Genomic DNA, 57671 nt, shown 5'->3' with positions numbered 1-57671 from the left:
GGGGTAGGGGTCCTCGGGCGTCAGCACGCCCAGCTCCCGGCAGATCTCCACCAGGTGCTCGTAGCGCCGGACTCCGCGCAGCTGTACGGGGTCGTTGGACGGGGTCCACAGCTCGTGGTTGCCGGGCACCCAGATCACTTTGGCGAAACGGCTGCTGAGCACGGTCAGCGTCCAGCGGATGTCCGCGACGTACTCGCCGATGTCCCCGGCCACCAGCAGCCAGTCGGCGTCCGAGGCGGGCCGCAGCCGGTCGACGATCGCGCGGTTCTCCTCGTAGCGGATGTGCAGGTCGCTGATGGCCATCAGCCTGCCGGGCGCGGCCCCTTCCCGGTCGGCCTCGGCGGTGCGGTCTGCTTCGGAGCATGGGATCTGCATGACCTGACGGTAGGACAGGAAGCCGGGGCGTGGACATGCCGGGGGGTGGGCTGTTGGACACATCCGGTCCTGGGGGCGGTCGTCGGGGCCGCCCGCCCGGGTTGCCGAGCCGGTCTCGCCCTGGCTGTCGGGGCCGCCCGCCCGGGTTGCCGAGTCCGTCTCGCCTCGGCTGTCGGGGCTGCCCGCCCGGGTTGCCGAGCCCGTCTCGCTCCCGCCGTCAGGACCGCCCTCCACCGCCCTGCCGGATGTCGCCGCCGCTGCGGATGCGGGTGGCCAGCCACAGGTCGAAACGGTCGTCGGGGTCGTCGAGGCGGCGTCCGGTCAGGTCCATCGCCTTGTCGAGCCGGTTGCGTACGGTGTGCCGGTGCACGCCGAGGCGGCGGCTGGTCGCGTCCCACGCGCCGCCGGTCTCCAGCCAGGCCCCGAGCGTCGTCAGCAGTTCCTCGCCGTGGTCGGCCAGGTCGAGCGGGCCGAGTACGGCGTCGGCGTAACCGTGCAGCGTACGGCGGTCGCCGAGGTCCAGGAGCAGCCGGCTGGCGGCGCTCTGCCGGGCCTCCTCGGGCACCCCGCTCGCCCGGCTGACGCCGAGCAGCCCCGCCGCCTGCCGCAGCGAGACCCGTACCGCGTCCGGCGGGGCGAGCGGGCCGATGCCCGCGGGGCAGCGCGGCGCGAACCGGCCGAGTACGTCGCGCACGTCCAGCCCCGCGCCCACCACGGCCTCGACGAGCCCGCTCTCCGCCACCCGGACCAGGCCGCCGGGCACGGCCAGCGCCAGGTCGGCGGCGATGTCGTGCGGCCCGCTGTCCGCCGGACCGGCGGCCGGCGGCTCGACGACGACGCCGCGCACCCGGTCGTCGTGGAGCCCGGCGGCGGCCAGGATGTCGTGCGCCCGGCCGGCAGGCCCCTCCTCGTCGGACAGCAGCTCCGCGAGCAGGGCCGACCTGCGGCGCCGTTCCGGTTCGTCCATCAGGTGGCGGCGCTCCAGCTCCAGCGAGAGCAGCGAGACCAGGCCGGGGAGCACGGCGCGGGCCGCCGCGTCCGGGCTGCCGGTGAGCAGCAGCAGACCGCGCAGCCGCCGGGCGCCGAGCGGCTGCACCTCCAGCCGGCGGCCGTCGGCCGTGCTGGACGCGCTGCCGCGCAGACCGCGTGCGGCGACCCGTTCGACCAGGTCACGGGCGGCCGCCGGGGACGGGGGCCGCCGCCCGCCGCCCGTGGCGAGCAGCCGTCCGAGCGGATCGAGCACCGCGGCTCCGACGCCGGTGGCGGCCGTCCACTCCTCCAGCATCGGCCGCAGCCCGCTGTCCGTGGCCGCCGCGGTCAGCCGCCGCTGCGTCGCGAACGCCCGGTGCAGCACCGCTTGCTGCTCGTCGGCGCGCGCGTCGAACACGGCTTTGGTGACCGCGATGAACGGCACCTCGTCGGGGACCGTGAGCAGCGGCAGGCCCGCCTCGCGCGCCGCGTCGGTCAGCGGCGTGGGGGCTTCCTGGTACGGGAGCCCGGTGCCGAGGCCGAGGGCGAGGCAGGCGGCTCCGCCCTCGGTCACGTCGCGGACGTACGCCCGGCAGGCCGCCGGTTCCATCGGCAGCACCAGGCCGATCGTCATCAGCAGCTCGCCGCCCTGCAGCCACTTGCCCGGGTGCAGCAGGTCGGAGACGGTCGCGGCCTCGACGGTGCGGTCCAGCAGCGCGGCCGGGACGTCGTAGGTCACCGACAGGTTCAGCTCGGGGCGGGCGAGGAGGTCGGCGATACGGAGGGGCATGTACGCAGTGTCCACGAGATGAACCACCGGTGGACAGTCGGGCCAGCGGATCAGGCCATCCCGTTTGCGGAGCGACGCATCCCGGTACCCGCTTCCCGAGGAGGAATCACCTCCCATTTGGCACGTTTTTGCCCGGTTGCGACCGGGGATGCGAAAAGAAGACCGCAAAGGGAACACCCCTTCGCAACGCAGGACGAGCGCAAAGGATGAGCGGCCATGCAGGTGGCGTTTCTCGTAGCACCCGAAGGCATCGAGCAGGTCGAGCTGACCGAACCGTGGCAGGCCGTGATCGACGCCGGCGGCACCCCGAAGCTCGTCTCCACCGAGTCCGGCCGGGTCCAGGCGTTCCACCACCTGGACAAGGCGGACACCTTCCCCGTGGACCAGACCGTGGACCAGGCCCAGGTCGGCGACTTCGACGGACTGGTGCTGCCCGGCGGTGTCGCCAACCCGGACGCGCTGCGGATGAACGAGAAGGCCGTGGCGTTCGCCCGCGGCTTCTTCGACGCGGGCAAGCCGGTCGCGGCGATCTGCCACGCGCCGTGGACGCTGATCGAGGCGGACGTGGTGCGCGACCGTACGCTGACGTCCTGGCCGAGCCTGCGCACGGACGTCGAGAACGCCGGCGGCACCTGGGTGGACGAGCAGGTCAAGGTCTGCACCGGCGGCCCCAACAAGCTCATCACCAGCCGCAAGCCGGACGACCTGAAGGCGTTCTGCGACACGTTCGTCAAGGAGTTCAAGAGCTGACCCCGGTCCGGCCGGAGCAGGTCACCCCTCCTCCGACAGCACCACGGCCGACTCGGGCGGCAGCCTCAGGACGCCGCCCGGGCCGGCCGTGACGGTGTCCGGGGCGTCCGGCCACGCCGCGAGCACCCGCTCCCGCGCGCTCCCGCCCGGCACCTCCGCCGTGCCGTCCCCGCCCAGGTGCACCACCACCCGCACCGGCCCCCGCCGCAGGGCCAGCCAACGGGCCTCCTCGTCGTACGTCACCTCGGTGCGCGTCATGTCCGGGTCGGTGAGCGACGGCTGGGCGGCACGCACCGCCAGCAGGGTGCGGTACCAGGCCAGCAGCTCGGCGTGCGGCGCGCGCTCCGGCTCCGACCAGTCCAGGCACGAGCGGTCCCGTGTCGCCGGATCCTGCGGATCGGGGATGTCCGCCTCCCGCCAGCCGTGCGCGGCGAATTCGCGGCGGCGCCCGGTACGTACCGCCTCGGCCAGCTCCGGGTCCGTGTGGTCGGTGAAGAACTGCCACGGCGTACGGGCCGCCCACTCCTCGCCCATGAACAGCATCGGCGTGAACGGGGAGCACAGCACCAGCGCGGCCCCGCAGGCGACGAGCCCGGGGGAGAGGCCGGCGGCCTGCCGGTCCCCGAGCGCCCGGTTGCCGATCTGGTCGTGTGTCTGGGCGTAGGCCAGCAGACGGTGGGCGGCGGTGGCGCGCCGGTCCAGGGGGCTGCCGTGCCGGCGGCCGCGGAAGCTGGAGTACGTACCGTCGTGGAAGAAGCCGCCGGTCAGCGTCTTGGCGAGGGCGGCGAGCGGTGCGCGGGCGAAGTCGGCGTAGTAGCCCTGGGACTCGCCGGTCAGCGCGGTGTGCAGGCTGTGGTGGAAGTCGTCGTTCCACTGGGCGTGCAGGCCGTGGCCCCCGTGCGCGCGCGGCGCGGTGGTGCGCGGGTCGTTGAGGTCCGACTCGGCGATCAGGAAGAGCGGCCGCCGCAGGTGTGTGGAGAGGGCGTCGACGGCGGCGGACAGGTCGGCCAGGAAGTGACGGGCCCGGGTGTCGATCAGAGCGTGTACGGCGTCGAGGCGCAGACCGTCGATCCGGTAGTCCCGCAGCCAGGAGAGCGCGCTTTCGATGAAGTACGCGCGGACCTCGTCCGACCCGGGCGCGTCGAGATTGACCGCCGCGCCCCACGGCGTGTGATGGGTCTCTGTGAAGTACGGCCCGAAGGCGGGCAGATGGTTGCCGGACGGGCCCAGATGGTTGTGCACGACGTCGAGGACGACGCCCAGGCCGTGCCCGTGGGCCGCGTCGACCAGCCGCTTGAGCCCGTCCGGGCCCCCGTACGGCTCGTGCACGGCCCAGGGGGCGACCCCCTCGTACCCCCAGCCGTGCGTCCCGGGGAACGGGCACACGGGCATCAGGGCGAGGTGGGTGACGCCCAGGCGGGCGAGGTGCGGCAGGCGTTCGACGGCGGCGTCGAAGGTACCGGCGCCGGTGAACGTCCCCGTGTGCAGCTCGTACAGGACCGCACCCGGCAAGGGACGGCCGGGCCACGCGTGCCGCCAGGCGAACCGGCCGTGCTCGACCACCGCGCCCGGCCCGTCCGGCCCGTCGGGCAGCCGGGCCGAGCGCGGGTCGGGCAGGAGCGGCCCGTCGTCGAGGCGGAAGCCGTAACGGTCACCGTGGCGGGCCGGCACGTCGGCCCGCCACCACCCCGCACGGCCGGGGTCGCGCTCCATGAGGACGTGCTCGGCGGAGACTTGCCCCGTGCGGACGTACCCCGTCGCCGCGGCGTGCCCCGTCGTGAGGGTGAGGTCCTCGCCCTCCGCCCCCTCGGTGTCCCGGTCGCGGGGCGTCACGAAATGCAGCGCGACCCGTCCGGCGTTCGGTGCCCACACCTCGAACAGCACGGCTGTCCTCCCTCGCCCGGCCTACGGACGGAGAACCCTCCGCCCGCTCAACGGACGCACACCTTTCCGCCCGCTCTCAGACGAAGAATGCACGCTCCTGTGTCATCGGGTACCCCGCCTTGGCGAAAGCCGCCGCCATCTGGACGTTCGGCTGGTCCGTTTCGCCGATGATCCGTTCCGCGCCGTGCTCCGCGAGGTGGCGGGTGCAGTCGGCCAGCAGGTCGTAGCCGTACCCCCGGCCGCGGTGCTCCGGCACCACGCCGATGAACCCGATGACCGGCGACCGGAGGTTGCGGGCGGGCACATGCAGCCCCACGGGCTCACCACCCCGCCCGGGCCCGGCCGTCCAGGCGACCCGCCACCAGGCACGCGGCGACGGGCACCAGCGGAAGAAGGCCAGTTCCTCCTGGGCCGCCTGCTCGACACCGCCCTCGGCGATCGCCTGCCGGGCGTGGGCGTCCAGCGAACCGGTCTCGACGCGTCGCAGAATGTCCAGGAACACCCCGTCGTCGGGCTCCGGCCGGAACACCAGCCGCCCCGGCTGCTCCGGGAGCCCGCACTCGGGCGTCCAGGTGTAGCGGAAACGTTCGACCAGCGGTACGAGACCGGCCGCGGCCGCCACGTCCGTACGGGCGCGGGCGGCGTCCCGTACCGCGGGCTGGTCCCGCCAGCCGGGCGGCAGTTGCAGGACGTACTCGGCGTGCAGGGGAGCGGCGTGCAGCAGCCGGACGGCGGCGTCCGACTCGCCCGGCGCGAAGCCCAGCCAGTCCAGGGCGACGGGCCGGGTGTCTTCCGGCCCGCCCCACCAGGCGGCACGGGCCACCACCACACCGTCGCGCAGGGCGACCCATGTCCACTCGGGGCGGTACTGGCCACCCTGGGCGGCCGTCACGTAGCGGCGGCCGAACGGCAGGTGGCCGACGAGACCGGTGGTGGGGTCGTCCAGCGTGTCGAACAGATACGCGTCGCTCTCGGTCAGTGCGCGGATGACCAACTCGGTCATGAGATCCTCTCGGAAGGCAGCCGATGCGCCCCCGACAGGCTGGGATGAGCCCGGAATCAGCCCGGAATTCGCCCGGATCAGTCCGAAACGGCCTGAGACCGGTCCGGAACGGCCTGGAATCAGCCCGGAACGGCCCGGGACCAGTCCGGAACGGCCCGGAGCCAGTCCGGAACGGCCCGGCGGGCGGAGCGGGAGCGCGGAAACGGGTACTTCGGCACGGCGCTCGCCTCCTCTCCTCGTCCAGGGCCGGCGCAGAGCGTAGCCCGGACCACCGGCGCGCCGCCACGGTTTTCCGGCAGGTCCGTACGGCCACCCGCCAAGCCCCCGCCGCTGTCCGTCCGGCTGGACACCGGCGCGCGGGCACCGGACAATCTCCGGCATGACATCGCTGGAGTTCCCGGCCCGACCGGCGCGCCCGTCGGAAGCCGACCGGGAACGCGCCTTGGAACTGCTGCGCGAAGGCGCGGCGCAAGGCAGGCTGTCCCAGGACACCTTCCTGCGACGGCTGGAACTGGTGCTCACCGCCCGTCAGCACGCCGAACTCGCCGCCGCCACCGCCGACCTGGCCTCCCGGGGCAGGGTCGAGGGCGTCGTGCTGCGCGCGGTGGGCAAGGTGTCGTCGTTCAACATCATGGTCCGCAGGGCGTGGCGCCGCGAGCGGCTGCCGAAACTGCTGCTGCCCGCACCGGGACCGTTCCCCCTCCGCATAGGGCGCGCCCCCGGCTCGGGCCTGCGGCTGAACCACGACACCGTCTCGCGCGCCCACGCCGAACTGCGCAGCGCGGACGGCGGCTGGTTCCTGCGCGACCTCGGCTCCACCAACGGCACCTGCGTCAACGGCCGCCGGGTGGTGGGAGAGGTACTGGTCCGACCCGGTGACCACGTGGCGTTCGGCCGCGTCGACTACGTCCTCACCGAGGGCGAGCACCAGCCGTAGCCACCGGGGCCGCCGGGGCCGCCGGGGCTTGGATCACGACGGCGCCGAGCCGTACGGCTCCCCCTGCGCCCCCCGGGCCCCCGGTGCTCCCTGCGCCCCCGGTGCCCCCTGCGGCACCGGCCGGTCGCCCGCCGGGCCCGACGGCTGGGACCACCAGGTGCCCTCGCCGTGGGTGAGTCCCGGCAGCCGCCGCTCGGCGTCGGGGAGCCGGCGGGCCGGGAGGGTGCCGGTGAGGAGCCAGCGGCCGCCGGTTTCCGAGGTGTCGTCGAACTCCGCGCCCAAGGCCGCGAGATGCGCGGTGACCGGGGCGATGGTGTCGAGTGGTACCTCCGCCTCGAAGGAGTGGCACGGTTCGTACACCCGCGTACCGGCCCGGCGCAGCGCCCGCGCCAGGACGACCGGTGTGACCCCGCGGAAGTCACCGGCCGTACTGACCGGCCCCACGAAACCGGAACGGGTCAGTACGACCCGGCAGTCCGTGACCGCCCAGCCCTGCGGCCCGTCGCGCAGCGACGCGTACACCGTGTCCTCCACCGCCTGGTGGAAACCGTGCGGCAGCGCGCCCAGTTCGGTCTCGTACGCGAAGTGCGGGCCGGAGCCGCGGGGGCCGGGCTCGACGCGCAGGCCGACCGTCGCCCACCAGCCGACGTGGTCGCGTCCGGTGATCTCCTCGTACGCCTCGCCGGTGCCCAGGAGCCGTTCCACGCACACCACCCGGCTGGAGGTGAAGTCCGCCACGATGCCGTGCTCCTGGAGGAGCGTGGCCGCGATGATCTCCTTCTGCACCTCCCCGTAGAGGAGGACCGAGGTGGCGCCCGAGGAGGCCGGCCGGGCGTGGATGAGCGGGTCCTGCTCCGCCAGCCCCAGCAGCGCGGCGCGCAGCCGGGCGGCCTCCGCCGGGCGCCGGGCGCGCACCACGGTCTCCAGGGTCGGGCGGGAGAACAGCGCCTCGCCGTCCTCCCGGTGCGGGCCGGGCGGGCCGTCGCCCAGCCGGTCGCCGACCCGTACTCCGGGCAGGCCGCGCAGCACCGCGATGTTGCCGGCCGTCAGCGGCGCCTGGTCACCCGGCGGGCGGCCCACGACCTCCAGCGCGGTGATCCGTCCCTCGACGCGGGCGGCCGTGCCGTCCGGTTCCCGGCGGTGCAGAGTGACGGGCCGCCGCGTCCGCACCTCGCCCTCGTACAGCCGCAGGTAGGCACTCTTGCCGCCGCCGGGCTCACGCTGGACGGCGAAGACCGTGCCGCGCGGCGGCGCGCCCGCGGCACCGGGCGGGGGCAGCGGAATCAGCCGGGTCATGCCGTCGACGAGCGCGCCGATCCCCTGGCCGCCGATCGCCGACCCGAAGTACAGCGGGTGCACCGAGCCGTCCGCGGTACGGGCGGCCAGCGCGGCCAGCAGTTCGTCCGGGGTGGGCGGCGGGCCGTCCACCGCGCGGGCGAGGATGTCGTCGTCGGCGTCGGCGAGGAGTTCGGTCAGCCGGGCCCGTACGGCGGGTGTTTCCGGGCGAAGCGGCGTCGTCCGCGCGTCCGGGGTGCCCGCGTCGCGCACGGCGGCCATCGGGACGACGTGCGGCGCCAGAGTACGGCGGATGTCCGCCACGAGCGCGTCGGTCCGCGCGCCCGCCCGGTCGATCTTGTTGACGAACAGCAGGGTGGGCAGCCGCAGCCGCCGCAACGTCTTCATCAGGACACGCGTACGCGCCTGTACGCCTTCGACGGCGGACAGGAGCAGCACGGCACCGTCCAGGACGCCCAGGGCACGCTCGACCTCGGCGATGAAGTCGGAGTGCCCGGGAGTGTCGATCAGATTGACCTGGACGTCACCCGCGGTGAAGGAGGCGACCGCGGACCGGATCGTGATGCCGCGCGCACGCTCGATGGCACCGGTGTCGGTCCGGGTGTCCCCGGCGTCCACACTGCCGAGCCGCTCGATGGCGCCGGTCGCGTACAGGAGCCGCTCGGTCAGGCTGGTCTTACCCGCGTCGACGTGGGCCAGGATGCCGATGTTCAGGGTGTGCATGGGTGGTCGAGACCTCGAGAACTGTCGTCCGGCAAGGGCGCTGAGTAGTTCCGAGGTTCCGGCGCATTCCGTTGCTCCTGCCTGAGGTCCGGGGCACGCACGGGACGTCCGTGCGCGGGGCGCACGGGGCGGGCCGTACGCGGGCGTACGAGTCGTACGCAGCGGTGCGAGTCGTACGCGCCGATGGTGGACGGGCGGTGGGGGTGGCGCAACTTCTTTTCGGGAGGCGGGAGGCGGGAGGCGGGAGGCGGGCGCTGGGTGCCGGGGCCGCGAAGGCACCGTGACGGGCTGCCTGCCTGGTGGTCGGCCGATCACGTCTCGAGGAGGCCGCCCAGGCTCGTGCAGCGACGGTCTCTCCGTCCCGCCCCGTACGCACCTCACCGCCCTGACGAGGGGCGTTCACCGGGGCGGTTGATTACGTTCTGACACACTGGTCGGCCACCAAGCGCCGCGCCTCACCTAACCAGGCGGGCAGCCATCCGAGCACGCGGGGACGGAACCTTCGCGGGCCGAGGCGAGCCGGAACAGGAGCAACAAGCCGCATGAGCGAAACGCAATTCTGCCTCGTACGAGACGAGTTCGCGCAGCGATTCACCGCACTGCCCCAGCACGAGGCGTGGGGGGCCGTGCAAACGGGAAACGGGAGGTTCGCCGCCGAATCGCCGCTGGCCCGGGTACACCGTCACACCGGAAGCCGCGACGACGAGCCGACCTTCACCCTCACGACGGCGGAAGTCACTCACACCCTGTGCACCGTCGTCCCCCAGGGCGGCTGTGCCGGCCCGCGGACCGTGTACACGGTGCACGACGGCTCCGGCCACTTCATCGGCCGGATCGTGCACGAGCGCTCCACACTGGGAGTACGCCAGTCCTGGCGCATCGAGGACGCGGCCGGGCAGTGCAGTGCGGTCGCCAACAAGGGAAATATCCGCGGCTGGATCGCATATTGGGCGATTTCACCGATCTGGGCCGTCCTGGCGCTGATCCATCTCCTCAACGGCGATCTGCATCCGAGCGGTTCATTGTGGAGCAAGCCCTATCGCGCGCGCTGGCGCATGCGGACGGGTGGTGGGCCGAGGAAGACCGCCCTCGACTGCAACACCGGCCGATACCGCGCGGACACCGGACTGCTGGATGCGCACCTCATCTACGCACAGGCCGTGCTGTACGGCGTGTAGCACCAGGATGTACCGTCCGTATTTTATGAAACGTCACCAAATGTACGTTTGAAGTGGCGGTGCCGGTGCATCCCGTGCCGACTTTCTTATTTCTTTGCGGTGCGTTTGCCATGTTAATGCGCTACGCGCATCTGCCCTTTACCTCCCCGTTTTCGTTGTGCCGAGTGATCGCGATACGGTGAGCGGATGTGCCGATTAGGAATCGTCGCACTTGGAATAAGCTGAGCGATGGGGGTTAGCGCCGTGGCGGCAGATTTCGAAATCGATGTGGAACGCGTTCAGGCGTTGCTCAAGAAGCTCGCAGACGCGGACGATCGCATGCGGGATGCGCAGCGGCGACTCAACAAGGTAGGCCCGAAGGTTCTGGGAACCGACGGCCTCGATGATGCTTGCGACGAGTTCCAGGGCCAGTGGGGTGATGGCATCAAGCGGATTGCCAGTGCCGCCAAAGAAATTCACGAGAAGCTCAAGCTGACACTGGACGCCTATCAGGCAGGTGAAGAGGAAAACGCCAAGATGATGGGCAAGAAGTAATCAACGGTTCAGTTCGGTTCAGTTCAGCACGATGCCGAAGCAGAGATTGATCGCAGGGGGAGACGTATGTCCTGGCGCAGCATGTTCATCGATGACGACTCGGCCTGGCCAGGCGTCAAGTTCAATCCGGCCAAGGGGGACCTGGACCAGATCCAGGCGCTCGCTTCGGACGTGAAGTCCGTGGGGGACCAGCTGGATGAACTCGACCATATGCTCAAGTCGATCGGCAAGAGTGATGGCGCCTGGGAAGGTGATGCGGCGCAGGCTTTTGCCGGCAAACTCGGCGAACTTCCCAAGTACCTGCACCAGGGCAGCGAATCCATGCACGACTGCGCCAAGGCCTTGCGGGGCTGGCACACCCACTTGCAAGGTTTCCAGGACAAGGCCGGCAAGGTCGAGGCGGAGGCCGTGGCGGCCCGCAAAGACGTGGTGGCCAACCGAGAGCGCTATGACCAGCTGAAAAAGCAGTACGACTCGCTCAATCTGGCGACCGTGGATGCGGAAGACCCTGGATTCAAGCAGCTCCTCACCGATGTAGGCACGGCCACGGACAAGGTCAATGCCTCCCAGGACAAGCTGGAAGATCTGGTCCGCGAGGCTGAGCGTATCCATGCCCAATGGAAGGACCGCGCCGGTGAGGCCGAGCGTGCGATCCTCAAGGCGTCGGAGAATCACCCGCCGGACCTCCACTGGTGGAGCAAGGCCATCGACGGCCTGAAGGCCGGCTTTCGGGCATTCACGGACTGGCTGGTCGAACACGCCGACCTCCTGTCCACCATCTCGTCGGGACTGGCAGCGGCCGCGCTCGCTTGTGAGTTCATTCCGGTGGTCGGGACGGCGGCAGGTTTCGTGCTCGCCGGCGCTTCCGCAGTCTGCGCTGCCGGTGCCATGGCCGGCCATTGGATCGGCAATGCGCGGGGTAACGGCACTCCGGGGTGGAAGATCGCCCTCGACGGGCTCGGTGTGCTCCCCGGGGTGGGCGGCATAGCGAAGTCAGCGCTCGCGGGCGGCAAAATCGGCACACGCGCCGCGAGCATCGCGGGGGCCGGTGGGCTCGGGAAGGCGGCCGCCGGGGCGCAGGGCCTGGTAAGGGGGTACAAACTGGGTGAAAAAGTCTACGAGGGGGTGCGGTCCCCCCTCAGTCAGAAGGGCATCAACTGGCTTCTGAAGGGCAAATTCCCGAATGGAATGCCAGCTTCCATGGAGGCGGGTATGCAGCTGCCCATCAAGGCAGGGTCCTTCATTCATGGTGTCGAGAAGCAGCTCTCCGGCAGCTCGGGAGAAAAGTAGCCCCCTGGGGTGGCGCTGAATGCAGGATTGAACAACGCTCGTGCGGCCGTGCCGGTCTGCACGACACGAGTGTCGGGCCGAGCTCTTTTTCTGGGTCGGCCAAGCGGCATGCGACTCGGCCGCAGGAACAGTGAAAGGATCGGACCATGCCGAACGGTGCCGGAGACGCGACGGCTGATGCGCCGTCCCCGGAGCGGGAATCGTCCAGACTGCACATCGGCTGGATCATGCCGCCTTTCGTCCATGAGCTACCCGTGAACGCCGTGGATGACGAAGCGGCGGCTGACCAGTTGTATGCCCTGGCGACAGAACTCCTGCCACACCACCCTCCGGAGTACCAGTACCGCTTCGCCCTGGGCCTCTCGGCGCAGCTGGAACCGATGGCGGCGGCCAACGTCATCTATGCCGGTCTCTGTCCGCTCGAAGTGGAGGGGCGACCGAGCCTCTCGACCATCGTGGTCAGTCAGCTGGAGCATGACAGTACGGACGAAGCCGAGCTGCTGCGCCAGACGCGGGAACTTCTTGAGCGAAAGTATCCGGATGACGACTGCCAGGCCGTGGAGTTGACGTGTGGGCCCGCACTTACCCGCATCGGCACCTCGAGGTTTGTCGTCGATGCGGAGTGGTCGGCATCCGGTGAGGAGCTGCCGGCTGTTCTGACGCAGATGCAGGCGTACATTCCGCTGCCGGGTACCGCGGAAATGCTGGTGATGGAACTCAGTTCGCAAGCGGGCGAAACATGGGGGCTGCACGCCGAAGTTTTCAGTGCAATTCTCAATACCGTTGACTGGGGGACGGACCAGGAAGTCGAGGATTACCGCGCCATGCAGGGCGGGGGATCGGCCGACATGCTGGCCCTCGTCGAGCCGGACGAGTCCGTCAAGAAGAATCTGTACTGGCACTCCAGCAGGCTGGTGGACGCCGTTGCACTGCGCGGCAGAGTGGGCGGCGGAGAGGTCGCCTCTCTCACGTGTGCCGAGTGCTGGGCCAAGGGGCTGCGGTCCGCTTGCTCGGCCCGGCACACGTGGTACATCGGCGAGGTGAGGAGCAGCGACCTCACCTGCGCACTGCCGCGGGTGGTCGAAGCCTTCGCGTCACAGGGCTGGCGGACGGATGACGCGAGCACCGGAGAACGGGTCGAGCTCCGGGCCGGGAACGAGACGCCCGAGCGGTCGGTGGGCCATGCGTTCACCGCGGCGGTGGACGTCAAGGCCGGCAGGTTCACCGCGGCGGTGACCACGCCGTGTTCGCGTGCTTCTGCTCCTGGTGACTCCCTGTTCGGCTGAGAGCCTGCCGGGTCCGGGGGCGAGGTACGCGCATGCGTGCCCGTACGGCCGTACGGTCTTTCCACGAACGCCGAGCGCATCCTCGCAGCATGGTCGACAGGCTGCCGGGGGCGGACAGACACCGCTCAGTGCTGATGCAGCCCCCGCTCCGCCAGCGTCAGGAACGTTTCGCCGACCGCTTCCGACAAAGTGGGGTGGGCGTGGATGTGCTGGGCGACAAGGGGCGGTTCGGCGTCCCAGGCCACCAAGAGCTGGCTCTCGGCGATCATTTCCGAGACGTGTGGACCGACCAGATGGACGCCGAGCGCGGCCCCGGTGCCTGCATCCTCCGCTGTCGCGACGACCTCACCACCCTGCCCTGCCCGTGCACCATGCCCTTCGCCACCGCCGTCAGCGTCAGGGCGTTGACCCGGACGGCCATTCCCCGCGCCCGTGCCTCGGCCTCGGTCAGGCCGACGGAGGCGGTCTGGGGGCGAGGAGTACGTCACGCGCGGCACGGTCGCGTGATCCAGCGGGCGGGACGGGACGTCGGCCTGCGTCTCGGCGACCAGCAGTTCCTTGGCGAAGGAGGCGTGCGCCAGGCCGGGGGATGGGGTGGCAGCAGATCACCCACGACGTGGACGCCGGGGACAGTGGTCTCCAGCCGGGACCAGTCGGACGGCGGCCTCCACGAGAGTCACCCGGGCGCTCATCGACCGGTGGAAGGACGCGTACTCGACGCCGATCGCGCCACCGCCCAGCACCAGGACGGAGTCCGGCAGCCCCGTCGCGAACAGGGAGTCGTCGCTGGTGACGACCGTACGGCCGTCGGACACAAGGCCGGGCAGCAGCCGCGGGCGGGAGCCGGTGGCCAGGACGACGCCGCGCCGGGCGGCGAATTCCCCGCCGGCCGGGTCCTCGACGAAGACAGAGCGCGTGCCGGTCAGGCGCGCGCTGCCGTACACCACACGCACCCCGGCGCGCTTCAAGTGCCATTCGACGCCCTGGTGGTTACGTGTACACGATGTCGTCACGGGTGGCGGTCAGCGCCTCCCAGTCCACGGCGTCGAGCGTCGCCTTCACACCTCAGCGCTCGCGCGCCTCAGCGATGCCGTCCCCCAGTTCCGCCGCGTGCAGCATCGCCTTGCTGGGGATGCAGCCGCGGTGCAGGCAGGTACCGCCGACGAGAGCCCGCTCGGCAAGCACCACCCGTAGCCCGAGGGCGGCGGCCCGCAGAGCTGTGCTGTAGCCGCCGGTGCCGCCACCGATGACGATCACGTCGGTCTCGCCGCCGCCGCTGCTGTCGCTGCCGTGCTGCGTCTCTCTCATGCGGTCATCAGCCTCCGCCCACCTCCCGCCATGAGTCCAAGGCAAAGTTTCTGTGGAAGCGATGAGGAACGTTCATGGCGGGATGTGGGGGGAAGCCGGTTGTGAGTCTGCGGCAGATGGAATATCTGGTCACGGTTGTCGGGGAACGGTCCTTCACCCGGGCGGCCGAGCTGCTGCAGGTCACGCAGTCCGCGCTGTCCCACCAGATCAAGGCCCTGGAACGCGAGGTCGGCGGCCCGCTGCTGGAACGGATGCCGCGCGGCGCCGGGCTGACGCTCATGGGCCGCGCCTACTTTCCGCACGCCGAACTCGCCGTACGCAGCGCCGGCCAGGCCCGCCGGGCCGCGCTGGCGACGGCTGGGGACGAGAGCGGCGAGTTGCACCTCGCGACGGTGCACGCGCACGCCGTCGGCGTACTTCCGGAGATCTGCGCGCGCTGGGGCGCGAGTACAGCGGCGTGCGCCTCGTCCTGCACGGATATGCCACCGCCGAGGACCTGTTCGCCCACATGGAGCGCGGCGTCGCCGACCTGGCGGTCGGGCCGCGGGCCGAGAAGTGGCCGGGCCCGGTCTCGGTCGTGGGCGCGGAGGAGATGGTGGTGGTCCTGCCGCCCGGCGATCCGCTCGCCGGACGCGCCGCCGTCCGGATCGACGAAGTGGCCGACCAGCCGTGGGTACGCTGCGCGCTGGAACCGGTTCTCGCGGGCCGGCGGTGGCTGGACGTGGAGTGCGAACGGGCCGGCTTCACGCCCCGTACGACCGTTCGTGTGCAGCACACGTCCACGGCGTACGGATGGCCGCGGCGGGCGTGGGCGTCCTGATCACTGCCGCCCACGAGCTGACCGGCCTGGACTGCACCGTCGTCCGCACCGACCCACCGTGGCGCCGCGAGATCACGGCCTTCTCCCGGATGCCGGCGGCCGGGACGGCCGCGGGGTTCGTGACACTGCTCCGCGCTCAGCAGCAGGGCGCCCAGTACTGCTCAGCGGCCACCATCCACTCATCAACAAGCCGATACCGGCCGGTGAACGGCCCCGCGAACCCGCACGGCCAGAGCGGCCTTCGAGTGTGCGCGGCTGGAGTCCGACAGCAGGACTGTGGAGAAGGGGGCCACCTGCTCGGACAAGGCTCGTATTATGAGGGCGATATGACGAACCAGTCCTCGCGTCCTGCTGCCAGGACCGCACGGCAGGCGATCTCAAGGTGTTACGCGATTATTATGTCAGTGACCACTGGTCCGCTGACGATCCGGACTGGCTGAAGTCTCTCGTCTCGTCACTCGACCGCCACCACGGTGTCAGCGCCGTTCTGCCGCTGACCGTGATCGTAGAAGAGATTCTGGAGTGGCTGGAGCTCGCCAGTGGCGTCGACGCGTGGAAGAAGACCGCCAACCGAAAGGCGCTGCGGCTCGACCTCGACGAGTCCACCGGTGCGCTCGGCACCTCGCTACGAGCACACATCGCCGCACCACTCGCACAGTTCCAAGCCGCCTTCTCGCGACTCAGCAGTAGCCCCGCGGCGCTATTGGCGCAGCCACCGGGCACTCGTGTCGACACCATCTGGACCGATGTCACCGCGGCCGCGAAGGATCTCCTGGAAGCGCTCGGCGCGGACGAAGCCGTCCGCGCCGGCTGGGACGACCTCGTCGCCACAGCTCAGGACCGCACTCTGGAAGGCCGGGAGTACCGCCCGATCGCTGAACTGCTTTTCGATCAGATACGCAGGCGCGGTCTCAGTGCGGCCACGACATTCCGCGACATCGCCTCGGTAGTCGCGTTCGGTCGTGATCCCGGCGACGGTCCCATCGGCGAGAGAGACGTACCGCTGGAGGAGCGGATCGCGAGCGCCCGTGCCCTGGTCGGCACTGCGGCGAAAGTTGAGCCGATCGTGGTATGGCTCGGTTACCAGGGCCGGGCCTTCCCACGCCTCTCGGCTGGGCATGTGTCCTTCATGAGTGCCCACTGGGCAGTGCCCAATGCCAAGCCTGAGGGTCAGAACTTCGAGCACAAGGCAGAACTCTGGGAGCTGGTGCAGGACGGTCACCTCTTCCAGGTCGCCGAGCGGGTCGACGACGAGTCCGACGTCGACTTCCTGGTGCGAGTCGACCTCGGCACCACCACTGCAGCCGGTGCATCTGACCGTGCCGTTCGCATGGTGGACACTATTCTCAGCGTCTCGATTCACAACTCTGGCGGGGCCCGCCCACATCTTGTTCAGCATGGGGTCCTGTGCTCCGGCCAGGCCGGATCTGCCAGTTTCATGGCCTCCCGACGCGGGACGGGCATCCCCGACGATCACTACGGCGCAGGTATCACTGGAGAAGCGATCGAGAAGCACGGTCAGCGCATCGCCTCGGCGCTGGCTCGTGAAAAGCTTCCCCGATTCCTTGCGGCCGCGCTCGAAGTGCAGACCACCGCTGACCATCCTTTCAGCCGGGAGATGGCGTTGCGTCAACCTTCCGAAGCCGACATCAGCGGCGTGATTCCCCTCGCGGATCGCGTGGTGCAACACATCGCAGCGTATGCAGCCCTCGCCCCAGACACCTTGTTCGGCCTCCTCGGCGAGCGCTGGCCGCATGCCCGGTGGCTTACGGATGTGCGGCGAGCCGTTCATATGTGCTTGCTCCGCGGCGGAGACCAGCGCGAACTGCTCCACGAGCTGACGCGCGATTGGTTCGCGAAAAACCCGTCGCGCCCGTGGATTCTGTTCGTCGCCGAACGCTCTGGCGATCTGCTCTCGCTCTGCCGCATTGAGTCCGAGCGCGCCTGGATCAGGCGGATGTTCGCAAGCGTGAGCGACTATGCCGAGTACCGTTCTCTGATCGAGTACTACACCACCGAAGGTGTTGTGCTGGAGGCCCGCCGTCGGCGTCTTCGGAACGCTCTGGTGCACGGGAATCCAGCCAGCTTCGCGACTGTCGGGTCCGTGCGGGAGTACGCCGAGTTCCTGAGTGGCAGCGCGCTCAACCTTGGTCTTGAGTCCTATGTCAAAGGCACGCCACCCGCCACCGTGCTCACGCAGCGGACCGATGAGTTCACCGCCATGAACGCAGGACAGGATGCCGTCACTTACTGGCGAGCACAGCTCTCTTCCAGAGCTTCGATGAGTGTGGACTCGTCGCCGTAGGCAAAGGTTTCGGCGCACCGGCGCCGCCTGGTCGGCTGGGCGCTGACGGTGCGGAAGGCGGCGGTGTACCCGGCGGGGGACGGAGCCGATGGCGATCGCACCGGGGCAGCGCGGACCAAGGCCGTACAGCAAGGTCAGGAGGTGGCCGCACGGGAGACGGTTATCGCCGCATGTGGCCCACGGTCCGAAGTCGACTGCGCTGGTGCAGTCGATCACGGTCTTGCCCGCCAACGCCCCCGCGTCGGCTCCGGCAAGAGCGAGCACCGGGTCGAGCCCTTCCCACGCCACTGCCACGACCACGGCATCGCCTGCCCTGGCCACCTGCGCGGGACTCACTGCCTCGACCGCCTCGCCGAATCGCTCGGCGATCGCCCGGGCCTTGTCCGGTGAACGGCATCGGACGTGGACGCGGTGTCCACGGTGTGTCCGCGCCTCCGCCAGTGCCGAGGCCGGGACGCCGTTCGCCGCCGACTATGCGGTGCGCCTGGCCGCCGACCTGATCGCGCACACCTGGGATCCCGTGGCACTGATGGCGCTGCGAGTGGGCAGACGCCGCCGCATCGACCTTCTGAGCGGCATCGCGGGAGTCAGCTACAAGGTCCTGACCCAGACGCTTCGTCGGCTGTAGGCCAACGGCTTGATCATCCGGATCACCACGCCGGCCGACCGCTCCGTGGCGTACGGGCTGTCCGCGTTGGGCGGCAGCCTCGCCGACGGGCCGCTGACTGCCCTCGGCCGGTGGATGATCGATCACGCCGGGCAGGACCTTGCAGCTCAAGAGCACCACAGCACGGGCATCGGCAGCCGAGCGGCGGGCAGATAACAAGAGATCGTGCGGACCAATGTGCGGTTCGGTTCGGACGGCGGTTCGGGTGTCCGTTCCAGCGATGAGTCGTGGCCCTCCCTCAGCCCTCCGCAACCAGCAGCGCCACCGGATACCGCCCCAGCAGTTCCCGCAGGCACACCACGGGCCGGTGTACCTCCCGCCCGGTGAGCAGTTCGCGCCAGCGCGTACTCGTCGCCGTAGCCGTAGGGGTACCGGCGCTCGTGGCCGTGCCTGGGGACCTGCTCGGCAGCGTCAGTTCCGTGTCGCGCCAGCCGCCGTCCTCGGCCAGGCGGAGGGAGAGCCGGGTGGCCACCGTGACCACGCGTCCGGCTCGGGCGAAGGCCAGGCAGTGGCCGGCCGCGGTGCCGTCGGCGTGCAGGGGGGTGTAGGTTCCCTCGACGCCGAACCACTCCGGATGGGCCTTCCGCAGGCGCAGGGCCGTCGCGGTCAGCAGCAGTTTCTCGGCGGACAGGTCCTGCGGTTCCGTGCCGCCGTCGAGTTCGGTGAGCAGGTCGGCGCGGAGCCGGGGCGGGCGGCGGTTGTCGGGGTCGACCAGGGCGTTGTACTCGGTCTCGGTGCCCTGGTACAGGTCGGGTACGCCCGGCATGGTCAGGTGCAGCAGGGCCGCGCCGAGCACGTTGGCGCGGACGTACGGCGCGAGGTCGGCGGCCAGTTCGGTCAGTGAGGATGCCGCCGGGCCGCAGGGGCCGGCGCGCAGGAAGTCGCCCACCGCCTCCTCGTACCCGGCGTCCTGGTCCGTCCAGGACGTGTGCAGCCCCGCTTCGCGTACGGCCTTCAGCACCGACGGGATCAGCCGTTCGGCGGACGGCTTGCCGAGGCCGAAGGCGGTCTGCCAGGCCACCCACGCCAGGTGCTGGTCCGGCGGCTGCGGCCCCTCGCCCCCGGCCGGCCCGGCGGACACCCGGCGCAGCAGGTCCCGCCACCGGTCCGGGCATTCGGTCAGGACGGCGATCCGCGCCCGCACGTCGGCGCTGCGCTTGGTGTCGTGGGTGGAGAGCACCGTCGAGGTCAGCGGCCAGTCCCGCTGGACACGGGCGCAGTACGCGTGGAAGGTGTCCACGCCCACGGCCGGCGCTCCCGGGTCGGCGCCGACCTCGCAGGCCGACAGCAGCGGCACGTAACGGTAGAAGGCGGTGTCCTCCACGGACTTGGCGCGCAGCGCGGAGGAGGTCTGGGCGAACCGCGCGGCGAAGTCCGCGCAGTCCGGGCCGTTGCCGAGCAGACCCAGCGCCAGGTCACGCACCAGGTCCACCGCCAGCGCCTCCTCCGGCGCGCGGAAGACCGTGCGCGCCCGCGCGGCGGCCTCGGCCAGCATCGCCGCGTCCTGCTCGCCGCGCCGCGCGTCGCGCGCTCCGGCGCCGTCGGTGGCGTACGGGCGGTAGACGGGCAGCCGGACCAGCAGTTCACGGATGGCGGTGCGCAGCGCCCACGGCGCGTGGTCGCCCTGGTGGGACGCCCGGTCGCTGATCCGGCCCGCGGTGCGCACCAGCCGTTCGACCTCGGCCGCGAGGTCGTGGGTGACCACCTCGTAGGCGGCGCGGCGTACCGTTTCCTCCCAGTCGCCGCCCGCGTCCGCGAGCGGGGCGACGAAGTCGCGGTAGACGCTGAACAGGCGCCCGGAGCCGAGCGGGCAGACGAACAGGCCGTCGAGGTGGCGCAGCGCGTCGTAGCCGGTGGTGCCCGCGCACCGCCAGCCGCGCGGCAGTTGCTCCCGGCCGGTCAGGATCTTCTCGGTCACCGTCCAGCGGCCACCGGTGGCGGCGTGCAGCCGGGTGAGGTAGTCGCCGGGGGCGGCCAGGCCGTCCGGGTGGTCGATGCGCAGTCCGTCGACCACGCCTTCGCGCAGCAGCCGCAGGATCGTGGCGTGGGTCGCGTCGAAGACTTCCGGGTCCTCGACCCGTACGCCGATCAGTTCCGAGATGGTGAAGAACCGCCGGTAGTTGATCTCGCTGCGGGCCAGCCGCCACCAGGCGAGGCGGTACCACTGGGCGTCCAGCAGGCGGGGCAGCGGCAGCCGCTCGGTGCCGGGCCGGACGGGGAAGGCGTGGTCGTGATAGCGCAGTACGTCGCCGTCGACCCGGATGTTCCCCAGTTCGTCCCCCAGCCGTCCGCCCAGCACCGGCAGCAGCACCCGTCCGCCGTGCCCGCCGTCCCAGTCGATGTCGAACCAGCGGGCGTGCGGGGACGAGGGGCCGTCCCGCAGCACCGCCCACAGCGGCGCGTTGAGCGACTCCGGCGCCGGGACGGCCATGTGGTTGGGCACGGTGTCCACCACCAGCCGCAGTCCGTGCGCCGCGGCTGTCGCGGCCAGCGCGCGCAGGCCCTCCTCGCCGCCCAGCTCGGCCCGTACCACCGAGTGGTCCACCACGTCGTAGCCGTGCGTGGACCCGGGCACCGCTTCCAGCACGGGGGAGAGGTGGAGGTGGGAGACGCCCAGCGCGGCGAGGTACGGCACGGCCTTCTCGGCCGCGGCGAAGGGCAGGTCCGGCTGGAGCTGGAGCCGGTACGTGGCGGTGGGGGGCGCAGTGGCGGTGGCTGGCGCACTGGAATCGGCCGTCATGGGAACACCCGTACCCGCCGGACGGCTTGTTGTTTCACCGGTCCGGCCGCGAAGGGCGCGCCGGACGGGAGGCCGTCGGCCCCGGAACGGCCGGCACGGGGCGGGGTACCGCCGTACGGATGCATGCCCGGGACCTGCGCGACCTGACCGCCGCGGCACCGGGACACCCGTACTACGCCGTACGGCTGCCGGAACCGGTCGTACGGAACCGGCAGGATCCACTGCAATGGCGGAGCCGGGCGTACGGCCAGTGGCGTACCCGGACCGGACGCGGGTGCCGTGCGCCGTACACGCGCGGCCGCTCCGGCGGGGCCGGGGAGCCGTCGTACGCAGGCGGTCCCCCGGCCTCGCACGACCGGGCCGGGCCCCGGGACGCCTCAGGCAGGCCGCTGGAGCACCAGCATGCTGCGGCCGGGCAGCGTGAGCTGGTCGCCGGCCTGGGCCTTGAGGCCGCCGCCGTCGGCCACGACCTCCGGATGGGCGGTGTCCACGACCGCCTGCCACTGGCGGCCGTGGTCGACGGGCACGGTGAACTCCCGGTCGTCGCCGTGCGCATTGAACATCAGCAGGAAGGAGTCGTCGGTGATCCGCTCGCCGCGCGGTCCCGGCTCGGTGATCGCGCTGCCGTTGAGGAAGACCGTCAGCGACTTGGCGTGCGCGGCCTGCCAGTCGCGCTGCCGCATCTCCTCGCCCTCCGCGGTGAACCAGGCGATGTCGGACAGCTCGTCGTGGGTGCCCTCCATGGGCCGGCCGTGGAAGAAGCGGCGCCGGCGGAAGACCGGGTGGTCGCGCCGCAGCCACACCATCTGCCGGACGAAGGCCAGCATCTCCCGGTCCTCCTCGCGGACGGCGGCCTGCTCCTGCGGCTCTTGGATGTCCGTGTCGGAGATGTCGGCGGGGGCGTCGGCGGGGGCGTCGGCCGGGTTGCCGTCGGCCTCCGTGCCGGGGTCGGCGGTGGCGCCCGAGCCGTCCGCACTCGGTACGTTTTCAGCCGATCCCGATCCTGATCGCAATCCTGATCCTGATCCCAATCCTGATTCTGATGCCGATCCCGACCCCGTCTCCGACCCCGGCCACCGCACCCACGCCAGCTCATTGTCCTGGCAGTACGCGTTGTTGTTGCCGTCCTGGGTGCGCCCGAACTCGTCGCCGTGGCTGAGCATCGGCACGCCCTGCGACAGCAGCAGCGTGGCGATGAAGTTGCGCATCTGGCGGGCCCGCAGCTCCTGGACCACCGGGTCGTCGGTCGGTCCCTCGGTCCCGCAGTTCCAGGACCGGTTGAAGCTCTCGCCGTCCTGGTTGTCCTCGCCGTTGGCCTCGTTGTGCTTGTTGTCGTAGCTGACCAGGTCGCGCAGGGTGAAGCCGTCGTGGCAGGTGACGAAGTTGACGGAGGCCAGCGGGCGCCGCCCGTCACCCTGGTAGAGGTCGGAGGAGCCGGTCAGCCGGGAGCCGAATTCGGCGAGGGTGCGCGGTTCGCCGCGCCACAGGTCCCGTACGGTGTCGCGGAACTTGCCGTTCCACTCGGTCCACAGCGGCGGGAAGTTCCCCACCTGGTAGCCGCCCTCACCCACGTCCCACGGTTCGGCGATCAGCTTGACCTGACTGACCACCGGGTCCTGCTGCACCAGGTCGAAGAACGAGGACAGCCGGTCCACCTCGTGGAACTGCCGGGCCAGCGTTGCCGCCAGGTCGAAGCGGAACCCGTCCACCCGCATCTCCGTCACCCAGTAGCGCAGCGAGTCCATGATGAGCTGGAGGACGTGCGGGCTGCGCATCAGCAGCGAGTTGCCGGTACCGGTGGTGTCCATGTAGTAGCGGGGATCGTCGGCCAGCCGGTAGTAGGAGGCGTTGTCCAGGCCGCGGAAGGAGAGCGTCGGGCCGAGGTGGTTGCCCTCGGCGGTGTGGTTGTAGACGACGTCGAGGATGACTTCGATACCGGCCTCGTGCAGCGCCCGTACCGCCGACTTGAACTCCAGCACCTGCTGCCCGCGGTCGCCCCAGGACGCGTACGCGTTGTGCGGGGCGAAGAAGCCGATGGTGTTGTAGCCCCAGTAGTTCGCCAACCCGGCGTCCACCAGCCGGTGGTCGTGCACGAACTGGTGGACCGGCATCAGCTCCAGTGCCGTGACCCCCAGCTCGGTCAGATGCTCGATGACCGCGGGGTGCGCCAGCGCCGCGTAACTGCCGCGCAGGTCGTCCGGCAGGTCGGGGTGGAGCATGGTCAGGCCCTTGACGTGGGCCTCGTAGAGCACCGTCTCGTGGTAGTCGGTGCGGGGCGGGCGGTCGTCGCCCCAGTCGAAGTACGGGTTGATCACGACCGACGTCATCGTGTGCGGCGCCGAGTCGAGGTCGTTGCGGCTGTCCGGCTTGCCGAAGTGGTAGCCGTACACCGCCTCGTCCCAGTCGATGCTGCCGCTGACCGCCTTCGCGTACGGGTCCAGCAGCAGCTTGGCGGAGTTGTGCCGGTCACCGCGCTCCGGCTCGTACGGGCCGTGCACGCGGAAGCCGTACCGCTGCCCCGGCATGATCCCGGGGAGGTAGGCGTGCCGTACGAACGCGTCGGTCTCCCGCAGTTCGACGGCGGTCTCCGAGCCGTCGTCGTGCAGCAGTGACAGCTCGATGCGTTCCGCCGTCTCGGAGTACACCGCGAAGTTGGTGCCCGCACCGTCGTACGTGGCACCCAGGGGATACATCTGTCCCGGCCAGACCTGCATACGTCGACTCTTCCACTTCCTCGATGGGCGCCGCGAAGCCTTGAGGCATCACGGCGGTCATGCGTCGCCGTGTTCGTTTGCTGCGTACGGTGCTGCGATCGTCTCGTGTTCCAACCTGCCCAATACGGCTGGTTTTTCGCGCGATCTGCGCCGAAAGGCGGGCAACCCGCGGTGAAGTCGGATCGTCGTACAGGACGACCGATATGTGCTGAGCACCATGAGGCAGCAGGGGGGAACTGTGCGCAACTTGATGCACCGCCACCTGGGCAAGCTGGTGGCGGGCGCGGCCGCGGCGCTGGCGGGTACCGCCGTACTGGCCGCGGTGACCCTGCCAGGGGACGCGGGGGCGGCCGGCGGGGGGAGCCGGGCCGCGGCCGAAGGGCCGGGCGCAGGAACCGGCCAGGCGTCGCAGGTACGGCCGGGAGCGGTGGAACGCGCGCCGGAGGAGGGCAGCACGGGCGTCGGCCGGGACCCGCTCACGGACGACGAGGTCGCGCGGGCCCAGGCCCTCGCCACGCCCCGTACGTTCCGCGGCGCGACCGAGGACGTCAAGGGCCGAGCGGGCCCGGAGCGGCTGACCACCGGTCTGGCCGAGCTGGGCCCGGACGAGACCGGCCTCGCCGACCCGCCGCGCCGGGCGAACGTGTCGTTCTACGACTACCGGTCCGACGCGTACGTGACCAAGACCGTCAACCTGACGACCGGAAAGGTGGAGAAGACCGACAGCCGGCACGGGGTGCAGCCGCCGCCCAACCGGGCCGAGAGCGAGGCCGCGGCCGGGCTGCTGATCGCCGCGCCCGAGGGCGCGGGGCTGCGGGAGGACTACAAACACGCCACCGGCAAGGAGCTGACCGGTCCCGGCCAGCTGGCCGTGCGGGGCTTCGTCTACCGGGGAGAGGCGGAAGGACCGGCCCCGGCCGGGCTGCGCGCCTGTGGGGAGCACCGCTGCGTCCGGCTCTTCACCAAGGTGCGCGACGGCCAGTGGATCGACACCCGGCGCTATGTGGTCGACCTGAGCGCCCGCACGGTCGGCCGGCTCGGCTGAGCCGCCCGCGCGTGCCCCGGTACGGCGCCCCGGCCCGCCGCGGGCCGGCCGCCGGCCGGCGGCAACCGTGCAGCACCACGCACCCGCGTACTCCGAAGCTCGTGTCCCACTGCCGTACAGGAGCGTTTCCATGCACGCAAGACCCTTCCGCCGTGCCCGCGTCGGCCACGGCCGCGACCGTGTCCCTGCCCGTACCCACGTCCGTACCCACCGTGCACGGCTCCGGCGCGCCGCACTGCTCGCCGCGCCGCTGCTGCTCGGTACGGCCGCCCTGACGAGCGGACCGGCCGCCGCCCAGGCTGTTTCTCCGGCGTTCCCGGCGTCCCCGCCCGCGGCCACCGCCGCAGGGTGCAGTACCCCGTACAGCATCACGCAGACCCTCGAAGCCGGCACCACTTGGCGCATGTGCTGGCACTACGACGCCAACGCCGGGCTGGTTCTGGACAACGTCTCGTACCAGCCCAAGAGCGAGCCCCGCCCGATCCAGGTGCTGACCAGCGCGAACCTGGCGCAGATCCACGTCCCCTACGACGACGGCGGCAACGAGTACGACGACCTCACCGGCCAGAGCTTCGCCCAGGGGCTCCAGACGCTGGACCCGGGCGAGTGTCCCGGCGGCACCATCAAATCGGTCAAGGTGCCGGGCGCCTGGGACCCGGACCACCCCGACGTCAACGGACTGTGCGTCACCACCCGGGCCCGCGGGCACGCCTACCGCCTGGGCCGCTACCCCGGCGAGACCACCAAGATCCAGCAGCTCCAGGGCAAGGACCTGCTCGTCTACACGGTCAACAAGACCGGATGGTACGAGTACATCGTCGAGTGGCGCTTCTCCGCCGACGGCACGATCAACATGCAGGTCGGAGCGACCGGCACACTCTCACCCGCCGACTACGACGCGGGCGACGGGCGCGGCTGGCCGATCGGCAAGGGCGCCAAGGACTACGCCACCAGCCACAGCCACAACGTCTTCTGGCGGCTGAACTTCGGGCTGGACGGGTCGTCGGCCAACCGGGTCGAGCAGTTCGACTCGACGACCACCGCGCAGAGCGGCGCGCTGACCCCCAAGACGAAGACGGTCCGCACCCCGGTGGCCAAGGAACTGGCGGGGGACGCCGGGCCGACCCGCTGGTGGCGGGTGGTCAGCAACATCGGGCAGAACAAGGACGGTCATCCGCGGTCGTACGAGATCGTCCCCGGTCGGTCCAGCAAGTACACCGGACGCGCCTTCACCCGGCACGACGTGTACTTCACCGAGTACAACAAGTGTGAGCAGTTCGCCAGCAACAACCTGGCGAACTGCGGAGCCGGCGCGGGCACCAGCGTGGACCGGTGGGTCAACGGACAGCCGCTCCGCCACCCCGTCGCGTGGGTCAACATCGGGTACCACCACATCGCCCGGGACGAGGACCAGGAGCCCATGCCGGTGCACTGGCAGGGCTTCCAGCTCGCCCCCCGGGACGTCACCGCTATGAATCCGCTCACTCCGCCCGAGCTTTCCGGACACAACGGTCACGTCGAATAAGGGGAGTTGGCCGGGGACTCGATCCATCCTGCTGCACCGCCTCCCGGACCCGCAGTAGTCTGCCTTGATCGTTGGCACGGGGGTTCGGAAGGCGGTGCGCAGGTGAGCTCGGGCGGGCTGGAGTTGCCCCCTGGTGACGACGGCCAGGACGGCCAGGACAGTCACGAGGGACACGAGGGCGGCTCCGTCGACGCCCCGCCCGGGGCGGTGTCCCTGGCCCGGCCGATGGAGATCGGCGCGGAGCTGGACTGGGGCGCCGAGGCCTGGAGCGAGGTGCGCACCCGCGCCCGGCGGGCCGGGCGCGCCTACATCTGGCTGAACCTCGTCGAACAGCGGCTGCGGGCCGTCGTGGCGGCCGTGCTGCTGCCCGTCTACGAACCGGTGCACGGTGACGAATGGGTCATCGCCGCGGCCGGCCCCACCGGCCAGGAATGGGTCCAGCGGGCGGTCGCGGTCCGCGAGGTCAGCCGCCGCAAGGGTTATCTGCTCGACCCCGCCGACGACAACATCCTCAGCTTCCTGACCCTGCCGCAGCTGCGCGAGCTGATGGTCCAGCACTGGCCCTGCTTCGAGCCGTACTTCGACGACCGGCGGGAGGTGGAGCTGGCCCTCGACGAGCTGGAGGTGGCCCGCAACATCGTCTCCCGCAACCGCGCCCTGACCGGCACCGTCCTCGCCCAGGCGGAGAGGGCCTCCGCCCGGCTGCTGGAGATACTGGGCTCCGGTATCGGCACCCGCACCGCCGGGCGGCTGCCCATCGACGCCGTGGAGGACCTCGTCGGCGACCGGTACGCGGACGTCGTCGGCGTCCACACCGACCGGGTACGCCTCCAGCGGCAGCTGCCCGCCGAGGACCTCTTCGGCGGCGCCCGGCGCCTGGACGCCATCGGCATCGGCCTCAACCTCCTCGTGCAGAACTACTCCGGACGCCGCATGGTGCGCCTCGCGGAGTCCGGCTGCCGGGTCCGGCTCCTCTTCCTCAACCCCGCCAGCAGCGCGGTCCGCCGCCGCGAGCGGGAACTGGGTCTCAAGAAGGGCGAGATGAGCCGTTCCATCGAGATGAACATCCTGCACATGCGGCGGGTACGGGCCCGGCTGCACGACCCCGGCGCCTTCGAGATCCAGGTCTTCGACGAGACGCCCCGCTTCACCGCCTACCTGGTGGACGGCGACGGCCCGGACGGCGTGGCCGTCGTCCAGCCGTACCTCCGGCGCAGCCGGGGCATGGAGTCCCCGGTCCTCGTCCTGCGCGGCGGCGGCCGCGAGGTGCTGCGCCAGGACCCGGACCGGGACGACGACCACGGCCTCTTCGAGACGTACCGGGAAGAGTTCGAGAACGTGTGGGCGGACTCGCGGCCGGTGTCGTGAGGGCGGCCCGCCCGGGGCGTCCGGCCGCCGGGGAGCGGGCGGAGCCGAGGCGTTGTCAGTGTCGCGTGGGAGAGTAGGGGAACACGGGGGAAGCAACACCGAAGGAGGCCGTCATGGGCTGGCATCAAGGGCTGCTCGTCAGTTTCGACTTGGAGACCACCGGCACGGACGTGGAGCGGGACCGCATCGTCACCGCCGCGCTGATAAGGCTGGACGCGGACGGCCGGGAGGCCCTGCGGGACACCTGGCTGCTCGATCCCGGCGTGCCGGTGCCCGAGGAGGCGGCGGCCATACACGGGATGACGACCGCTCATGTGCGAGCGCACGGCCAGGCGGCGGCGGAGGGGGTCGAGCAGATAGCCACCGCGCTCGCCGCGGCGCTGGAGGCGGGTCTCCCGCTCGTGGTGATGAACGCGCGTTACGACCTCTCGCTGCTGGACCGCGAATGCCGGCGGTACGGCCTGCCGACCCTGGCCGAGCGGCTCGGCCGGCAGCCCGCCCCGGTCATCGACCCGTTGGTGCTGGACAAGCACGTGGACCGCTACCGCAAGGGCAAGCGGACCCTCCAGGCCCTCTGCCGGCACTACGGCGTCCCGCTGGAGTCGGCACACGAAGCGGGCGCGGACGCGGTGGCCGCGGCCGCTGTGGCGCGCCGGATCGGCGAGCGGCATCCGGAGGTGGCCGGGACGGCCCTCGCCGCGCTGCACGCCCTTCAGGAGGAGGCGGCTGCCGAGCAGGCAGCTTCGTTCCAGAAGTATCTGCGCCGCTCCGGTGACCCGGCGGCGATAGTCGAGGCGGCCTGGCCGCTCATTCCGTACCAGCGGACGCGGGAGCGCCCCGAGGAGCTGGAGCTCGATCTGTCCGGGCCGGGACAGGGGTAGGGGTAGGGGGCGGGGCCGGCCGTCAGAAGGGGTACCAGCGGACGGTGGTGTCGCCCTCGCGCAGGGAGGCGATGCGGCGGCGGAATTCGTTGAGGGCGGCGGGGTTGCCGGGAGCGTGCTGGGAGACCCAGGCACAGCTGGCCGTCTCCCGCGAGCCGCGCAGCACCGCGCAGCCCTCCCAGTCCCGGACGTCCCAGCCGTAGATCCGCACGAACGTGTCGTACGCCGCGGCGGGCAGGCCGTAGCGGTCCCGGCTGAGCGCCATCACCACGAGATCGTGTTCCCGCAGATCGGAGGAGAAGGTTTCGAGATCCACGAGCACCGGGCCCTCGGGGCCCACATGGACGTTACGGGTCAGCGCGTCACCGTGGACCGGGCCGCGCGGCAGATGCGGTTCCAGCGCGGTGGCGGCAGCGGCGAACGCGTCGCGGCGGCCCCGCAGGTAATCGGCGTCCCGCGCCGAGACCGCGTCGCCGGCCAGCCGCAGCCAGCGCTCCACACCGCCGAGCAGTTCCCGCCGGGGGAGGGCGAACGGCGGTTCCGGCAGCGTGTGCACCAGCCGCAGCAGGGCTGCCAGGTCGGCCGGTCCGGCGGGGCGTACGGGGTCGGGCAGCCGCTCCCAGAAGGTGACCGGGTGCCCGTTCACCAAGCGGGCCGCCGGCTCGGCCGCGCGCACGGCCGGTACGCCCTGATCCGCCAGCCACACGGCGACGCGCAGCTCCCGCTCGGCGCGCTCCAGCAGTTCGGCGCTGCGCCCGACCCGTACGACCGGGCCGTCGCCGCCGGTGGCGAAGACCGCGTTCTCGCCGAGCGAGAGCAGCCGGGCGTCGGCGGCGATGTCGGGCCGGCCTGCCGCGGCCAGGACGTCCCGGGCGTGCGCCTCCGTGAACGGAGTGGTGCTCGGTGCGGTCATCGGGGCGCCTCCTGCGGTGCGTGATCGGTATCAGTCTCGCAGGTCTGCGTGGACCCGGACTTCCGGTGGGGTGCTTGACTGCGTCGGGCGGCGTCACGACGATGACGGCGGCCGTCCGGCCCGTTCCGCCCGGGGACGCGCGGCCTGTTCGTGGTGGTCGCAGCCGTCCTGGGTGTACAGATGCGGGGAGTCGCGTTGGGTCGAGACGGTCCCGTACGGGGGCAGGCGCGTACGAGTACGAGAGGAGCGGGCGCGGGGCCGGTGCCGGGGGCTGGGGACCGGCCGGTGCCCAGGCGCGGTCATGGGCGCGGGCCCGGGAGCGAGCGCGGTCACGGGCACGGCACCTGGTTCCTGATCCTGCCCGCGCTGATCCCGATCCTGGTGCTGAGTGTGGGCCCGCTGCTGTACGGCATCGGGCTGGCGTTCACCGACGCGCAGTCGGGACGTACCCAGGCCACCCGGTGGGTCGGCCTGCTCAACTTCTCCGACCTGCTCCAGGACACCCTGTTCTGGGACTCGTTCCGGGTCGGGCTGGTGTGGGCGCTGGGCGTCACGGTCCCGCAGTTCTTCCTCGCCCTCGGGCTGGCGCTGCTGCTCGGCCAGGAGCTGCGGCTGCGCTGGCTGGCCCGCGCGCTGGCGATCATCCCGTGGGCGATGCCCGAGGTCGTGGTGGGCATCATGTGGCGGCTGGTCTACCACCCGGACGCGGGTGTGCTGAACGAGACGCTGCGCAGCTTCGGACTGGGCCCGGACGAGGGCCGGGACTGGCTGAGCGGCACGGCCACCGCCCTGCTCGCCGTGATCGTCGTGGGCGTCTGGGCGGGCATGCCGCAGACCACGGTGACCCTCCTCGCCGGGCTCCAGAACGTCCCCCGTGAACTGCACGAGGCCGCCGCGATGGACGGGGCCGGGGCCTGGCGCCGGTTCCGCACGGTCACCTGGCCCGCGATCAAGCCGGTCGCGCTGGCCGTCTCGGCGCTCAACTTCATCTGGAACTTCAACTCCTTCGCGCTGGTCTTCGTACTGACCGACGGCGGCCCGGGCGGCCGCACCCGGCTGCCGATGCTGTTCGCGTACGAGGAGGCGTTCCGGTACGGACAGTTCGGGTACGCCGCCGCGATGGGGCTGGCGATGGTCGCGCTGATCGCGGTCCTGCTGGCCGTCTACCTGTCACGGCGGCTGCGAGGCGAGGGGGAGGAGGAACAGTGACGGTGACCCGGAAGTCCTCGGCCGCAGGGTGCCGGCCGGCCACCCCGCGTGACCCGGCCACCCGGCGGAGCATCGGCCGGGCCGGGCAGTACCTCGCCCTCCTCTGCTACCTGGCCTTCCTCGCGTTCCCCTTCCTCTGGCTGGTCTCCACCGCCTTCAAGCCGCCCCGCGAACTGGGCAGCGTCCACCCCACCTGGATCCCCCGGGCGCCGACGCTGGACAACTTCCGTACCGCCTTCGACGAGCAGCCGCTGCTCCAGGCCGCCGGCAACAGCCTGCTCGCGGCCGCGGTCTCGGCGCTGGTGGCGATCGTCCTGGCGACGCCCATGGCGTACGTCCTCGCCCGCCGCCGCACCCGCTTCGCGCGGGCGGCGACCGGCTGGGTCGTGGTCAGCCAGGCGTTCCCGCTGGTCCTGGTGATCATCCCGCTCTTTCTCGTCCTGAAGGCCCTCCACCTGGTCGACGCCCGGGCCGGACTCGTCCTGGTGTACGTGGTGTGGTCGCTGCCGTTCGCGCTGTGGATGCTGACCGGCTACGTCCGGGCCGTACCGCCGGAGCTGGAGGAGGCCGCGGCGGTGGACGGCGCGGGCCGGCTGCGCATCCTGGTCTCGGTCACCGGACCGCTGCTGATGCCCGGCATCGTCGCCACCGGCCTGTTCGCCTTCATCACCGCATGGAACGAGTTCTTCTTCGCGCTCGTCCTGCTCAAATCACCGGAGAAGCAGACGATGCCGGTCGTCCTGACCCACTTCCTCGGGGCCGAGGGTGTCGCCGACCTCGGCCCGCTCGCCGCGGCGGCCCTGCTCGCCACGCTGCCCGGCCTGGTGCTCTTCGCCGTCATCCAGCGCCGGATCACCGGCGGCATGCTGGCCGGGGCGGTGAAGCACTGATGGCCGCTCCCGGCGGCCCGCGCCGCCGTACCGTGCTCGCCGCCGCCGCGGCGGTGCCCGCCGCTGCTCTGCTGTCCGGCTGTTCGGGCGGCGGAGGCCGTGGCGACGACCGGGGCGTGCTCCGCTTCCAGTCGCTGGCCTGGCAGAAGGAGTCCGTCGACGCCAACAAGCAACTGGTCGCGGAGTGGAACCGCCGGCATCCGGACATCCCCGTCCAGTACGTCCAGGGCGCCTGGCCCACCGTCCACGACCAGCTGCTCACCTCCTTCGAGGGCGGCGAGGCGCCGGACATCATCCACGACGCCTCCGACGACCTCGCCGACTTCGCCTACGGCGGCCACCTCGCCGACCTGACCGGCCTGCTGCCCCGGCGCCTCAAGGACGACATCCCGCGGCACAGCTGGGAGTCGGGCACCTTCGGCGGCCGGGTGTACGGCATCCCCTTCCTCCAGGAGCCCCGCGTCCTGATCGCCGACCGGGTGCGGCTGCGGCGTTCCGGCGTACGGGTGCCGACGGTGCGCGAGCCGTGGACGTGGGAGGAGTTCGGGGAGGTGGCGAAGGAGCTGACGGGCGGCGGGTACGGCGTCGCCTGGCCGCTGAAGGAGCCGGTGTCCGTCACCCTCAACCTGGCCCTGTCCACCGGCGGCCGGATCTTCCGGCGCCGCCCGGACGGCAAGGCCGAGGTACGGTTCGACGCCGCCGACCAGGTGGTGCCGCGCGCCGTCCACGACCAGGTTAACGTCGCCCGCAGCGCGGCCCGTACGACGCTGGGCATGGGCGGCGCCGACACGCTGCCCGGCTTCTTCGCCGGCCGGTACGCGATCCTGCCGCTCGGCTTCTCCTACCGCCAGCAGATCGTGCAGCAGGCCCCGAAGGAGTTCGAGTGGGTGGTGCTGCCCGCGCCCGGCGGCACCGGCGGCGGCGAACAGGGCGTCAGCCCGCAGACGCTGTCGATCGCGGCGGACTGTCCCCGTAAGGAGGAGGCGATGGCCTTCGTCGACTTCCTGCTGAGGCCGCCCAACATGGTGCGGCTCGCGCTCGGCGACTGGATGCTGCCGACCGGCCGGGAGGCGCTGAAGGCCCCGGAACTCCACACGGACCGCTACGGCTGGTCGACGGGGACCGCGCTGGCCGGTACCTTGCGCGCCGCCCCCGCGCAGTCGGTGCGGGGCTATCCGGAGTGGAAGGACAAGATCGCGACACCGGCCTTCCAGGAGTACTACAGCGGCGCCGTCGGCCTGGACGAACTGCGCGAGCGGCTGGTCCACGACGGCAATCTGGTGCTGGCGCGGTATCAGCGCTGAGGAGTCCGGCGGGCGTTCTGTGCCGGAATATCGGTGCATTGCCAACATTCCCAATAAGAGTGACGAGAAGTGGGCTTCGCGGGCGGGTGCCTTGTCGCCCGCTGTGCCGGGGGAATTGCGTTGCGTACAAGGCGGATTCGGCCGGGGGTCGGTCAGTGTTCGGCCGGGTATGTGGTCGCGAGTGAGTGATGCCACGCCTCGGAAGTGTTATGCCGAGGATTGCGGGAGCGTCGGCCGGGGATTGTTGATCTGTGAAGAAGTGCGGCGGTGGCGGGGGTGATCGCCCGACTGTTCCCCGTAGCGGCGGGTTTTTCCGCACTTCGCCACGCCACGCTCCGTACCGTCGGTAACTTCGATGCCCGTACCGCGCCTGACCTGCGTCATGTTGCCGCTTTGTGAACGGAGTTGACGTACCGTCGAGCAGCCCCGGCGTGTATTTGGCCCCTTCTGTGGCCGTTTGCAATTACGCAGGCTTGTTGCTTATCTCACAACGCCCGGTCGGCCTTGAATTGACCCCGTCAATCCGACAGGGTTTCGAGCCAGCCCGGCGGAGATCTTCTTGTCCGTCCGGGCTGTTGCGCAACGCTTTCCCCCCACACTTCCCGAACGAGGAGAACCCTCGAATGGCTCACGCTCACAAGCGTTCCAGCAAGAAGCGGCTCGTCACCGCGATAACCGCCGTGGTCGCCGCGACCGGTATCGCCACGGTCACCGCGGTCACCGCGGGCGCGTCGCCCGCCGAGGGCAAGATCTACGGCGCCGAGGCCAAGGGCGCCGTCAGCGGCAGCTACATCGTCATGCTGAAGAACCCTGAGAACACGGTGCGCAGCGCCGGGGTCCAGGCGGAGCAGAACAAGGATCTGGCCGGCAAGTACGGCGGCGAGGTCAAGCGGACCTACTCGGCCGCGCTGAACGGTTTCTCCGCCACCGGCCTCAGCGCCGAGGAGGCCCGTCGTCTGGCCGCCGACCCGGCCGTCGACAAGGTCGTGCAGAACAAGAAGTTCCACATCGACGGCACCCAGGAGAACCCGCCGTCGTGGGGCCTGGACCGCATCGACCAGGCCGACACCCAGGGCGACAAGAAGTACACCTACCCCGACAGCGCGGGTGAGGGCGTCACCGCGTACGTCATCGACACCGGTGTGCGCACCACGCACCAGGACTTCGAGGGCCGCGCCTCCTCCGGCTTCGACGCGGTCGACGGCGACAACGACGCCACCGACGGCAACGGCCACGGCACCCACGTCGCGGGCACCATCGCCGGCAAGGCGCACGGCGTCGCCAAGAAGGCCAAGATCGTGGCCGTCCGGGTGCTGGACGACCAGGGCTCCGGCTCCACCGAGCAGGTCGTCGCGGGCATCGACTGGGTGACCAAGAACCACAAGGGCCCCTCGGTGGCGAACATGTCGCTGGGCGGCGGCGCCGACGAGGCGCTGGACGCGGCGGTCCAGAAGGCGGTCGCCGCCGGCGTCACCTTCGCCGTGGCGGCGGGCAACGAGTCCACCGACGCGGGCCAGGGCTCCCCGGCGCGGGTCAAGGAGGCCATCACGGTCGCCTCCAGCACCGGCACCGACGAGCAGTCCGACTTCTCCAACTTCGGCAGCGCGGTGGACCTCTACGCGCCCGGTTCGGACATCACCTCGGCCTGGAACGACAGCGACCAGGGCACCAAGACCATCTCCGGTACGTCCATGGCCACCCCGCACGTCGCGGGTGCCGCCGCGGTCTACCTGAGCGGCCACCAGGACGCCAAGCCGGACGCGGTCGCCGCGGCGCTGACCGACGGCGCCACGCCCGACAAGATCAAGAACGCGAGCGAGGGCACGCCCAACAAGCTGCTGAAGGTCGGCGAGAAGTAACCGCACCGCCCGTTCGGCTCCGGACGCCGGCCGTCGCGCTCGCCCCCACGGGGCACGACGGCCGGCGTCGCGCTGTCCGGGGCCCCGGCAGGCGCACGGACCGGCTCAGCCGCAGTACCGCCGGGCCGTCGACTCCCGCTGCGGCGCCTCCAGCAGCCGCAGCCGGCTCTCCACCTCCCGCGGCAGCGGGCGCCGTTCCCGCAGCACCCACGGCAGACCGCCGGCGGCCTCGGCGAACGCCCTTACGGACACCGCGTCCCTGGGCACCGTCGAGGCGAGCACCCGCGTCCGGCGCACGGCGGCCGGCAGCGGCCTGCGCAGCCAGGTGAACCACAGGGTGTTGCGGATGCCCTGGCGCCGGCGCAGGGTCGCGTCGCGGTGCGGCGACGCCCGGTGGTGGACGGTGAGCCGGTCGGCGTACGCCAGCCACCAGCCGTCGGCCGCGAGGTCCGCGGCGAGCAGCTCCTCCTCGCCGCCCAGGACCAGCCGGGGCGAGAAGCCGCCCGCCGCCCGGAAGGCGTCGGCGCGCAGCACCGTGGCCGCCGCGAGGAACGAGCCGAGCGCCGGCCCCGGCAGCCACGAAGGGGCGGGCAGCGGGGAGTGCCGCAGCTCCTGGACGATCGGGTCCTCGACGGGCTCATCCGGGCCGGCGCCGGGCGCGGCGCCCGCCTCCGGGGCGTCCGGGTGCGGGTGGACCATGATGCGCGCGGTCACCGCGCCCAGCCGCCCGTACGCGTCCAGCAGGTCGGCCGCCCCGGCCAGGGCGCCGGGCTCCCACCACGAGTCGTCGTCGCAGAACGCGAGGTACGGCGTGGCCGCCACCCGCGCGGCCAGATTGCGGCCCACCGCCCCGGCGTTGTGCGCCAGCGGGATGAGCCGCGGCGCGAGGGGATGGCGGCGGACGGCGGACGCGGTGCCGTCCGTGGAACCGTTGTCCACCACGACGACGGGCGGCTTCTCCGGCAGTTCGGCGAGCCGGTCGAGGGTGTGCAGCAGATCGTCGCTGCGGTTGCGGGTGATGACGATGACGGTGGTGCGCGGATCGGTCACGGGAGGTTTCCTCGGGTCGGTGCGGTCATGCCTGGCACCGGGGTTCCGGCGCGGGGCGGCGGAGGGGGCGGCCGCGGGCCGGTGCGATGCGGATGCAACGGCGGGCCGGTGCGCTCGGGGTACTGCGTGGATCCCGCACACGGATCCCGCACACGGATCCCGCACGTGGATCCCGCACGTGGCCCCCGCACACGGATCCCGCACACGGATCCCGCACGTGGCCCCCTCGCGGCCCCCTCACGGCGTCATCTCCAGCGCCCGCACCCGGCGTTCCACCAGCCCCGGCAACGGCCGCCGGCGGGCCAGCGCGGCCGGCAGACGGCGTACCGCCTCGCTCAGGGCGAGGCGTGCCTCCGGGTCCGTACGGCCGTCCAGCGCCAGCCGCAGGGTGTGCGCGAAGGCGTGCCGGAGCGGGCGGCGCAGCCAGGCGGTGAGCAGGGCGTTGCGGCGTACGCGGGCGGTGCGGCCGGGGCGGGGGGCGCCGCCCGCGCCGTCGGGCACGTGCCGGGCGACGAGGGCGGGGCAGTAGGCGACGCCCCAGCCGCGTGCTTCGAGGTCCATGGCCAGCAGGGTCTCCTCGGCGCCGAAGTGGAGGACGGGGTGGTAGCCGCCGGCTTCCAGGAAGGCGTCCCGGCGGGCGACGGCGGCGCAGCCCAGGAAGCCGAGGACGGACGGTCCCGGCAGGTCGGGTTCACGGCCGAGCGGGGAGGCGGCGAGGACCGCGTTCAGCGGGTCGGCGTCGGCGTCGGCGTCCGTACCGACGAGGGTGCTGGCGGCGGCCAGTCCCAGCCGGGGGTGTGCCGCGAACACCTCGGCGGCGCGGGCCAGGGCGCCGGGTTCCCACCAGGAGTCGTCGTCGCTGAACGCGACGAGCGGTGTGTCGAGGGCGGCGGCACCGTACGTACGGCCGACCGCGCCGAGGTTGCGGCCGGGGGTGAGGACCCGTACGGCGGGGAAGCGCGCGCGGACGGCGTCCGCGGTGCCGTCCGACGAGCCGTTGTCCACGACCACGACGGGCGGTGCTTCGGGCAGCCGCGTCACCCGCTCCAGCGTGCCGAGCAGGCGCTCGCGGCGGTCCCGGGTGATCATGACGATGCCCACCAGGGGCGCCGGCCGGGCGCCCGGCGCGGCCACGGCGTCCGGCGCTTCCGCCGTCCGCGCAGTCACGGCCGGTACCCCGGGCCGGGCGCCGCCGCGCGGGCCGCCCGCCGGGCCAGCGCGGTCGTGGACCGGCCGTCCAGGTAGGGCAGGACGAGCGCCTGGCCGCCCCACTCGCGCAGGGTGGCCGCCTCTGGGAGCGCGTCCACGGAGTAGTCGCCGCCCTTGACCCACACGTCGGGCCGCAGCCGCCGCAGCAGTTCGACGGGGGAGTCCTCGTCGAAGACGGCGACGGCGTCGACGCTGCCCAGCCCGGCCAGGACGCGGGTGCGGTCCGCCGCCCGGGTGAGCGGCCGTCCCGGACCCTTGAGGCGGGTGACGGACGTGTCGGAGTTGACGCAGACGATGAGGCAGTCGCCGATCCGCCGGGCGCTCTCCAGCAGGCCCACGTGCCCGGCGTGCAGCAAATCGAAGCAGCCGCCGGTGGCGACCACCGTCCCGCCCCTGGCCTGCACGGACCGGGCCAGTTCGAACGGGTCGGCGGGCCGTTCCGGCGCCGGCCGGTCCGGTGGCGGAGCGGTGCGCCACAGGGCGCGGTTGCCCGCGCCGCCCGCCGCGACGAAGGCGGCGGCCTCGGCGACGGCCCGTTGTACGGCCTCCTCGGGCAGCGCGCCGTCGGCCAGCGCGGCGGCCGCCGTGGCGGCGAAGCAGTCGCCCGCACCGCACGGGTCGCCGTCGGCCCGGTACGGCGCGGGTACCAGCATCGGCGAGTCACTGCCCGCCCTGGCCAGCAGCGCGCCGCGCACGCCGAGCGTCACCGCGACGGCCGCCGCCCGCCATTCGGCGGCCAGTTGGGCACCCCGTACGGCGCAGGCGCGCAGCGACCGGTCCTCGCCGGAGGTCAGGGCACGGGCCTCGGACGCGTTGGGCGTGACCAGCCGCGCCCCCGGTACGGGCGTGCCGCCCTTGGGGTGCGGGTCCCACAGCAGCGGGACCCGGCGCGCCACCTCGGCGAGCAGGCCGTGGACCGCCGCCGCCGTACCGCGCCCGTAGTCGGCGACGAGGACGGCGCGGGCCCCGGCGAGCGTCTCGCGCACCGCGGGGCCGGGCTCGCCCGGCCGTCCGCCGCCGCGGTCGAACCGCACCAGGGGACGGCCGGAGGCCATCACCCGCGTCTTCTCGGGGAGCCGGCCTTCGAGGGGGATCTCCACCAGGCGTACGGTCCCGCGCAGCGCGCGCCGTACCGCCTCGCTCGCCGGGTCCGGGCCCAGCGCGGTCACCAGGACCACTTCGCGCCCGGACCGCGCGGCGAGCGCGGCGGCCAGACCGGCGCCGCCCGGCCGGCTGCGGTCGTCGGTGACGTCCACGACGGGGGCGGGCGCGTCCGGCGCCAGGCGCGAGGCGTCACCGTCGATGTCCCGGTCGAGGAGGACGTCACCCACGACCACCAGAGGCTGACGGTTCCTCATGACCGCCTCCCGGGCGCGTCGGCACGGCGGGCGTTCACAGCGCGCCGTCCCGGTCCGCCACCGCGACTTCCAACGGGACGCCCGCCGCGGCCTGTGCGGCCCGGGGCGCGCCGCTGACGGCGTCGAAGTGCTCGCACAGGATGTGCACCGCGATCAAGTGCGCCTCCTGGACGGTCGCGCTGCTCGGGGAGTCCACGCACACCGCTTCGTCGGCGGCGTCGGCCAGCGGGTTGGGCCGGGGGCCGGTCAGCGCCCAGACCCGCAGTTCGGCGTCCCGCGCGGTCTCGGCGGCGGCCAGCAGGTTGTCGCTGCGGCCGGAGGTGGACAGCAGCAGGAGCACGTCGCCGGGGCGGCCGTGTGCGGCGACCTGCCGGGCGAAGACCTGCCCGAAGCCGTAGTCGTTGCCGATGGCGGTGACGCTGGAGGTCTCGGCGTGCAGTGCGATGGCGGAGTAGGCGGGGCGGTCCTGCTGGTAGCGGCCGACCAGTTCGGCCGTCAGGTGCTGGGCCTGGGCGGCGCTGCCGCCGTTGCCGGCGGCGAGCAGCCGGCCGCCGACGGGCAGCACGGTGCCGAGGTGGGTGCCCCACTCGGCCAGCCGGCGCAGGCTGTTCCGGCGCAGGGTGCTTATCGCGTCCTGGAGCGACTGGCAGTGGCGGTGGGCGGCGTCAAGGGGTTGGCTCATGGTCGTCGGGCTCCCGGGGCGCCGGTGGCGCTGGGGCCCGCACCTCCTTCGTACGTCTGCGGCGGGGACAGGGCGTTGGACGGCGACGAGGGACAGTCGGGGAGGGCCGCGGTGCCGGACCGGCCGGGCAGCGGGCGCGCGGCCGGTGGTCACACCACCTCGGTGACGGCGGCGGGCCGCGGGCTCAGGACACCGAGGTAGACGGCTTCGGTGCCGGCCGCGACCTGTTCCCAGCCGTACCGGGCCAGCACCCGGCGGCGGCCCGCGGCGCCGCAGGCGGCCCGTACCGCGCCGTCCCGGAGCAGTTCGCCGACGGCGCGGGCCAGCGCCGCCGGGTCGCGGGGCGGCACCAGCCGCCCGCAGTCGGGGTCGGACACGGTGTCCAGCTGCCCGCCGACGGCGGTGGCCACGACCGGTGTGCCGCAGGCCATGGCCTCCAGCGGCACGATGCCGAACGGCTCGTAGTCCGCCGGGCACAGCACCACGTCGGCGGCGCGCAGCAACTGCGGTACGTCCTCGCACCGCACGCCGCCGGTGAAGCTCACCCGGTCCGCGACCCCGGCGGCGCGCGCCAGTCCGCGCAGCCGCCGTATCTCGGGGTCCTGGTCCGTCCGGTCGGCGGGCGGCCCGCCGGCGATGACGAGCTGGGCCTCGGGCAGCCGGGCCAGCGCGGCGATGGAGACCTCGGCGCCCTTGCGCGGGACGAGCCGGCCGAGCTGGAGGAGCAGCGGGCGCCGCGTTCCGTGGTCGGCGGCCGGCCCGTCGGGGGTGAAGCGCGCTGTGTCGACCCCGCACGGCACCACGTCTATCTTGCTCGCCGTGATGCCCATCCGGCCCAGTTCGGTGACCTCGTCCCGGCAGGTGGCGATCACCCGGTGGCAGCCCTCGCCGACCGCTGTCTCGTCGGTGACGCGGGAGCGCGGGCTGGTGTCGGAGTCCCGTTGGTGGCGCCGCTTGACGGTGCCCAGGGCGTGGTACGTGTGGGCCAGCGGCAGCCCCAGTTCGCGGGTGGCGCGCAGCGCGGCCAGGCCGGACATCCAGAAGTGCGAGTGGACCACGTCCGGCGCCCGGTCCCGCCACTGGGCGGCGAGGAAGTCGCCGAACGCCGGCATGTACGGCAGCAGCGCGTCCTTGGGGACGTGCCGCGGCGGTCCGGCGGGGACGTGCCGGACCCGTACGCCGGGCCGCAGCACGACCTCGTCCGGCGGTTCGGCGGAGTCCCGCCGGGTGTACACGGTCACCCGGTGCCCCCGGTCGGCCAGCGCGCCGGCCAGGCGCGCGACATGGACGTTCTGGCCGCCCGCGTCGACGCCGCCGAGGACCGCCAGCGGGCTGGCGTGCTCGGACACGAGCGCGACGGACAGGCGCGGGCAGGTGTCGGGCGAGGTCATGCGGACACCTCCGTGAGGACACGCTCCCAGTCGTGCAGGAAGCGCTTGAGCCCGTACCGCTCCAGCGCCGCCTGGCGGGCCCGCGCGCCGTCCTCGGCCGCCGCGTCGGGGTCCTCCAGGTACATGCGGGCGGCCCGGGCCAGGATTTCGGGCCGGTTGGAGAGGGTGCCGGTGCCGGGCAGCACGGCCTCGGCGGCCTCGGTGGTGGCCAGGGCCACCACCGGCATCCCCAGGTGCATGGCCTCCAGGAGCGACAGGCCGAGCGAGGTCCAGCGCACCGGGTGCAGGTAGAAGCGGCGCTGCGCCATCGCCTCGTGCAGTTCGGCCTGCGGGAGGTCGGCCGTGCGGCAGCGGTCCGGGGGCAGGCCTAGGTGTGCGGCGAGCCCGTCGGTGCGCATGCCGAAGACGTCCAGCGGGGCGGCTTCGGCCAGTGCGGGCAGCAGGTCGGTGCCGACCGTACGGCCGCGGCGGACCGGCTCGTTGGTGACGACGGCGGCCCGGGCGAGCCGGCCGGTGTACTGGTGGCCGGGGTCGACGATGCCGTGCTCGATCACTTCCGTACGGGTGCCGCCGCTGTCCCAGAACAGCCGGTTGAAGTGGGTGACGTGGACGAGAACCAGGTCGTCGCGGTCGGCGCACGGGTGACGGGTGTGCGGCACGTCGCCGTCCGGCGCGTTGTGCTCCAGGTAGACGGCGGGTACGTCCCGGCCGGGACGGCGCCCGCCCAGCCAGCGCTCCGCCAGGTCGGCCTCGTGCGGCCGTTGCAGCACGACGAGGTCGACGGGGGCGTGCCGCAGTTCCGCCGGGGTCTGCTCGACCACCGAGTCGGGCCAGGGGAAGGTACGGGCCCGGCCCAGCCCGTCGGGGCCGCGGTCCGGGGTGACCGGCACCAGGTAGGTGTGCGGTCCCTGGACGAACGCGGTCGTCCAGGAGCCGTGGACATGCCAGAGCAGGATGTTCATACGGTCGCACCTCTTTCGGTGTCGGTCGCGGACCGGGCGGATTCGGGAGCGGACCGGGCGGACCCGGTCGCGGGCCGGGTGCCGCTCTTCCGCGGGGGGTCGGCCGGGCGGGTGGTCCGGTGCGCGCCGCGTACGGTGCCGTCCGGCGGCCGGCCGGGGCCGGTCAGCCGGGACACGGCCGCGAGCAGCGCGGTGTCGCTGACCGTGTCGAGACAGGGGTGGCCGGGCACCGGGCACCGCCGGGCGCGGCTGCCCGCGCACGGCGCCTCCTGGTCGCCGAGCAGGACGTGCGGCACCCCGTACGGGGCCCACAGCCGCGCCGGGACCACCGGCGCGAACAGGCAGACGACGGGCGTCCCCACGGCCGCGGCCAGGTGTGCGGGACCGGTGTTGCCGACGACCACCGCCCGCGCGCGGGCCAGCACCCCGGCGAGCTGGTGGGCGTCGGTGCGCCCGCCGAGGTCCAGTGCGTGGCCGCCCGCGACGGCGGCGGTCAGGTCCCGTTCGCCGGGCCCGCCGGTGACGATCACCCGGTGGCCCGCCGCGCTCAGCGCGCCCGCCGCCCGCGTCGCCCGCGCCGCGCTCCACGCGCGGGCCGGCACGGCGGCGCCCGGGTGCAGCACGACGTACGGGTCGCCGCCGGTCAGCGGCGTGGTGTCGGGCGGCGGGAGGACACCCAGGGCGCCGTCGTCGTCCGGCGGCAGGGCGAAACCGGCGTCCCGCGCCAGGTCCAGCGCGGCCTCGGCCTCGTGCCGCTCCGGCCTGCGGTGGTGCCGCAGGTCCAGCAGGGCGCCCGGATAGTCCACGCTGTCCGCCGCGACCCAGCCGATCCCGGCGAGCTTGAGCAGCAGTGCCGCGGGCAGCGGGCTCTGGTGGTACGACACGAGCACCAGTGCCCGGTCGAACCGGCCCGCCGCGAGGGTGTCCACCAGCGCCTCCGTGACCTGCCGGTCCACCGGCGCGGGCCGCAGGCCCACCCACGGAGCGTCGTGCACGATCACCTCGTCCACCCCGGGCAGCAGCCGTGCCGCACGCTCGCCCAACGGCCCGCACAGCAGCGCCGTGTACGAGGAGCCCGCCGCCACGGCGCGTACCGCCGGACCGGCCAGCAGCACGTCGCCCGCGCTGTCCAGCCGCACGACGAGGGTGCGCGGGGCCGTGCTCATACGGCGCCCTCCCCGTCACCCGGGCCGTACAACAACAGCCGTACGGCGCCCGGCAGATCACAGGCGTACTCCGGCGCCGCCGTGACTTCCTCCGCGCGCGTCACCGGCGTCGGCACGAGCACCCCGCGCGCGCCGGCGGCCCGCGCCGCGTCCACGTCGGCGCCGATGTCGCCGACCACGGCGGTCCGCGCGGGGGAGACACCGAGGAACGCGCAGGCCGCGAGGACCAGACCGGGCGCGGGCTTGCGGCAGCCGCAGCCGTCACCGGGCCCGTGCGGGCACACCGCCCAGACGCCGAACGGTCCGAGCCGGTCCTCGACTTCCTGCCGTACGGCCGCGACTTGCGCGCCGCTCAGCAGACCGCGCGCAACGCCGGACTGGTTGCTCACCACGCCCACCGCCAGACCGCACGCCCGAACGGCGTCCAGGGCCGCGCGCGCTCCGGGCATCGGCTCCACCAGCGCCGGGTCACCGTTGTACGGCACGTCGGCCACCAGCGTCCCGTCCCGGTCGAAGAGCACCGCCTCCAGCGGGCCCGTGCCGCCGGACGGCCGCGCCCTCGCGGGCACCGGTACCGGCACCCGCGCCGGAGCACTCCGCCCCGGCGCGTACAGCCACAGACGCCCGGTCCCCTCGCGGCCCACCGCCGGAGCGGCGACCGCCGTGGCACCCTGATCCCTGTCCCTGCCCACGGGCTACACCCGCTCCGGAACCGGCTGCGGCTCGGCCAGCGGCGCGGCGGGCGCCGGCCGGACGCTCAGCGGCGCCACCCGGCGGTGCCGCACCAGCCCGCGCAGCCAGTGCCCGACGGCGGCCGACGGGATGAGCGCGCTGGTCACCGCCATCGTGACCACCTCGTCCCGGGTACGGGGCCCCGGCGCGATCCGCGCCCACGCGAACTCCGCCGTCCCGCCCAGCCAGGCCCCGGCGAGCGCCAGCGCCGCCCCGCGCCGCCCGGCCACGGCACAGGCCAGCGAGGCCCCGGCCGCCGCCGTCACCGCCAGGTGCCACGGCAGCCGGCCGCGCGGCGCGTCCGCGTGGTGCCACCAGGCCCGGCCGTGCTTACGGGTCATCAGGACGTCGTCGGCGTTGCCCGCCTGGAGCCGTACGGAGACCCAGCGGCCGGCCGGCCGCACCGGATGCGTGGTGCGGCGGGTGCCGGCCGCCAGCGTCCAGCCGGCCGCCAGGACCCGCAGCGCCAGGTCGGCGTCCTCCCGGAAGGCGCGCCGGAACCGCTCGTCGAAGCCGTCGACGGACTCCAGCGCGTCCCGCCGGTACGCCATGTCCGCGGTGATCCACTTGGCGGTGGCCAGCCCGGCCGTGTTGCGCTCCCAGTCCGTGGACCGGCGCTCCGGTGGCACCGGTACGGCGATGCGCGCGGTGATCCCGGCTGTCCGCGGTGACGCGGCGGCGAGATCGGCGGCCAGGTCCGTGCCCCAGGTGGGTCCGGGCACCACGTCGTCGTCGAGGAAGACCACCCACGGCGTCGCGTCCGCCGCCCGCCAGCCGGTGTTGCGGGCCGCCGCGGGCCCCCGCGCGCAGCCCGGCACGACCTTCGTACGGTCGCGCAGCGCCTCGGGGATCTCGGCCGGCAGCGGGGTGCAGTCGTCCAGCGGCCGGTCGTCCACCAGCACCACCTGGAGCGGTGGCGGGCCCTCGGCCTCTGCCAGTGCCCGCAGGCACGCCGTCAGGCTGGGCCGCCCGAGGGTGGGGATCACCACAGCGTGGTCGGCGGCGGTCGGCGAGGTCATCGGACCGCCCCCTCACCGCTGCCCGCGACCGGCGCCTGCACGGGCCGCGCCAACTGGTCGTACGAGGTGGGCGCGACCTCCTCCTCGGTCCCGGCCGGGATGGACAGCACCTCGGCGCGGTGCGCCGACCGGGTCCCGGCGGCGAAGAACGCGTCCCGCCGTACCGCGAACGGCCCGATGGCCAGCAGGTCGACGGGTGTGGAACCGAAGCACTCCAGCGCGTCCCTCGGGTCGTCCACCATCGGGCGGCCCGCGGTGTTCAGGCTCGTGTTGACGACGACGGGCAGCCCGGTCAGCCGCTCGAACTCCGCCAGCATCCGGGCCACCAGCGGCTCGTCGTCCCGGTCCACGGTCTGGATACGGGCGGTGCCGTCCACGTGCACCACGGCCGGGATGCGCTCCCGCCACTCCTTGGCCACGTCGTGCACGAAGAGCATGTACGGGCTGGGCAGCTGGCCGTCGAAGATCCGGCCGGCCCGGTCGGTGAGCACCATCGGCGCCACCGGCCGGAACTGCTCACGGCCCTTGACGTCGTTGAGCCGCTCCAGATTCGCGGAGTGACCGGGGTGCGCCATCAGGGAGCGGTGGCCGAGCGCCCGCGGACCGTACTCCGAACGCCCCTGGAACCACGCGACGACGGCGTTCTCCGCCAGCGCCTCGGCGACGGTCGCGGCGATGTCCGCCGGCCGCTCGAAGGGCACGGCGGCGGTCCGCAGCCACGCCTCCAGCTCCGTGTCGGACCAGCCGCGGCCGAGGTCGGCGCCGGGCATCGGCGCGGGCTCCTCGCCGCCCTGGGCGCTCAGCAGCAGCGCGCCGCCGAGCGCGGTCCCGGCGTCACCGGCCGCGGGCTGCACCCACACCCGGCCGAACGGCCCCTCGCGCGCGATCCGCGCGTTGGCGACGCAGTTCAGCGCCACCCCGCCGGCCAGCGTCAGCACGCTGTCGTGCGTGCGGCCGTGCAGCCAGCGGGCCAGGTCCAGCAGCGTCTCCTCCAGGACGAGCTGGGCACTGGCGGCGAGGTCGGCGTGCGCCTGGCTCCACGGCTCGTCCGGATGGCGCGGCACGCACAGGTCGCTCCACGGCACGTGCGCGGCGTGGAAGCCGCCGTCGCCGGTGGGATACACGTAGCGGCGCAGCTCGGGCAGCATCCGGGGGGTGCCGTACGAGGCGAGCGCCATCACCTTGAACTCGTCGCAGGAGCGCAGGAATCCGAGGTGCGCGGTCAGCTCCTCGTAGACCAGGCCGAGCGAGTGCGGCAGCTCCTGCCCGTGCAGCGGCTCCAGCTTGCCCTGGACACGCTGCGCGGCCAGGTGCGAGGTCGCCTCGCCGCGGCCGTCGAGCACGAGCACCGAGGAGCTGTCGGCGTCCGGCGCGCCGAACGCGGCGGACGCGGCGTGCGCCATGTGGTGCGGCACGTACCGGACCCGCTGCGGGTCGAGCCCCGGCAGCGCGGTCTGGAGGAATCCGGGGGCCTCGCGCGCGTACGTCAGGCGCAGGTGGTCCCAGGGGTCGTCCAGGCCCATCTGGTCGGCCGGCCGGGCGAGCCGGGGGTCGAAGGAGTACGCCACCGCGTCCAGGTCCTCGGGGCGCAGGCCGGCCGTGGCCAGGCACCAGGCGGCGGCCTGGTCGGGTGTCTCCCAGGCGGAGAAGGGCAGCGGCCGCTTGCCGTGTTTACGCCGGGAGAAGCGTTCCTCTTCGGCGGCGGCCACGGTCTGCCCGTCGACGACGAGGGCGGCGGCGGGGTCGTGGAAGAGCGCGTTGATGCCGAGAATGCGCATGGGGTTTCGCTGGCCTTTCGTCGGGGTGGACGGCGCCCGGCCCGCCGCCCGGTCTCGGCCGGGACGGCCGCACGCCGCGGGCTCCGGCCCCGGGACGGCCGGAACCGGAGGCGGTGTCAGGTCCCTTGCCGCTTGCGGAACCACGCGACGGTGCGCGCCAGGCCGTCCCGGTGCGCCACTTCGGGCTCCCACTGGAGCTTGCCGCGGGCCATCGTGATGTCGGGGCAGCGGACCGCGGGGTCGTCGGTGGGCCGCTCGATGTACCGGACCGGGGAGCGGGAGCCGGTCAGTTCGGTGATCAGGTGGGCGAGTTCGAGCATGGTGATCTCGACCGGGTTGCCCAGGTTGACCGGTCCGCGCAGGTCGGAGGCGGCCGCCGCGAGGATGCCCCTGACGGTGTCGTCCACGTGGCACAGGGACCGGGTCTGCAGCCCGTCCCCGGTGACGGTGAGCGGCTCCCCGGCCAGCGCCTGCCGGATGAACGTCGGCACGGCGCGGCCGTCGTGGCCCCGCATCCGCGGCCCGTAGGTGTTGAACAGCCGCACGATGCCGGTGTCGGTGCCGTGGGTGTTCGCCTCGGCCGTGGTCAACGCTTCCCCGAAACGTTTCGCCTCGTCGTACACGCTGCGCGGGCCGACCGGGTTGACGTTGCCCCAGTAGGTCTCGCTCTGCGGATGCTGCTGCGGGTCGCCGTAGACCTCGGAGGTCGACGCGAGGACGAAGCGCGCCCCGTGCGCCCGCGCCACGGCGAGCGCGTTGCGCGTGCCGAGGCTGCCGGTGTCCAGCGTGTGCAGGGGCAACCGCAGGTAGTCGGCGGGGGAGGCCGGGGAGGCGAAGTGCAGGACGAGGTCCACGTCGGGCCCGATCCGGAACGGCTCGGTGACGTCGGCCTCCACGAATGTGAACCCGGGTATCCCGCGCAGCGGGGCGATGTTCTCCGGCGCTCCGGTGCTCAGGTCGTCGACACAGGTGACGCAGGCGCCCTGGGCCAGCAGTGCGGTGCACAGGTGCGAGCCGACGAAACCCGCACCGCCGGTCACCACGGCGTGTTTCCAGTTCCGGGAAAGAGCGGCGTTCATGGGACTCCCTCGACTAGGGGTTTGCCCCGAATCGGGTGCCTCGCCTGCTTCAGGAAAAACGTGACGCTAGGCGAACCTGCGTCCCGTCATGACCTGTCTTATGGTGAAAAGTCGCCTTCCCGGAAACCGCCGACGCCCGTCCGGCCGCCCCCGGGCCGAACGCCCCCCGGCAACAGGCGGCATCGCGTACGCATCCGGGCACGCCCCCGGCGCGTCCCCGGGGACAACCGCCGCCCCACAGTCACCCGTACGGCTGGGCCAGGCACCGCAGCAGCCCGTCGAGCAGCCCGCCGCCGCCCGGCCGGACCGTGTGCCGCGCGGCCCGGGCCCGGCCCCGCTCCGACAGGCACCAGGCCAGCAGCCGGTCCAGCTCCGCCGCGCCCGCCTGCTCGCAGCGCAGCACCGCGGGCCAGCCCAGCGCCGCCGCCTGCGCGGCGACCTTCGCGCCGCCCGCGACGGGATCCACGGCGAGCGCCGGGGTGCCCGCCCGCAGTGCCAGGACCATGCCGTGCAGCCGGGTGGTCACCACCACGTCCAGCCGGGCCAGTACGGCGTGGAGTTCGTCCGGCGTCGCGGGCAGCCGCCAGTCGCGCGAGTCCAGGCGGGTGTCCATCGGCAGACGCGCCGCCTCGACCGTGCGCAGCCAGTCCGTCAGTACGTCGCCGACCTCGGTGTGCCGGCGGCGGGCACCGTACTCGTGCTGCCCGCCGGTCAGGACGACGCCGACGAGCGGCAGGCCCGACGCCGCCGGAGCCCGCAGGCTCAGATCCTGCGCCCCGGCCGGCTGCCCGGCGGTGTCGCGGGGCAGCACGTCGTCGAAGCGGGTCACCGCCGGATCGTCCGGATCGGGTACGGACACGCCGACGGCCACCCGGCGGCACCCCGCGAACCGGTCGTGCAGCGCGAGCAGCGGACTCGGCCCGCCGTCCGGCGGAGGACGGGAGTGCACCGGGCCGCAGGCGAAGACGAGATCGCTGTACCGGGCGGGATCGGCGCCGTCCAGGTGCAGCGCGCCCGGCCGGAACACCGGCGACCAGGCCGTGTCGTACGCGAACCCGGCACCGTCCAGCGCGTCCTGCACGGCCTCGGCCGCCAGCATGTCGCCGGCCGTCACCTCGCCGTGCAGAAAGCTGAACCACCCGGTCAGCAGGACCCGCGACGGGCGGCCTCCGGTCACGGCGCCGCCCGCACGGAAGCCCTGGCGGAGGCCCCGGCGGCGCGCCGTGCTCCCGGCGCCCTCACAGCACCGGCGCCGCGACCGGCCGCTCCGGAACCCGGACGGGCTCGGGCAGCCGCGCCACGGCCGTCAGCACCTCAGCCGCCGTGATCCGCAGCAGCCGCCGGTCCGGCTGGTCGCCGTGCGCGTCCCCGGGGCGGGCCCGGTCCAGGTGGCCCGGGTGCCACAGCACCTGGTGCCGGGGCACTTCGGGCGGGCCCCACAGCCGCGGCGCGACCGGGCCGAAGAGCACGACGGACGGCGTGCCGAGGGCGCTGGCCAGGTGCGCGAGCCCGGTGTCGCCCACGATCACCGCACGGGCCCCGGCGACCAGCGCCGCCAGCTCCCCGAACGGCACGTCCGCCGTACCGCCCAGCACCGCCGACGGCGGCAGCCCCGCCTGTGCGGCGACCTGCCGGGCGAGCGGCCCCTCACCGTCACCCGCCGTGACGACCACCCGGCGCCCCGCCCGGTGCAGCGCGTGCGCCACCGCGGCGAACCGTTCCGGCGGCCAGCGGCGCGCCCCGGCGTCCGCTCCGGGGTGCACCACGACCGCGCCCGGCGCGGGGGAGGGCTCCGCAGGCGCGCCGATTCGCAGATCCCCGGGGTCCGCCGGAATGCCGTACCAGGTCAGCAGCCGGCACCAGCGGCTGCGCTCGTGCTCGTCCTCGCGCCAGACCGGACCCGCGATCCGCGGGGTGGCCGGATGCGCGTACGCGAGCAGCCGGGCCGGGCGCAGCGCCTGCAGCGGCAGGTGGCTGGCGGGCCCGTTGCCGTGCAGATCCACGGCGACGGCGGGCGGCGGCCCGGTCCAGTCGATCACCCGCGGCACGCCGCGGGCGGGCGCCGACGCGGGCAGCAGCCGGTCGACCACGCCCGTGGCCGCCGCGGCCGCGCCGAGCCGCGAGGGCGCCGCCAGCACCAGCTCGTGCCGCGGATGGGCGGTGCGCAGGGCCCGCAGCGCGGGCACCGCCGTCAGCAGGTCCCCGAGCCCGAGCGCCCTGAGCACCAGGATGCGGGGCCGGTCGGGCAGGCGGAGCGGATCACGCGGGCGAGAGCTGCGGGCCGGGGCCATAGGGGTGCCTCCTCGGCATTCCAGCGAGCCCCGACGACGCCGGATCCCCGGGCGCGGGGCAGTACGGGACAGCGCGGGCCCGCCTCCAGGGCACGCCCCGCTGCACTCCAATGTGCGGGCGGTGGGGGCGGGGCGCGACCGGGGGGAGTCCTTCCGTCGTCACAGGTTCACCCGCAGCCGGTCGAGTGGGCTGCCGAAGGGGGACGGGCCCGGTACGTACCTGTGATCCGGGCCCGTGATCCGGGCCAGGAGAAGGGAGCGCGACGACGAGGCCTGACGCCACCGTCCGTCTGCCGGCCGAAGCCAAGGAGCGACTGGCCGCCGCGGCTGCCGCCGAAGGGTTGTCGTCGCGGGCACATCGTCCTCGACGACACGGCCATGTCCAAACGGTGACTGGGCCGCCCGGTCCGCGTACTCGATCTCGCGCCCTGATCCGGGCGCCGCTCCGGGCGCTCCGGTTTCGGCTGTTCGGGCCCGGCCCCGGCTCGGTTCGGTCCCGGCGCTCGGCCCCGGCTCGGTTCGGTCCCGGCTCTCGGCCCCGGCTCGGTCTGGGGGCGCGGGCTTCCGTGCGGCTGCGTTTGGGTAAGCCCCCGGTGGGGGGATGTGGGGGTGCGCCCCGTAAGGCGGGTGGCTCGCTCCCGCCCGGCCTGTTCCCGGCCGGGTCCTGGCGCGAGTGGGGGATGTGGGGGTGCGTCCCGTTAGGCGGGTGGCTCGCCCCCGCCCGGCCCGCTCCCGGCCCGGTCCTGGCGCGCAAGCTTTGGCCCGGCCCGGCCTGGCCCTGTTCGCCCCGGCCCGGCCCCAACGCCCTCTGCCCCGGCTTCGCCGCCTCCGGCTCCGGTCTCGCCGCCCCGTAGGCTCCCGGCCGCCCCGAGCCCCGGCCGCCCCGAACCACCTCTGTGAGCAACCCCACCCACCCCCGCCACCCCTTGCGGCACACGGGATCCACGGGCCTCGCACGCCTCCACGGCACGACCGGCTCCCGGCCAAGTGTTCCCCCGGCCGGGAGCCGTCTGTGAAGATGTGACATTGCTGTGCCTGAGAGGGTCCGTCGCCACGGACCGGGAGAGGCCGGCATTCCGACCGAATCGGTGCCCACGCCGCACGCAGACGTGCCCCGTGCCCGCCGAGCCGCGCTCCGAGCCTGCTGGGCTCTTCACGAAGTTTCTGCCGCTGTGTCTTCTTCCGTCCGTTCCGCTGCCCGGGTCCCGGCGCAGGCGGATTCTCACGCAACGATTCCCGCTCCGGAAACCCCCGAAACAGTCGAAACCGAAAAAAATGTCCGCCGACGCGCCGGCGGTTTCCGGTACCTCCTGGGCCGCAAGGCCAAGGGCGACGGCGGCGACCACGCGCCGTGGCGCTCCCTGCGGTACCGCAGCATGCGCTGGTGGTCGGTGGCGAACCTGGTGTCCAACGCCGGCACCTGGATGCAGCTCACCGTGCAGAACCTGCTGGTGCTGCAGCTCACCGGCTCCGCCGCGGCCACCGGTCTGTCGCTGTCCGTACAAGCCGGGCCCGGCCTGATCATGGGCCTGTTCGGCGGCGCCGCCGTGGACCGCTGGCCGCGCAAGCTCACCGCCGGGCTGAGCCAGGCCGTACTGGGCCTGGTCGCCTTCACGACCGCGGCCCTGGTCGCGACCGGCCAGCTCAACTACGGGCTGCTGATGGCGCTGGCCGCCGTCACCGGCCTGATCGCCACGATCGACGGGCCCGCCACCGCCCTGCTCGGCAACGACCTCGTACGGCGGGAGGACGTGCCGTCCGCCATCGCGGTCGGCTCGCTGGTGCACAGCGTCGGGCGCCTCGGCGGTACGGCCCTGGCGGGTGTCGCCGTCGGCTTCCTGGGCGCCGGTGCCGCCTATGCGGCCAACGGCGTGTCCTTCCTGTTCGTCGCGGCCGTCATCCCGTTCCTGCGGCCGGTCGGCGAGGCGTTGCGGGAGCCCGCGAAGTCCTCGCAGGCCACCGAGAAGGCCGTGGAGGCCGTGGGCGCGCCGGAGGAGGAGATCGGCGACCGGGCCAGGGACGGGCTGGCGTTCTTCCTGCGCCGCCCGCGCCTGGTGGCGCTGGCCGCCATCACCGGGCTGAGCGCGATCTTCGGCCGTAACTACCAGCTCACCCTGGCGGTCCTGGTCACCGGCCCGCTGGCGGCGGGCGCCGGAGCGTTCGGCACCGTCTCCTCGGTGCTGGCCGCGGGCGGCATCGTCGGCGCGATCCTCGCCGCCCGGCTGCGCAACCCGTCGGTCAAGCTGGTCGGCGCGCTGGCCGCCGCCGGTGCGCTGCTCCAGGTCTTCGCCGGGCTGTCGCCGTCGCTGATCGTCCTGCTCGTCCTGGTGCTGCCCATGTCGGTGGTCGAGTCGGTCTCCGACACGGCCGGTACGACGGTGCTCCAGACGGACCCGCCCGCGAACATGCGGGGCCGGGTGCTGGGCGTGTGGCGCAGCGCGAGCACGGTGTGGGGTCTGGTGGCGCCGCCGCTGCTCGGCCTCCTGATGGAGGTGGCCGGTGCCCGGGGCGCCCTGGTGGCCGGCGGTCTGATCATCGCCGTGGCGATCGGCGCGGGCGCCCTGCTGCGCTCCCGCCGGCAGATCACCTGGCTGGCACCGGCGCCCGCCCCCGCCGTGGCGGCGGACTACCGGTCGGTGGCCTGAGGGACGCTCCGGGGGCCGGGGGACGGATGTCCCGCCGGCCCCCGGAGGCTGTCACCGGCCCCGCGGGGCGCCGCTCACCGGTTGCCGGCTCATCGGTCGTCGGCTCGCCGGTGGCCGGCTCATCGGCTGTCGGCTCACCGGTTCCCGGCTCACCGGTTCTTGAAGACGGCCTTCTCCACCTCGGCGGGGTTCTCGTAGCTCTTGCCGGGGATGTGGGAGATCTTGTCCATCATCTGCCTGCCCGCGTGGTTGCCTTCCGCACAGGAGACCAGGTCGTCCTTGCTCGCCGGGTAGTGCGCGCCCTTGAGTGCCTTCTGGAGCTCGATCGGGTTGGTGTCGCTCATGGGTTCCTCCGACTGACGGGGGTGGGGTGCCGTCCGGCGGACTGCCGGGCGGCCGCCCCTCCGGTACCCGGGCAATAAGGGATTAATCGGACAGGTGTCCCGCGTGTGGAAACCCCTGCTTCCGCACCGCTCCGAGCCGCCCACCAGCCCTCCCGCCGCCGCGAGCGGACCGCTGCCCACAGTGGCCCCGGGGTTTGCCGCCCTTCCCGCGGGTACCCGCGTGCCTCGCCGGACAGTGAGCCCGAGGAGGAGCCCGGTGAGCGAGAAGAACATCTTCGTACTCGGCCTGGAAGAGGCCAATCTGCCCGCACTGCACGACGTTCCCGACGCGGACCGGTACCGCTTCCATCCGTTGCTCACCGTCAAGGAACTCCAGGTCGGCGAGGTCTCCGTACCCGACCTCCTGGACAAGGCCCAGCAGCTGCTGGACGCGTTCGACGGCAGCGTCGACGCCATCGTCGGCTACTGGGACTTCCCGGTCAGCACCCTCGTACCGATCCTGAGCGAGCGCTACGGCACCCGCAGCACCAGCCTCGAATCGGTCGTCAAGTGCGAGCACAAGTACTGGAGCCGGCTGGAGCAGGAGAAGGCCGTCGACACCCACCCGCGCTTCGGCCGCGTCGACCTGCACGCGGACCCGCCGCGTCCGCCCGAGGGTGTCGCATTCCCCATGTGGCTCAAGCCCGCCCTCGCGTACTCCTCGGAGCTGGCCTACGGCGTCAAGGACGAGACGGAGTTCGGCATGGCCGTCGAGAAGATCCGCAAGGGCATCGGCCGGGTCGGCCAGCCCTTCGAGGACATCCTCGACCGTCTCGACCTTCCCCCGGAGATGGCGGGCGTCGGCGGGCAGGTCTGCCTCGCGGAGGAGGCCCTGTCCGGCATCCAGGTCGCGGTCGAGGGCTACGTGCGCGACGGCGAGGTCACGGTCTACGGCGTCCTGGACTCCATCGACTACCCCGGCAGTTCGTCCTTCCTGCGCCACCAGTACCCCTCGACGCTCCCCGAGGCCGTGCTGCACCGGCTGCGCGACGCCTCCGCCCGCGTGATGCGGCAGATCGGGATGCAGGAGGCCACGTTCAGCATCGAGTACTTCTACGATCCGCACACCGACGTGATCAACGTGCTGGAGGTCAACCCCCGGCACTCCCAGTCGCACGCCGAACTCTTCCAGTACGTCGACGGCGCCCCCAACCACCACGCCATGCTGCGCCTCGCCCTCGGCGAGGACCCGTCGATGCCGCACCGCGAAGGCCGCTACCGGACGGCCGCCAAGTGGTACTACCGCTGGTTCGCCGACGGCGTCGCCCGCGCGGTGCCGTCCCGGGAGGAGATCGAGCGCATCGAGCGGGAGATCCCGGGCACGCGGATCCATGTGATCCCCGAGCCGGGCCAGCAGCTGTCGGACATGGAGCAGCAGGACTGCTACAGCTTCGAACTGGCCCATGTCTTCACCGGGGGCGACAGTGAAGAGGAGCTGCGCGAGAAGTACGACCACTGCGTGGCGGCCCTGCACCTGGCCTGCGAGAAGGCCGGAGCCGCCGGCCCGGAGAGCTGAACCGGCGCGGCCGGCCCGCCGGCCGCGCCGACCGCACGACAGCAAGGAGAAGGTCGCCCCATGCGCTTCGTGAGCAATCTGCCCTGCGCGACGACGGAGGAGGACCACGTCACCGTCCCCGTCTCCGACGGCACCCGCCTGTCGGCGCGCATCTGGCGCCCGAAGGCGTCCGACGAGGAACCGGTTCCGGCGGTGCTGGAGTACATCCCGTACCGCAAAGGGGACCTGACCGCCGTACGCGACTCGATCCACCACCCCTACATCGCCGGCCACGGTTACGCCTGCGTCCGCGTCGACCTGCGCGGCACCGGCGAGTCGGAGGGCGTCCTGGAGGACGAGTACCTGGAACAGGAACAGGCCGACGCCGAGGACATCCTCGCCTGGCTGGCCGGCCAGCCCTGGTGCGACGGGAACACCGGCATGATGGGCCTGTCCTGGGGCGCCTTCGCCGCCCTCCAGGTCGCCGCCCGGCAGCCCGAGAGCCTGCGCGCCATCGTCATCGCGTCCTTCACCGACGACCGGTACGCCGACGACATGCACTACATGGGCGGCCAGCTGCTCTCCGACAACCTCGCCGAGGCCGGCACCATGTTCGCCTACGCCACCTGCCCGCCCGACCCGGCCGTGGTCGGCGGCCGCTGGCGCGAGATGTGGCGCGAACGCCTGGAGCACACCGAGCCGTGGGCCCTGAACTGGCTGCGCCACCAGCGCCGCGACGACTACTGGCGGCACGCCTCGGTCTGCGAGGACTACAGCTCCGTACGCTGCCCGGTCCTCGCCTCCAGCGGCTGGGCCGACGGCTACTCCAACGCCGTGACGCGGCTGCTGGCCGGCCTCGACGTGCCGCGCAAGGGCCTGATCGGCCCCTGGTCGCACAAGTTCCCCCATCTGGGTGAACCCGGGCCCGCGATCGGCTACCTCCAGGAAGTCGTGCGCTGGTGGGACCACTGGCTCAAGGGCGCCGACAACGGCGTCATGGACGGGCCGATGCTCAGCGCCTGGATGCAGGACAGCGTGCCGCCGTCCACGTCCTACGAGACCCGGCCCGGCCGCTGGGTCGGCGAGCCGGACTGGCCCTCCCCGCACATCCGCTCCGTCGCCCGCCCGCTCTTCCGGCACCGCATCGGCGCCGACGGGGAGGAGTGCGGCGACCGCGAGTGCAAGGTGCTGACCGTGCAGTCGCCGCTGTCCGTCGGCCAGTTCGCCGGCAAGTGGGCCTCCTACAACGCCCCGCCGGACCTGCCGTACGACCAGCGCGAGGAGGACGGCGGCTCGCTGGTCTTCGACAGCGACCGGCTCACCGACCGGGTCGAGATCCTCGGCTCGCCCACCGTCGAACTCGACCTGTCGGTCAGCGAACCGGTCGCCATGGTCGCCGCCCGCCTCACCGACGTGGCCCCCGACGGCCGGGCCACCCGCGTCACCTACGGAGTGCTCAACCTCGCCCACCACGAGACGGTCGGCGAGCCGGAGCTCCTGGAACCCGGCCGGCGCTACCGGGCCACCGTCCAGCTCAACGGCGTCGCCCAGGCGTTCCCGCCCGGCCACCGCATCCGGCTGTCGCTGTCCACCTCGTACTGGCCGCTGGCCTGGCCGCCGCCCCGGCCCGCCATGCTCAGCGTCCACGAGGGCAGCAGCACCCTGACCCTGCCGGTACGGCCCACCACCGAACCGGACCGGCTGCCCCCGCGCCCGTTCGGCGAGCCGGAGGGCGCCCGGCCGCTCACCGTCACCCAGCTGACCCCGCCGGAGGAGCGCTGGGACGTCAAGCGCGACCTGGTCGGCTACACCTCCGAGCTGGAGATCGTCAAGGACCGCGGGCTGGCCCGGCTGGAGGACACCGGCATGGAGGTCGGGCGGCGCGCCTACGAGCGGTACGCCACCGTCGCCGACGACTTCACCTCCGCCACCGGCGAGACCCTGTGGACCATGCGTTTCCGGCGCGGCGACTGGGACGTCCGGGTGGTCACCCACCAGAAACTGCGGTGCTCGGAGAAGGAGTTCCACATCGACGCCACCCTGGACGGCTACGAGAACGACCGGCGCGTCTTCTCCCGCACCTGGAACGAGACACTGCCGCGCGACTGCCTGTGACGACACGGACGGCAGGAGGACGCGACTGCGCGACTGCCGGTGAGAGGAGCTACGGTCGGCCCGTGCGCCTGCTGCTGATGTCCGACACCCACCTGCCCAAGCGCGCAAAGGCCCTGCCGCCGGAACTGCTGGAGCAGGTGGCACGCGCCGACGTGGTCGTGCACGCCGGGGACTGGGTGGACACCGCCACCCTCGACCTGCTGGAAGAACGCTCCCGCAGGCTCGTCGGCGTGTACGGCAACAACGACGGCCCCGACCTGCGCGCCCGCCTGCCGGGGGTGGCGTACGCCGAACTCGGAGGGCTGAGCTGGGGTGTGGTCCACGAGACCGGCCAGAAACAAGGCCGCGAACGCCGCTGCGCCGAGCAGTACCCGGACCTCGACGTCCTCGTCTTCGGCCACAGCCACATCCCCTGGGACACCACTACCGAGGACGGCCGCCTGCGCCTGCTCAACCCCGGCTCCCCGACCGATCGCCGGCGGCAGCCGTACTGCACGTACATGACGGCGCGGGTGGCGTCGGGCCGGCTCACCGAGGTGGAGCTGCATCGGCTGCCGTTGCGTCGCGCGACGTCATTTTCCCAGGGAGACCCAGCACGCCGTTGATTCCTGGGACTGTAAAACCGTCATGAGTGTCTCCACGGTAGGAGAGCTCTTCGGCTCGAAGGCGCTGGTCATGATGAGCAGCAGGCCGCCGTGCCGCTGCACCAGCGTGACATGTTCCTTGAGGGCAGGAGCCCACCAGGCCTCGAATACAACCGATACCGCCACTTCGCCTTCTCTGACGAAAGCCCGTGCAGGGGAATCTGGTGTGCGAGCCGGAAAGCCGGCTTGAAGAGGTCGAAGGTGAAGAGGGGCGCACAGGGGTGACTGCGGGCCGTACCTGGCGGTCGGCGTCCAGACCTGATCCTCCAGGATCAGATGAGCCGCCTCCAAAGCGGGGTTCACAACTAGGGCTGGAACCAGCTGTCCATCCGCCGGTACCGCGGCGGTGAACGCCTCCCAGCTCATTCCTGCTTCCTTCGCGACGGTCACGAGGGCGGATTCATTCCACCGCGGGTACCTGCACAGACCGAAGTGAAACAGCCTTGCGTCTGCAGTTGTGTACTGGTCGTCCACGTACAGCGCGGGCACACCGTCCTGCAGGGGGTACCCGCAGTCCAGGCAGTCTCCGGCCCATAGGGTCCGCATTAGGTGCTGAATGCCCTCTTCGCCGAGCTTGTTTCGAGTATCCAGACTCACAGCGAGATGCCGCAGACCGGGGTGACCGTCCGGTGCGTCGACGACGTGCCAGTCCACCGAGCAGCCTTTGGAACGGGCCTGGTTCCACCACTCATCGCCTGCCTGGACGTCGCCGAAAGAGTAAGCGGTCACTCCGGCCATCAGATAGCCGACTGGCTCCCCCAGTCGGCCTTGTGTGACCGCCGCGTTGTACGCCTTGGACACGTAGGCATTCGCCGCTTCGTGGTCCTCCTTGCGCAAGAGAACGCCGGCGTACGACAATGCCGCGTAGGGAACCGCCGCGCCGTCGGCCGCGATACGCAAGGCCGCCACCGCTTCTTCCGACTGCCACTGCGAGGACAGCCAGTCGGAATACAGCAGTGCGCTCCCGGGGTCACCGGCCTCGGTCCCGCGTTTCCACAGATTCGTCGCTTCCTCTCGGTTCCCCAGCTTTTCATGGACCAAGCCGAGGGCGCCAATGGACGACAATTCACCGCGCTCGATGGCCAGTGTGTACCAGTCGTGTGCACTCG

Annotated in this window: 44 protein-coding genes and 3 pseudogenes (2 of these 47 only partly in view); 22 read left to right on the top strand and 25 right to left on the bottom strand. The window is 72.7% G+C overall.

All coding sequences use genetic code 11. The annotated features are described in order from the left end of the window. Window positions 1-303: the beginning of a metallophosphoesterase family protein gene (locus OEIGOIKO_RS08925; RefSeq protein WP_246177971.1), read on the bottom strand. Its footprint begins 531 nt before the window's first position; 303 of the gene's 834 nt are visible here — the first part of the coding sequence; it begins with the start codon at window positions 301-303; its stop codon lies off the left edge, out of view. Between the two features lie 289 nt (window positions 304-592). After that, on the bottom strand, window positions 593-2134 hold the full coding sequence (locus OEIGOIKO_RS08920; protein WP_125053504.1) for a PucR family transcriptional regulator: 1542 nt from the start codon (window positions 2132-2134) through the stop codon (window positions 593-595). A 216-nt stretch (window positions 2135-2350) separates the two neighbouring features. Here OEIGOIKO_RS08920 and OEIGOIKO_RS08915 point away from each other — a divergent pair, with 216 nt between their 5' ends. Then, a complete protein-coding gene (locus tag OEIGOIKO_RS08915; RefSeq protein ID WP_125053502.1) occupies window positions 2351-2884 on the top strand; it encodes a type 1 glutamine amidotransferase domain-containing protein in 534 nt (177 codons plus the stop codon). Window positions 2885-2905: 21 nt separating this feature from the next. Here the strand turns inward: OEIGOIKO_RS08915 and treZ are convergent, their stop codons facing one another. Beyond that, complete coding sequence (treZ, locus tag OEIGOIKO_RS08910; protein ID WP_125053500.1) at window positions 2906-4768, bottom strand: malto-oligosyltrehalose trehalohydrolase; 1863 nt, start codon at window positions 4766-4768, stop codon at window positions 2906-2908. Window positions 4769-4844: 76 nt separating this feature from the next. Then, entirely contained in the window at window positions 4845-5771 is a 927-nt protein-coding gene (locus tag OEIGOIKO_RS08905) for a GNAT family N-acetyltransferase (protein WP_125053498.1), read from the bottom strand. A gap of 379 nt (window positions 5772-6150) precedes the next feature. Here OEIGOIKO_RS08905 and OEIGOIKO_RS08900 point away from each other — a divergent pair, with 379 nt between their 5' ends. After that, window positions 6151-6708 carry a DUF1707 and FHA domain-containing protein gene (locus tag OEIGOIKO_RS08900; RefSeq protein WP_125053496.1) on the top strand — a complete coding sequence of 186 codons (558 nt, stop codon included), beginning with the start codon at window positions 6151-6153 and terminating at the stop codon, window positions 6706-6708. A 33-nt stretch (window positions 6709-6741) separates the two neighbouring features. Here the strand turns inward: OEIGOIKO_RS08900 and otr(A) are convergent, their stop codons facing one another. Next, entirely contained in the window at window positions 6742-8727 is a 1986-nt protein-coding gene (otr(A), locus tag OEIGOIKO_RS08895; RefSeq protein ID WP_125053494.1) for a tetracycline resistance ribosomal protection protein Otr(A), read from the bottom strand. A gap of 542 nt (window positions 8728-9269) precedes the next feature. Between otr(A) and OEIGOIKO_RS08890 the strand changes: the two genes are divergently transcribed. From OEIGOIKO_RS08890 to OEIGOIKO_RS08875, 4 genes are all read left to right on the top strand, one after another. Next, on the top strand, window positions 9270-9905 hold the full coding sequence (locus OEIGOIKO_RS08890; RefSeq protein ID WP_125053492.1) for a hypothetical protein: 636 nt from the start codon (window positions 9270-9272) through the stop codon (window positions 9903-9905). A gap of 243 nt (window positions 9906-10148) precedes the next feature. Further along, the gene (locus OEIGOIKO_RS08885; RefSeq protein WP_174857139.1) at window positions 10149-10439 is read left to right on the top strand and encodes a WXG100 family type VII secretion target; all 291 of its coding nucleotides are present in this window, start codon (window positions 10149-10151) and stop codon (window positions 10437-10439) included. Window positions 10440-10520: 81 nt separating this feature from the next. Beyond that, window positions 10521-11729: a WXG100 family type VII secretion target gene (locus tag OEIGOIKO_RS08880; protein WP_125053488.1), complete on the top strand. Its 1209-nt coding sequence runs from the start codon at window positions 10521-10523 to the stop codon at window positions 11727-11729. A 146-nt stretch (window positions 11730-11875) separates the two neighbouring features. After that, window positions 11876-13015: a hypothetical protein gene (locus tag OEIGOIKO_RS08875; RefSeq protein WP_125053486.1), complete on the top strand. Its 1140-nt coding sequence runs from the start codon at window positions 11876-11878 to the stop codon at window positions 13013-13015. A 125-nt stretch (window positions 13016-13140) separates the two neighbouring features. Here the strand turns inward: OEIGOIKO_RS08875 and OEIGOIKO_RS08870 are convergent. After that, window positions 13141-14323: pseudogene (locus OEIGOIKO_RS08870) on the bottom strand (FAD-dependent oxidoreductase). Between the two features lie 101 nt (window positions 14324-14424). On the opposite strand from OEIGOIKO_RS08870, the pseudogene OEIGOIKO_RS43470 reads away from it, so the two are divergent. Both OEIGOIKO_RS43470 and OEIGOIKO_RS08860 read left to right on the top strand, forming a co-directional pair. Then, window positions 14425-15280 (top strand): annotated as a pseudogene (locus tag OEIGOIKO_RS43470) (LysR family transcriptional regulator); the annotation flags it as partial. Window positions 15281-15525: 245 nt separating this feature from the next. Continuing rightward, window positions 15526-17448 carry a hypothetical protein gene (locus OEIGOIKO_RS08860; protein ID WP_125053484.1) on the top strand — a complete coding sequence of 641 codons (1923 nt, stop codon included), beginning with the start codon at window positions 15526-15528 and terminating at the stop codon, window positions 17446-17448. A gap of 261 nt (window positions 17449-17709) precedes the next feature. Here OEIGOIKO_RS08860 and OEIGOIKO_RS43875 read toward each other — a convergent pair. Next, a pseudogene (locus OEIGOIKO_RS43875) lies at window positions 17710-17889 on the bottom strand (NAD(P)-binding domain-containing protein); the annotation flags it as partial. Here OEIGOIKO_RS43875 and OEIGOIKO_RS43740 point away from each other — a divergent pair. Then, window positions 17828-18076, top strand: a complete 249-nt coding sequence (locus OEIGOIKO_RS43740) for a winged helix-turn-helix transcriptional regulator (protein ID WP_307721220.1) — start codon at window positions 17828-17830, stop codon at window positions 18074-18076. The pseudogene OEIGOIKO_RS43875 and the gene OEIGOIKO_RS43740 overlap by 62 nt on opposite strands. Before the next feature lie 9 nt (window positions 18077-18085). Next, window positions 18086-18271 (top strand): hypothetical protein, encoded by a 186-nt coding sequence (locus OEIGOIKO_RS43735; protein ID WP_307721219.1) that lies wholly within the window; start codon window positions 18086-18088, stop codon window positions 18269-18271. Between the two features lie 82 nt (window positions 18272-18353). Here the strand turns inward: OEIGOIKO_RS43735 and treY are convergent, their stop codons facing one another. Next, window positions 18354-20855, bottom strand: a complete 2502-nt coding sequence (gene treY, locus OEIGOIKO_RS08845) for a malto-oligosyltrehalose synthase (RefSeq protein WP_125053482.1) — start codon at window positions 20853-20855, stop codon at window positions 18354-18356. Between the two features lie 377 nt (window positions 20856-21232). Then, entirely contained in the window at window positions 21233-23569 is a 2337-nt protein-coding gene (gene glgX, locus OEIGOIKO_RS08840; protein WP_125053480.1) for a glycogen debranching protein GlgX, read from the bottom strand. Window positions 23570-23807: 238 nt separating this feature from the next. Here glgX and OEIGOIKO_RS08835 point away from each other — a divergent pair, with 238 nt between their 5' ends. From OEIGOIKO_RS08835 to OEIGOIKO_RS08820, 4 genes are all read left to right on the top strand, one after another. After that, window positions 23808-24614 carry a Tat pathway signal sequence domain protein gene (locus OEIGOIKO_RS08835; protein WP_125053478.1) on the top strand — a complete coding sequence of 269 codons (807 nt, stop codon included), beginning with the start codon at window positions 23808-23810 and terminating at the stop codon, window positions 24612-24614. Between the two features lie 130 nt (window positions 24615-24744). Beyond that, a complete protein-coding gene (locus tag OEIGOIKO_RS08830; RefSeq protein WP_246177278.1) occupies window positions 24745-26139 on the top strand; it encodes a copper amine oxidase in 1395 nt (464 codons plus the stop codon). A 102-nt stretch (window positions 26140-26241) separates the two neighbouring features. Further along, on the top strand, window positions 26242-27507 hold the full coding sequence (locus tag OEIGOIKO_RS08825; protein ID WP_125053475.1) for an SAV2148 family HEPN domain-containing protein: 1266 nt from the start codon (window positions 26242-26244) through the stop codon (window positions 27505-27507). Window positions 27508-27620: 113 nt separating this feature from the next. Then, the gene (locus tag OEIGOIKO_RS08820; protein WP_125053473.1) at window positions 27621-28388 is read left to right on the top strand and encodes an exonuclease domain-containing protein; all 768 of its coding nucleotides are present in this window, start codon (window positions 27621-27623) and stop codon (window positions 28386-28388) included. 22 nt (window positions 28389-28410) lie between these two features. Here OEIGOIKO_RS08820 and OEIGOIKO_RS08815 read toward each other — a convergent pair whose 3' ends face one another. Next, complete coding sequence (locus tag OEIGOIKO_RS08815) at window positions 28411-29301, bottom strand: aminoglycoside phosphotransferase family protein (RefSeq protein WP_125053471.1); 891 nt, start codon at window positions 29299-29301, stop codon at window positions 28411-28413. A gap of 180 nt (window positions 29302-29481) precedes the next feature. On the opposite strand from OEIGOIKO_RS08815, the gene OEIGOIKO_RS08810 reads away from it, so the two are divergent. From OEIGOIKO_RS08810 to OEIGOIKO_RS08795, 4 genes are all read left to right on the top strand, one after another. Continuing rightward, a complete protein-coding gene (locus OEIGOIKO_RS08810) occupies window positions 29482-30510 on the top strand; it encodes a carbohydrate ABC transporter permease (protein ID WP_371858901.1) in 1029 nt (342 codons plus the stop codon). A gap of 71 nt (window positions 30511-30581) precedes the next feature. Then, window positions 30582-31400 carry a carbohydrate ABC transporter permease gene (locus OEIGOIKO_RS08805; RefSeq protein ID WP_125058590.1) on the top strand — a complete coding sequence of 273 codons (819 nt, stop codon included), beginning with the start codon at window positions 30582-30584 and terminating at the stop codon, window positions 31398-31400. Further along, window positions 31400-32704 (top strand): ABC transporter substrate-binding protein, encoded by a 1305-nt coding sequence (locus tag OEIGOIKO_RS08800; RefSeq protein ID WP_246177277.1) that lies wholly within the window; start codon window positions 31400-31402, stop codon window positions 32702-32704. The genes OEIGOIKO_RS08805 and OEIGOIKO_RS08800 overlap by 1 nt, the downstream gene beginning before the upstream one ends. Before the next feature lie 623 nt (window positions 32705-33327). Beyond that, window positions 33328-34563 (top strand): S8 family peptidase, encoded by a 1236-nt coding sequence (locus OEIGOIKO_RS08795; protein WP_125053467.1) that lies wholly within the window; start codon window positions 33328-33330, stop codon window positions 34561-34563. A gap of 105 nt (window positions 34564-34668) precedes the next feature. On the opposite strand, the gene OEIGOIKO_RS08790 is transcribed toward OEIGOIKO_RS08795, so the two are convergent. From OEIGOIKO_RS08790 to OEIGOIKO_RS08730, 13 genes are all read right to left on the bottom strand, one after another. After that, window positions 34669-35613 carry a glycosyltransferase family 2 protein gene (locus OEIGOIKO_RS08790; protein WP_125053465.1) on the bottom strand — a complete coding sequence of 315 codons (945 nt, stop codon included), beginning with the start codon at window positions 35611-35613 and terminating at the stop codon, window positions 34669-34671. Window positions 35614-35850: 237 nt separating this feature from the next. After that, on the bottom strand, window positions 35851-36780 hold the full coding sequence (locus OEIGOIKO_RS08785; RefSeq protein WP_371858900.1) for a glycosyltransferase family 2 protein: 930 nt from the start codon (window positions 36778-36780) through the stop codon (window positions 35851-35853). Next, window positions 36777-38180, bottom strand: a complete 1404-nt coding sequence (gene rfaE2 / locus OEIGOIKO_RS08780) for a D-glycero-beta-D-manno-heptose 1-phosphate adenylyltransferase (RefSeq protein WP_125053463.1) — start codon at window positions 38178-38180, stop codon at window positions 36777-36779. The genes OEIGOIKO_RS08785 and rfaE2 overlap by 4 nt, the downstream gene beginning before the upstream one ends. Window positions 38181-38214: 34 nt before the next feature. Continuing rightward, entirely contained in the window at window positions 38215-38862 is a 648-nt protein-coding gene (locus tag OEIGOIKO_RS08775; protein ID WP_125053461.1) for a D-sedoheptulose-7-phosphate isomerase, read from the bottom strand. A gap of 149 nt (window positions 38863-39011) precedes the next feature. Next, window positions 39012-40253: a glycosyltransferase gene (locus tag OEIGOIKO_RS08770; RefSeq protein WP_125053459.1), complete on the bottom strand. Its 1242-nt coding sequence runs from the start codon at window positions 40251-40253 to the stop codon at window positions 39012-39014. Continuing rightward, window positions 40250-41215: a glycosyltransferase gene (locus OEIGOIKO_RS08765; protein WP_125053457.1), complete on the bottom strand. Its 966-nt coding sequence runs from the start codon at window positions 41213-41215 to the stop codon at window positions 40250-40252. Before OEIGOIKO_RS08765 ends, OEIGOIKO_RS08770 begins: the two co-directional genes overlap by 4 nt. Next, a complete protein-coding gene (locus tag OEIGOIKO_RS08760; RefSeq protein ID WP_246177276.1) occupies window positions 41212-42381 on the bottom strand; it encodes a glycosyltransferase family 9 protein in 1170 nt (389 codons plus the stop codon). The genes OEIGOIKO_RS08765 and OEIGOIKO_RS08760 overlap by 4 nt, the downstream gene beginning before the upstream one ends. Next, window positions 42378-43073 (bottom strand): D-glycero-alpha-D-manno-heptose-1,7-bisphosphate 7-phosphatase, encoded by a 696-nt coding sequence (locus tag OEIGOIKO_RS08755; RefSeq protein ID WP_125053455.1) that lies wholly within the window; start codon window positions 43071-43073, stop codon window positions 42378-42380. The genes OEIGOIKO_RS08760 and OEIGOIKO_RS08755 overlap by 4 nt, the downstream gene beginning before the upstream one ends. A gap of 3 nt (window positions 43074-43076) precedes the next feature. Next, window positions 43077-44132, bottom strand: a complete 1056-nt coding sequence (locus OEIGOIKO_RS08750; RefSeq protein WP_125053453.1) for a glycosyltransferase family 2 protein — start codon at window positions 44130-44132, stop codon at window positions 43077-43079. Next, window positions 44129-45910: a carbamoyltransferase family protein gene (locus OEIGOIKO_RS08745; protein WP_125053451.1), complete on the bottom strand. Its 1782-nt coding sequence runs from the start codon at window positions 45908-45910 to the stop codon at window positions 44129-44131. The genes OEIGOIKO_RS08750 and OEIGOIKO_RS08745 overlap by 4 nt, the downstream gene beginning before the upstream one ends. Window positions 45911-46026: 116 nt before the next feature. Then, window positions 46027-46989, bottom strand: a complete 963-nt coding sequence (locus OEIGOIKO_RS08740) for a UDP-glucuronic acid decarboxylase family protein (RefSeq protein WP_125053449.1) — start codon at window positions 46987-46989, stop codon at window positions 46027-46029. A 241-nt stretch (window positions 46990-47230) separates the two neighbouring features. Then, entirely contained in the window at window positions 47231-48088 is an 858-nt protein-coding gene (locus OEIGOIKO_RS08735; RefSeq protein ID WP_125058587.1) for a polysaccharide pyruvyl transferase family protein, read from the bottom strand. A 139-nt stretch (window positions 48089-48227) separates the two neighbouring features. Beyond that, window positions 48228-49280: a glycosyltransferase family 9 protein gene (locus OEIGOIKO_RS08730; protein WP_125053447.1), complete on the bottom strand. Its 1053-nt coding sequence runs from the start codon at window positions 49278-49280 to the stop codon at window positions 48228-48230. Between the two features lie 1376 nt (window positions 49281-50656). Between OEIGOIKO_RS08730 and OEIGOIKO_RS08725 the strand changes: the two genes are divergently transcribed. Beyond that, on the top strand, window positions 50657-51925 hold the full coding sequence (locus OEIGOIKO_RS08725; RefSeq protein WP_246177275.1) for an MFS transporter: 1269 nt from the start codon (window positions 50657-50659) through the stop codon (window positions 51923-51925). Between the two features lie 149 nt (window positions 51926-52074). Here OEIGOIKO_RS08725 and OEIGOIKO_RS08720 read toward each other — a convergent pair whose 3' ends face one another. Continuing rightward, window positions 52075-52269 carry a DUF2795 domain-containing protein gene (locus OEIGOIKO_RS08720; protein ID WP_125053445.1) on the bottom strand — a complete coding sequence of 65 codons (195 nt, stop codon included), beginning with the start codon at window positions 52267-52269 and terminating at the stop codon, window positions 52075-52077. Window positions 52270-52525: 256 nt separating this feature from the next. On the opposite strand from OEIGOIKO_RS08720, the gene OEIGOIKO_RS08715 reads away from it, so the two are divergent. From OEIGOIKO_RS08715 to OEIGOIKO_RS08705, 3 genes are all read left to right on the top strand, one after another. Continuing rightward, a complete protein-coding gene (locus OEIGOIKO_RS08715; RefSeq protein ID WP_174857138.1) occupies window positions 52526-53824 on the top strand; it encodes an ATP-grasp domain-containing protein in 1299 nt (432 codons plus the stop codon). A 60-nt stretch (window positions 53825-53884) separates the two neighbouring features. Beyond that, window positions 53885-55918: a CocE/NonD family hydrolase gene (locus OEIGOIKO_RS08710; RefSeq protein WP_125053444.1), complete on the top strand. Its 2034-nt coding sequence runs from the start codon at window positions 53885-53887 to the stop codon at window positions 55916-55918. A gap of 62 nt (window positions 55919-55980) precedes the next feature. Further along, window positions 55981-56523: a metallophosphoesterase family protein gene (locus OEIGOIKO_RS08705; protein WP_125053442.1), complete on the top strand. Its 543-nt coding sequence runs from the start codon at window positions 55981-55983 to the stop codon at window positions 56521-56523. Here the strand turns inward: OEIGOIKO_RS08705 and OEIGOIKO_RS08700 are convergent. Next, window positions 56491-57671 carry the 3' portion of a tetratricopeptide repeat protein gene (locus tag OEIGOIKO_RS08700; protein ID WP_125053440.1) on the bottom strand. Its footprint extends 1966 nt past the window's final position, so 1181 of the gene's 3147 nt are visible here — the last part of the coding sequence; its start codon lies beyond the right edge, outside the window — the gene reads right to left on this strand; the stop codon is at window positions 56491-56493. The two genes, OEIGOIKO_RS08705 and OEIGOIKO_RS08700, sit on opposite strands and share 33 nt — an antisense overlap.

This window comes from Streptomyces paromomycinus (genome assembly GCF_003865155.1).
Classification (GTDB): domain Bacteria; phylum Actinomycetota; class Actinomycetes; order Streptomycetales; family Streptomycetaceae; genus Streptomyces; species Streptomyces chrestomyceticus.
The sequence above is the reverse complement of the archived record's forward strand: the minus strand, read 5'-3'. Positions and strand labels throughout refer to the sequence as shown.

Bases quoted from the DNA above. Each gene is read 5' to 3' on its own strand.
- OEIGOIKO_RS08875 (WP_125053486.1), top strand. From the start codon at position 11,876: ATGCCGAACGGTGCCGGAGACGCGACGGCTGATGCGCCGTCCCCGGAG.
- OEIGOIKO_RS08890 (WP_125053492.1), top strand. From the start codon at position 9,270: ATGAGCGAAACGCAATTCTGCCTCGTACGAGACGAGTTCGCGCAGCGA.
- OEIGOIKO_RS08740 (WP_125053449.1), bottom strand. From the start codon at position 46,989: ATGAACGCCGCTCTTTCCCGGAACTGGAAACACGCCGTGGTGACCGGC.
- OEIGOIKO_RS08725 (WP_246177275.1), top strand. From the start codon at position 50,657: ATGCGCTGGTGGTCGGTGGCGAACCTGGTGTCCAACGCCGGCACCTGG.
- OEIGOIKO_RS08900 (WP_125053496.1), top strand. From the start codon at position 6,151: ATGACATCGCTGGAGTTCCCGGCCCGACCGGCGCGCCCGTCGGAAGCC.
- OEIGOIKO_RS08765 (WP_125053457.1), bottom strand. From the start codon at position 41,215: ATGAACATCCTGCTCTGGCATGTCCACGGCTCCTGGACGACCGCGTTC.
- OEIGOIKO_RS08735 (WP_125058587.1), bottom strand. From the start codon at position 48,088: ATGCTGGCGGCCGAGGCCGTGCAGGACGCGCTGGACGGTGCCGGGTTC.
- glgX (WP_125053480.1), bottom strand. From the start codon at position 23,569: ATGCAGGTCTGGCCGGGACAGATGTATCCCCTGGGTGCCACGTACGAC.
- OEIGOIKO_RS08920 (WP_125053504.1), bottom strand. From the start codon at position 2,134: ATGCCCCTCCGTATCGCCGACCTCCTCGCCCGCCCCGAGCTGAACCTG.
- OEIGOIKO_RS08800 (WP_246177277.1), top strand. From the start codon at position 31,400: ATGGCCGCTCCCGGCGGCCCGCGCCGCCGTACCGTGCTCGCCGCCGCC.
- OEIGOIKO_RS08730 (WP_125053447.1), bottom strand. From the start codon at position 49,280: ATGGCCCCGGCCCGCAGCTCTCGCCCGCGTGATCCGCTCCGCCTGCCC.
- OEIGOIKO_RS08760 (WP_246177276.1), bottom strand. From the start codon at position 42,381: ATGAGCACGGCCCCGCGCACCCTCGTCGTGCGGCTGGACAGCGCGGGC.
- OEIGOIKO_RS08710 (WP_125053444.1), top strand. From the start codon at position 53,885: ATGCGCTTCGTGAGCAATCTGCCCTGCGCGACGACGGAGGAGGACCAC.
- rfaE2 (WP_125053463.1), bottom strand. From the start codon at position 38,180: ATGAGGAACCGTCAGCCTCTGGTGGTCGTGGGTGACGTCCTCCTCGAC.
- OEIGOIKO_RS08880 (WP_125053488.1), top strand. From the start codon at position 10,521: ATGTTCATCGATGACGACTCGGCCTGGCCAGGCGTCAAGTTCAATCCG.
- OEIGOIKO_RS08915 (WP_125053502.1), top strand. From the start codon at position 2,351: ATGCAGGTGGCGTTTCTCGTAGCACCCGAAGGCATCGAGCAGGTCGAG.
- OEIGOIKO_RS08750 (WP_125053453.1), bottom strand. From the start codon at position 44,132: ATGACCTCGCCGACCGCCGCCGACCACGCTGTGGTGATCCCCACCCTC.
- OEIGOIKO_RS08775 (WP_125053461.1), bottom strand. From the start codon at position 38,862: ATGAGCCAACCCCTTGACGCCGCCCACCGCCACTGCCAGTCGCTCCAG.
- OEIGOIKO_RS08820 (WP_125053473.1), top strand. From the start codon at position 27,621: ATGGGCTGGCATCAAGGGCTGCTCGTCAGTTTCGACTTGGAGACCACC.
- treY (WP_125053482.1), bottom strand. From the start codon at position 20,855: ATGACGGCCGATTCCAGTGCGCCAGCCACCGCCACTGCGCCCCCCACC.
- OEIGOIKO_RS08815 (WP_125053471.1), bottom strand. From the start codon at position 29,301: ATGACCGCACCGAGCACCACTCCGTTCACGGAGGCGCACGCCCGGGAC.
- OEIGOIKO_RS08905 (WP_125053498.1), bottom strand. From the start codon at position 5,771: ATGACCGAGTTGGTCATCCGCGCACTGACCGAGAGCGACGCGTATCTG.
- OEIGOIKO_RS08810 (WP_371858901.1), top strand. From the start codon at position 29,482: ATGCGGGGAGTCGCGTTGGGTCGAGACGGTCCCGTACGGGGGCAGGCG.
- OEIGOIKO_RS08770 (WP_125053459.1), bottom strand. From the start codon at position 40,253: ATGACCTCGCCCGACACCTGCCCGCGCCTGTCCGTCGCGCTCGTGTCC.
- OEIGOIKO_RS08795 (WP_125053467.1), top strand. From the start codon at position 33,328: ATGGCTCACGCTCACAAGCGTTCCAGCAAGAAGCGGCTCGTCACCGCG.
- OEIGOIKO_RS08745 (WP_125053451.1), bottom strand. From the start codon at position 45,910: ATGCGCATTCTCGGCATCAACGCGCTCTTCCACGACCCCGCCGCCGCC.
- OEIGOIKO_RS08830 (WP_246177278.1), top strand. From the start codon at position 24,745: ATGCACGCAAGACCCTTCCGCCGTGCCCGCGTCGGCCACGGCCGCGAC.
- OEIGOIKO_RS08720 (WP_125053445.1), bottom strand. From the start codon at position 52,269: ATGAGCGACACCAACCCGATCGAGCTCCAGAAGGCACTCAAGGGCGCG.